Here is a 55,589-nt window from a genome sequence, read left to right on the forward strand (position 1 = left end):
CGAGTTCTCCCTCGGCACCTACAAGGGCCAGTGCGGCAGCGACGAGTACGCCGCCGGCGTCGCGCACAGCGGCGCCTGGGCGAGGGGCAACAAGCCCGCCGCCCTCCTCTGCCGCACCCTGTGAGGGCCGGCCGGTCGCAGTCCGGCCTCCCCACGGACGGTGGCACGGTGCGGCGGACTCCGGACGAGCACGTCCGGGCGTCCGCCGGCACCGGCGGGCCGCAGGCCCGTGGCCGCCCCGCCGGTACGGTCGCCCGTCTTCCGCCGCCTCAGCGCAGGCCCCTCCGCTCGTCCTCGGTCACCGTCGGGGCGACCGGGGGAACGACGACCCTGCGGCGGCGCAGGATGCTCGTGTACACGGCGGTGCCGATGATGCCGACGGCCATGAGGATCAGCCCCACCAGATCGAGGTCGACCCCCTCGATCTGCCAGTCGGACGCGAAGGCGAGTACGGCTCCGACGGCGATCAGGATGATGCAGACTCCCAGACCCATGTTTCCTCCCTTGTGGGGTCGGACGGTCCTCGCGTACCCCGGTCCGTGACGTTCACCCCTTCGGCGTCAGGAGACCGGAGGCCGGCGGATGTTTGGCGGGCTCGCGGGCGGTGAGGCGAACGGGACGAGCCCGTTCGACTCATCCACTGGGGAGCACATGGAGAGCGTAATCCGCCTGGCGATCTCCGTCGGCGGTTCGGCGCTGGCGGCCTTCGTCGTCTGCCGTTCGGCGGACCTGCTGGCACGGTTCGCCGACGCGCGGCATCCGGAGACCCCGCTGTGGGGGCTGCTGCGCCGCTGCCGCACGCCGCTGTACGTCGTCGTCCTGGCCGCCCTGCTCCGATGGACCTACCCGTTGGCGGCGCCTGGACGAGGGCCGCTCGACGACCATGCGGAGGCGGTGAGCCGCGTCCTGCTGCTGTGCCTGATCGGCGGCGGAGCCTGGCTGACGGTACGGACGGTCGCGGCCGTCGTCGAGTCCTCGTACGCGCGGTACGCCGGGCGCTCCCGCGACGCCGCCCGGCTCCGCCGGGTCCGTACCCAGGTGACGCTGATCATGCGGGTGGTGTCCGTCGCCGTCGGGGTGCTCGCCGCCGCCGCGGCCCTCGTCACCTTCCCCTCCTTCCGTACCCTCGGCACGTCCCTGCTCGCCTCGGCCGGCATCATCGGCATCGTGGCCGGCGTGGCGGCCCAGTCGACACTGAGCAACCTCTTCGCCGGCTTCCAGATCGCGTTCGGTGACATGGTCCGCATCGGTGACACCGTCGTCGTGGACGGCGAATGGGGTGTCGTGGAGGAGGTGACCCTCACCTTCCTCACGGTCCGGACCTGGGACGAGCGTCGCGTCACGCTCCCCGTCTCGTACTTCACCTCGCGGCCGTTCGAGAACTGGTCGCGCGGCGGCGCGGAGATGACGGGGTCGGTGTTCGTCCACTGCGACCACTCGACACCGGTCGCGCTCGTACGGGCGCATCTCCAGGAGTTCCTCGCGACGTGCGACACCTGGGACGGGCGGGGCTGGGACCTCGCCGTCACCGACACCTCGCCGACCGGCATCACGGTGCGGGCGATCGTGACGGCCAAGGACGCAGACGACCTGTGGGCGACTCGTTGCGCCGTACGGGAGGAACTCGTCGGCTGGCTCGCGCGGGAGCACCCGGGCGCCCTCCCCAAGGTCGTCACCGCTCCCGCGGCCGACGCCTTCGACCAGCCGTGGGAGCACGCCAGGACGGCGCGGCAGCGACGCCCCCGCCGACCCGCCCGGAACACCGTCCGACCGGACACGCCCCCGGAGTGAGCGTGCCTCGACCCCTCAGGGGTTCCGCGCAGCCGGTGGGGCGGTGCTCTTCCTGACGACCAGGCTGGTCGCGAGCTCCATGCGGGTCACCGAGGGCTCCCCGGCGCGCAGGCGGAGCAGCATCTGCACCGCTTCCTCGCCCATCTCCCGCAGCGGCTGGTGGATCGTGGTGAGCGGTGGGCTCGACCAGCGCGCGATCATCACGTCGTCGTATCCGACGACGGACAGGTCCTCGGGCACGCGCAGCCCGCGCACCCGGGCCGCCTCCATGACGCCGAGCGCCTGCAGATCGCTTCCGGCGAAGACGGCGGTGGGTCGGTCCGGCAGCTGCAACAGCTCCATGGCCCGCGCGTATCCGCCCTCGACGTGGAAGTCGCCGAATCGGACGAGGGACGGGTCGTGGGCGAGGCCGGCCATGTTCAGCGCGGACCGGTAGCCGTCGAGCCGGGCCAGGGAGCACAGCATGTCGTCGGGACCGGTGATGATGCCGATGCGGCGGTGCCCGAGGTCGATGAGGTGGCGGGTCGCGGCGACGCCGCCGGACCAGTTCGCCGAGCCGACGGACGGCACGTCAGGTTCGGGGTCGCCCGCCGGGTCGACGATCACGAAGGGGATCGACCGCGCGTCGAGCTGCCGCTTGACGGCGTCGGGGAGTGAGGAGAACACCAGGACCACGCCGATCGGCCGACGCTGCAACACGCCTTCGATCCAGTCCGGAGCGGGGGCGTGACGGGTGCCGCTCTCGGTCAGTACGACGCTCGCCTGATGCGCCTTGGCGAGGTTCTCCACCCCGCGGATCAGCTCCATCGACCACACGCTGTCGAGCTCGTGGAAGACGAGTTCGATGAGGGGCGCTTCTCTGGCGACGCGGGTGGTCCGCCGGTACGAGTGCGTCTCGAGGAGCCGCTCCACCTTGACGCGTGTGGCCGAGGAGACGTCCTGTCGGCCGTTGAGGACTTTCGAAACTGTCGAAAGTGATACCCCGGCCTGCTGCGCTACCTCAGCCAGCGTGATTCGCCTGTTCTCCTCGCCATCTCCCATCTGATCAGCATAAAGCACCGCCCCTCGCATCGACATGGTCACGCTTTGATAACCCTCCACCGGAGGGTTGACCGCTTCACCACGCCAACTTTAGCGTCCGACGGCAGCGAAGTTTCGAAATCCAGAGCGAAACTCTTTCGAAAGGTGAGGCGATGAAGCGTCACGTACGGCTCCTCAGAACTGCTGTCGTCGGTGGAGCGTCGCTGGCCATGACACTGGCCCTGGCAGCATGCGGCGGCTCGGGGGACTCCGCCGGAGACGGCTCGGGCGAGATCCACGTCCTGGTGTACGGCGATGCCACCAACAAGGTGGAGAAGCAGCTCGTCGACACCTTCAACAGGACGTCGAAGGTCAAGGCGGTCCTCGACACCATCCCCGGCGCCGACTACCAGTCCAAGCTGCAGACGATCATCAGCGGCAAGCAGGCCCCGGACCTCTTCTTCAACTGGGGCGGCGGCAGCATCAAGCCCTACGTCGACGCGGGCCTGCTCATGCCGCTCGACGACTTCATCGCCAAGGACCCGGGACTGAAGTCCCAGTTCCTGCCGTCGGTCTTCAACACCGCGGTCGTCGACGGCAAGCCCTACGGCATACCCATGCGCGGCACTCAGCCCGTCCTGCTGTTCAGCAACAAGAAGGCCCTGGCGGAGGCCGGTGTCACCGCGCCGCGCACCTGGGACGAGCTCCTGGCCGCCGTGAAGGCGCTCAAGGCCAAGGGCGTCACCCCCATCGCCCTCGGCGGCGGCGACAAGTGGCCGACCCAGATGTGGTTCCAGTACGTCTACGACCGGGTGGCCGGCCCCGACCACTTCCAGAAGGCGGTGAACGGGGACAAGAGCGTCTGGGCGAGCGCCGACAGCAAGAGGGCCCTCGGCATGCTCAAGGAGCTGATCGACGCCGGCGCCTTCGGCACCAACTACGACTCGGTCAAGTTCACCGACGGCGGCTCCCCCGCCCTCCTCGCCACCGGCAAGGCGGCCTTCGAACTCATGGGCTCCTGGGAGTACTCCACCCTGCAGGACGCCTACCCGGACTTCGTGAAGAGCGACCTCGGCTACGGCACCTTCCCGACCGTCGAGGGCGGCAAGGGGGACCCGGCCAACCTCGCCGGCAACACCAACAACTTCTACTCGGTCCTGAAGAGCACCGAGCACCCCGAGGCCGTGGCCGAGTTCCTGAAGCTCATGTACTCGGACGAGTTCGTCAAGGGCCAGCTCGGCATCGGCAACCTGCCCACCACCGCCAACACCCCGAAGTTCCTGGACGGCTCCGCCAGCCCCGCCTACTCGACGTACCAGTACGACCTGGTGAAGAAGGCGCCCGCCTTCCAGCTCTCCTGGGACCAGGCCTATCCCCCGGCCGCCACGACCACCATCCACCAGGCCGTCCAGCAGTTCTTCAGCGGACAGACGGGTCCTGACGCCTTCATCGCCGCCATGCAGACCCTGCCCGCGGCCTGACCTCCGGAACGCCCGCCATGACCACTACCGCAGTCCCCACCGTGGACAGCGCCGAGAAGAGCGCCCGGCGCGGACGGCCCGGCGGCCCCGTGACCGGTGTGGGCCGCCCGGGCATCGCCTGGGCGGCGCCCGCCGCCGTCTTCTTCGGCCTCTTCGCCCTCGTACCGCTCCTCCTGGTCGTCGTCCTCTCCTTCACCCGCTGGAACGGCCTCGGTTCCCCGGAGTTCGCCGGCCTGGACAACTGGAGCCGGTTGCTCGACGACCCGGTGATGGTGAAGAGCCTCTGGCTGAGCCTGGTGTTCACCGTCCTCGGCGTCGTCGTCCAGACGCCGCTCAGCATCCTGCTCGGCGTCTGGGCCGCCGGCCGGCAGCGCAACCGGGCCGTGCTCTCCGCCGTCTACTTCGTCCCGCTCCTGCTGTCCATCACCGCGGTCTCCGTCCTGTGGCGCGCCGTGCTCGACCCCAACTTCGGTGTTCCCTCACAGGCGAAGTGGCTCTTCGGCGACGGCAACCTGTTCGGCACGCAGGCCGGCGCCATCGGTGTCCTCGTCTTCGTCAGCACCTGGCAGTTCACACCCCTGCACACCCTCATCTACCAGGGCGCCGCACGGGCCGTCCCCGGAGTCCTCTACGAGGCCGCCCGGATCGACGGCGCGGGCACGGTCCGCCAGTTCTTCCACATCACCCTGCCGCAGCTGCGCAACACCGTCGTCACCTCGACGATCCTGATGGTGGTCGGCGGGCTCACGACCTTCGACACCGTACTGATCCTCACCCAGGGCGGGCCGGGCACCGACACCACGAACAGCGCCTACTACATGTACCAGAAGGCCTTCAAGAGCTTCGACTTCGGAGGAGCCTCCGCGATCGCGCTCCTCCTCGTCCTCGTCGCCACTCTCGTCTCCCTGGTCATGGTGCGGCTCACCGGCTACGACAGGATGCGCAGCACCATGGAGGGCGTGTGATGAGAAACCGCCCCAACTACCTGGCCGGACTCGGCTCGCTGGTCTGGCTGTTCGTGGTCGGCCTGCCGCTGTACGTCATGCTGATCGCCACCTTCCAGTCCCGTACGGAATACGCGGCGAACGGCCCGCTGGCCCTCCCCGAGCGCTTCACCCTCGACAACTACCTCAACGACCTCGACGACGGCTTCGCGCAGTACTTCCTCAACACGGTCGTCGTCACCGTCTGCGTGGTCGGCATCGTCCTCCTCCTCGTGCCGCCCCTCGCGTACGCCATCGTGCGCAGCGACGGCAAGGCCACCGGCCGGGTCTTCCGGCTCTTCCTGCTCGGGCTCGCCATCCCGTCACAGGCCGTCATCGTCCCGATGTTCTACCTCATCAACGAGGCCGGGCTCTACGACAACCTCCTCGGCGTCATCCTGCCGACCGCCGCCTTCGCCATGCCCGTGTGCGCCCTGATCCTCTCCGGCGTCATGCGGGACATCACTCCCGAGCTGTACGAGGCCATGACCGTCGACGGGGCCTCCCCCTGGAGGATCTTCGTCCAGCTGGTGCTGCCCCTGTCGAAGAGCGGTCTCTCCACCATCGTCGTGTTCTCCTCGCTCCAGGCCTGGAACGGCTTCCTGTTCCCGCTCGTCCTCACGCAGTCCTCGGAGAACAAGGTCATCACCATGGGCCTCTACGACTTCCAGACGGAACACGGCGTCGACATCCCCGGTCTCCTCTCGGCCGTCGTCCTGTCCATGCTCCCCATCCTGCTCGTCTATCTGTTCGCCCGTCGCGCCCTGGTCCAGGGGCTGATGGGGGTCGGAGGAAAGTGACCGGCACCGTGGCCATCCAGCCCCAAGCCCCGTACCGCGCCTGGCGCGACCCCGCGCTGAGCGCGGAAGTCCGGGTCGACGCACTGATCCGCGAGATGACCCTGAAGGAGAAGGTGGCCCAGCTCTTCGGCGTGTGGGTCGGCGCCTCCGACGAGGGCGCCGAGGTCGCACCGCACCAGCACGACATGGAGGCGGCGGTCGACCTCGACGACCTGCTGCCCGACGGCCTCGGCCAGCTCACCCGGCCCTTCGGGACCGTGCCCGTCGACCCCGCCGTCGGCGCCCTCTCGCTGATGCGGACGCAGGCCCGGATCACCGCCGCGAACCGCTTCGGCATCCCGGCCGTCGCCCACGAGGAGTGCCTCGCGGGCTTCGCGGCCTGGGGCGCCACGGCCTATCCCGTCCCCCTCTCGTGGGGAGCCACCTTCGACCCGGTGCTCGTGCGGGAGATGGCTGCCGCCATCGGCCGCGACATGCGGAACGTGGGCGTGCACCAGGGGCTCGCCCCCGTCCTCGACGTGGTCCGCGACGCACGCTGGGGGCGCGTCGAGGAGACCATCGGCGAGGACCCGTACCTCGTCGGGACGATCGCCACCGCCTATGTCCAGGGGCTCGAGTCCGCCGGGGTCGTCGCCACCCTCAAGCACTTCGCCGGCTACTCCGCCTCCCGGGCCGGCCGCAACCTCGCCCCCGTCGGCATGGGCGCCAGGGAGCTGGCCGACGTGATCCTGCCCCCGTTCGAGATGGCGGTCCGGGAGAGCGGCGTCCGGTCGGTGATGCACGCCTACACCGACACCGACGGCGTTCCCTCGGCGGCCGACGACCGGCTGCTCACCGGACTCCTCCGGGACACCTGGGGCTTCACCGGCACCGTCGTGGCCGACTACTTCGGGATCGCGTTCCTGAAGACCCTGCACGGTGTCGCCGGCACGCTCGGCGAGGCGGCCGGGGCGGCCCTCGCGGCCGGGGTCGACGTGGAACTGCCCACCGTCAAGGCCTTCGGCGCCCCGCTCCTGGACGCGGTCGGGCAGGGACACGTGACCGAGGAGCTCGTGGACCGCGCGGTCCGGCGGGTCCTGCTGCAGAAGACCCGGCTCGGGCTGCTCGACCCCGACTGGAGCCCGGTCCCTCCGGCACTGCGCGATGCCGACACCACGGCGGGCCCCGACGCCCTCCGGGGCACGATCGACCTGGACCCGGCCGCCAACCGGGAGCTGGCCGGCCGCATGGCCGAACAGGCCGTCGTGCTGCTCCGCAACGACGGGACACTCCCGCTGGACCCGGGCACTCCCCGCCGGATCGCCCTGATCGGCCCCAACTCCGAGGCTCCCACGGCCGTCCTCGGCTGCTACGCCTTCCCCGTCCACGTGGGCGGACAGCACCCCGACATCCCGGTCGGCATCGCCCTGCCCACCCTCCGGGAGGCCCTCGTGGCCGAGTTCCCCGGCGCCGAGGTCCTCGTGGCGCGGGGCACCGGCATCGACGACGGCGGTACCGAGGGATTCGCCGAGGCCCTCGACCTCGCCCGCGGCGCCGATGTCGTCGTGGCGGCCCTCGGCGACCGCGCGGGGCTGTTCGGGCGGGGCACCAGCGGCGAGGGCTGCGACGCCGAGTCCCTCGTCCTTCCCGGCGCGCAGAGCCGACTGCTCGACGCCCTCCTCGACACCGGGACACCGGTCGTGACGACCCTGCTGGCCGGCCGGCCCTACGCGCTCGGCCGCGCGGCCGACGAGTCCGCCGCCGTCGTGCAGTCCTTCTTCCCCGGCGAGGCCGGAACGGCCGCGATCGCCTCCGTCCTCAGCGGCCGGACCGGCCCGAGCGGCCGGCTGCCCGTCAGCGTGCCACGCCACCCCGGCGCCCAGCCGTCCACCTATCTGGCCTCCCGTCTCGGCCACAGCAGCGAGGTCTCCAGCATCGACCCCACCCCGGCCTTCGGCTTCGGACACGGCCTCACCTACACCTCCTTCGCATGGAGCGACCTGGTCGTCGAGGACACCGAGGTCCCCACGGACGGCGAGGTACGGCTCGCCCTCACCGTGGCGAACGCCGGCGACCGCGCCGGCACCGAAGTCGTACAGCTGTATCTGCACGACCCGGTGGCCTCCGTGGTCCAGCCCGTGCAGAGACTCATCGGGTACGTACGTCTCGACCTGGCCCCCGGGGAGCGGGCTCGGATCCGCTCGGTCGTCCCCGCGGACCTCGCGTCGTTCACCGGCAGGGCCGGGAAGCGCGTCGTGGAACCGGGAGAACTGGAGCTGCGGCTCGGCGCGTCCAGTACGGAGCCGCGGCTGACCGCCCGAGTGACGCTGACGGGTCCGGTGCGGCAGGTCGACCACCACCGGCGCCTGCACGCCGGCTTCGAGGTCCTCCGGCACGCCTGCCGGTGACCTGACGACGGCGCCCACCCGACCGAACCGGCCGGGTGGGCGCCCTCTCGATCTCCCCGCGGCCGATCCCCGCCCCGGGTTCGGCGGGGGACCTACGCGCCGGCCCTGGACCTGGCCTTGGACGGCCGAACCTCAGGTAGAGCGGTGCGCCGCGCCGGATCAGCTCGGCGACCTCGTACATACGCACAGGGCCGCCGAGGTCGTCGGGGGCCTCGATGTACAGGTCCATGGGGGCTGCGGAAACCCGCCGGATGGCGGTGAGATGATCCGGCGTCAGGTCACTGGGCACGTTGATCGAGTCGGCGCCGAGGCCTTCGTACACCGCGTACGAGGCGGGGTTGACCGGGCCGATCAGCGCGGAGACCTTGAGCGTGGTGTCCGCCGGGACGAGCCCTTCGAGGCGCGCCCGGTGCAGCGTCCACAGCACACCCTCGTCGGCGACGAGCAGGCACCGCACGCCGAGTTCGGTGGCGCGGACGGCGTCCTCGACGCACCCGGCGACGGCGTCGTGGCCACGCGCACGGGGTCCCGCCCCCCGCGAGTCGGTGCGCACCGAGCCGCCGATGTCCCAGGTGCCGCGCGGGCCGGTGAACAGACAGAGCTCGACGCCGCGTTCGGTGGCCGCGGCGACCATGTCGGTGATCTCCGCGTCGGTCAGCATCCACACGCCGCTGCCCTGGCTGATCCGGCGCACCGGCACGTCGAGCCGCTCGGCCTCCGCCAGGACCACGGTCAGCGCCTCGTAGCCCTCGCAGGACGGAATCTCGGTGCGCCAGCGGCCGCCACCGGGGAAGGTGTGCGGAGAGGCGTCGGCGGGCGCCGGGGCGGGCGCCCCGAGGCCGGGCGCGGCGAGCGCGTACTCGGCGGGCCGGCGGGAGGCCGGGGAGTCGTCGTCGGTCACGGACCGTCCTTCACGTTCGATATATCGGACATGGTTCGACGTGCTGGGTACGGGTCTCCCCCGCCGACCACGGACGGGGGGGTTCGGGAGCCCGGCTTCCCGACCGGCCGCCCGCGACCTACGGGTCGCCGCCTTCGTGCGCGACCGGGAGCGGCGGGTCGAGCGGCCGGGACGTTTCGACGCCGTGCGTGCCGACACCCGTGATGCGCACAGCGATTGCCCCTTGCCGTTCGTTCGATATTTCGTCAGGCGTTCGAAATTCTGGCGTGACAGTAGGGAGGCCGCACGAGGTGCGTCAAGACGTCGCACAACCCGGCGTGGGACGGCGACGTCGCACCCGTCGCACCGAGCAGAGTGCGGCCGGCCATCGGGGTCGGGACCGCGGCCACCACGAGGACCGACGCGCCGGCGAGGTCGATGCCCGCGCACACGGGGTGGCCGACCTGACGGACTCCGCGAGCGCCGACCGTTGCGACGCTGCCGTTCGCGTCAACATCAGGCTGATTCCCTTCGAAAACCGTCGTACAGCACGGGTGTCGCGGAGTGCCGTTCACATGGGCGTATTACCCTTCGTTGACTCAACCTTGGGCTTGCTTTGGTTAATTCTGATGACGGTGTGACCAGAGGGAGGAGCGTTCCTGTTGATGTCAGGCCGCACATCCGCAGCCCTGCGCACGACCCTCCTTCTCGTCCTCGCCCTCGTCTGCGGCACTTTCGCGCTGCCCACCCCCGCCGGCCCCCAGCCCGAACCGCCCCGCGTCCAGCAGGTCGCGCCGGCCGAGGCGTACGAGTCCGCGCACGCCTCGGGTGGCGAGTCCGACGCGCCCAGGGGTTCCGCCCTCCACCGTGACCGACGGCGGTCCGGCACCACGGCCGCGGGCCCTCCCGGCCCCCCGCCGCTCGTCACGCGCACCGCACCACTCACGGACCCGCCGGCCGGCCGCACCGGCGGCCCGGACACCCGGCCCAGACCGCTCGCCGCACACGACTCCTCCGCCCTCCAGGTCTTCCTCTGCTGACAGGCGGCACCACCCTGCGCCGACCTGTCAGCCCGACGCGCCCCCGCGGCGCGCCAGGAGGAAACATTCATGCAGCCCCTCATCGACCACGCCCGCCGATTCGGACAGCGCCCTGAGGAGTTCGCCCCGCACGCCGCGGGCCAGTCCCCGGCCGTCCTGTTCGTCACCTGCTCCGACTCCAGGGTCGTACCCGCCCTGATCACCGGCGCCCGACCGGGCCAACTCTTCGAACTGCGCACGGCGGGCGGCATCGTGCCCCCGTACGGCACCGGCAGCCCCAGCGGGGAGGCCGCCACGATCGAGTACGCCGTGGAGGTCCTCGGCGTCGAGGACGTCGTCGTCTGCGGCCACTCCCACTGCGGCGCGGTGGGCGCCCTCGTCCGGGGCGAGGACCTGAGCGCCGTGCCCGCCGTACGGGACTGGCTCGCCCACGCGGCCCCCGACGGGGCCCCCGGCAGCCCCGACGACCCGGCCGTCACCGACGCCGTGCACGGCCATGTCCTCGCCCAACTGCTCCGTCTGCGCTCCTATCCGTGCGTCGAACGGAGGCTGGCAGACGGCCTCCTCCGCCTGCACGGCTGGTACTACGAGGTGCACACCGGCGCCGTCCTGGAGTACCGCTCCGGGTCCGACACCTTCGAGGCGCTCTGATGAAGGACGTCCGGACGCCGCGCTCCTTTCCCTTCCTGCGACAGGACTTCGCCGCCTCGCTCGTCGTCTTCCTCGTCGCCCTCCCGCTCTGCATCGGCGTCGCCGTCGCCTCCGGCGTCCCCGCCGAACTGGGCCTCATCACCGGCATCGTCGGCGGCATCGTCACCGGCCTGATGCGGGGCAGCAGCCTCCAGGTCTCCGGCCCCGCCGCCGGCCTCACCGTGCTCGTCCTCGAAGCGGTCCGCGCCTTCGGCCTCCCCGCCCTCGGCGTCATCGTGCTGGCGGCCGGCCTGCTGCAGATCGCCATGGGCCTCCTCCGCTGGGGCCGCTGGTTCCGCGCGATCTCCCTCTCCGTCGTCGAGGGCATGCTCGCGGGCATCGGCCTGGTCATCATCGCCGGGCAGCTCTACGCCGCGGCGGGAATCCCCGCCCCCGAGTCCGGTCTCGACAAGCTCACCGGCCTGCCGGGCGCCCTCGCCGACGCCCTGGGCAACCGCACGGCCCTCGTGTCGCTCGCCGTCGGGGCCGGTACCGTCGTCCTGATCGTCGGGTGGCGGCGGATGCCGCGGCGGGCCCGAGCGGTACCCGGCGCCCTGGTGGCGGTCCTCCTGGCCGCCCTCGCGACCGCCCTGTTCGACCTTCCGGTGCCGACCGTGAGGGTGAGCGGCGTACTGGAGGCCATCCACCTGCCGGGCTCCGAAGCCCTCTCCTCCCTCGCCGACCCGGCCCTCCTCGGCACGGTCCTCGCGTTCGCCCTGATCGCCTCCGCCGAGTCGCTGTTCAGCGCGGCGGCAATCGACCGGCTCCACACGGGAACGCGCACGGACTACGACAAGGAACTCGTCGCACAGGGCGCGGGCAACACGCTGTGCGGTCTGCTCGGCGCCCTGCCGCTGACCGCGGTCATCGTGCGCAGTTCGGCCAATCTCGAGGCGGGCGCCCGGACGAAGGCGTCCCGGGTCCTCCACGGTGTCTGGCTGCTGCTCTTCGTCGCCCTGCTGCCCGCCGTCCTCGCGTACATCCCGCTGGCCGCACTGGCCGGGATCCTCGTGCACGCCGGCTGGAAGCTCATCCCGTTCAAGGGCGTCCTGACGCTCTGGCGGCGCCACCGGGGCGAGGCCCTCGTCCTCGTGGCGACGGCGACGGCCATCGTCGCGGTCGGCATGTTCGAGGGTGTCCTGATCGGCCTCGTCCTGTCGGTCGCGAAAGCCGCCTGGGAGGCCTCGCACCTGCGGATCGAGCACAGCGAGGACGGACGCGACGCGGTCCGCGTACGGCTCCAGGGGACGATCACCTTTCTGAGGCTGCCCCAGATACTCGACAGCCTGGAGGCCCTCCCCAGCGACCGCCGGGTGGTCCTGGACCTCACCGGGGTCCACCACCTGGACCACGCCTGCAGGGCTGCGCTCGAGACGTGGGCCGAACGCCACAGCGGAGCCGACGCCGAGGCCGTCCGCGCCGACACGGCCCCGGACCGGCACGAGGACTCCGCCGCGGGCCCGGTGAGCGCCCCGCACTGAGAACCGGAGGCGAACGGGGGCGACGCGCGCCGCGTCGTCCCCGTTCGCGGACCTGCCCGCGGGACCGCACCTCGTCGTCTGCGGAGGCCCTCCCGGGCTCGAGCCGTCACAATGAGACGCGGGCGCGATTGAGGGAACGTCCGAACCTCCATCCGCCTCCGCGTGGTACCGAGGAGGTCGCCATGAGTCACTCCACGGACGACCGGCGCGTGCTGGCCGAGATGGAGCAGCGCCTCGCACGCGACGATCCCGAGCTCTTCGCTCTCTTCGCCACGCTGATCCAGCGGTTCCCACCTGTACCGGAAGAGACCCGCCCGGCGGCCCGTAAGGGGCGAAGACGCCTTCGCCGCAAGCCGGCCGTGATCCTCTTCGCCCTGATCGCGGTGCTCGGCCTGATCCTCACCGCGCTCCTGAGTGCCCCGTCGTCCCCACCGTCGGGAGAGGACACACCGCCGGGCACCCACTCCGGGTCCCCCCTGACGCCTCCTGCACGGTGACGGTGCGTGCCGCACCGAGGTGACCGAGCGTGCCGGACACCGAGGCCGTCGGCTCGCCGGGGCAGGCCCGGAGCGCCTCCGGCCGCCTCGGTCGGGACGCGGCGAAGAGCGAGACGGGCATGATGTGCGGTGCCGTCGTTCGCGAGATCGGCCAGGATCTCGCGAACGACAGGGTCGAACTCCACACCCGGCCCGGAAACGGGCCGCCCCGTGCGACGCCGCCTGTGACGCCTGCCCGAGCAGCGGGGGCGGGCCCGGAGCGCGGAAGGGCGGGTCCCTAGGGTGGACCCATGTCTGCCACCTTGAGTCCCACGAAGGCCGCCGCCGCTCTGCGCACAGCGGCTCGTGTGTCCGCCGAGTCGTTGTTGGTCCTGCTGATGGCAGGGGTGGCCCTGTGGGTCCTGGGTCGCATGTGGTCGGTCGTCTGGCCTCTCGTCGTCGGGCTGATCCTCACGACGCTGACCTGGCCGCCGGCCCGTTTCCTCCGGCGCCACGGCTGGCCTCCCGCCTTGGCGGCGGCGGTCGTCACGGTCTCGTTCGTCCTGGCCGTCGCCGGCATCGTCGCGCTGATCGCGGTGCCCGTGGCATCCCAGTCCGGGGAACTCTCCCAGGGTGCGGTCGAGGGAGTCCAGCGACTGCGCGAGTGGGCGGCCGGGCCGCCGCTGAACATCGGCGCAGACGAGATCTCCGGCGCTCTCGACACGGCGATGGCCCGCGTCCAGGACAGCATCGGCAGCATGGTCACCGCGGTCGCCACCGGCGTGGGCACGGTGTTCAACGGCGTGGTCACGGCCTTCCTCGCCCTCTTCCTGATGTTCTTCTTCCTCAAGGACGGCCCCCGGTTCGTACCGTGGCTCACCCGTCAGCTCCCCGGGCGGCTCGCCGTCGACGTCCCGATCGTGGCGGAGCGGAGCTGGGACACCCTGGGAGCGTTCGTGCGCAGCCAGGCGTTCGTGGGCCTGCTCGACGCCGTGCTCATCGGCGTGGGTCTGTGGATACTCGACGTGCCCCTGGTCCTCCCCCTCGCCGTGCTGACCTTCGTCTCCGCGTTCGTGCCGATCGTGGGAGCCCTGTTCGCCGGTCTGGTCGCGGTTCTCATCGCGCTCGTGTCGAACGGCCTCACCGACGCGCTGATCGTTCTGGCGATCATCGTCGTGGTGCAGCAGGTGGAGGGAAACGTCTTCCAGCCCATGATCCAGAGTCGGGGACTCGGCCTGCACGCGGCCGTCGTCCTGCTCGCGGTGACGCTCGGCGGCAGCCTGGCCGGCATCGTGGGCAGTCTGCTCGCCGTCCCGGTGGCCGCGCTCATCGCGGTCTTCTGGAACTACCTGAGGGAGCAGCTCGGCGACGAGGGGCCGGACCAGGATCCGGACGAGGCGGACGCCCCCGTCGCCGTCATGTCCTGAGCCGACGACGGGCCGGCCGGAGAGGAGCCACTCACGGTCGGGACGTGCCGGCGTCGCTCGCCGCTGCGCCGGTGCCGGCATCGACTTCGTCGGACCGACCCCCGAACAGCCGGAGCTGTTCGGGGCCGAGCACACCGCACGCGCCGCCGCGCAGGCGGCGGGCGTACCGCTCGCCCCCGGCACCGGCCTCCTCCCGGATGTCGGCGCCGCGCTCGCGGCGGCCGCGGAGATCGGCTACCCGGTGATGCTCAAGGCGACCGGCGGCGATGGAGGCATCCGCATGCGGGCCTGTCGCGACGCGGCCGACCTCACGTCGTACGGCGGCCGGCGCGCCGCCCTTCCCTCCCTCGGCCGCTCCGGGGAGCGGGGACCGCGTCCGCCCCGTGGCTGAACTTCCGCAAAGAGGCACGGGAGTCGGCCGGTCCGGCCCCGGCCGGTCGGCCGATGCGAACGGGCAGGAAGGGGGGTCGGCGCCGCTCGTGCGTGCGGCCTCCACGGGCCCCCTCGGCCCGGTTCGGCACGCGGTCGGCCGGGCGGGGGCACTCGGGATCGCACCGCTGTCGCCGGGGTGCGGCCGTCCGGCGGTGGGCGGGTGGGATCGGTGAGATAGCGTGCGGTGGTTGGTTCGCGAGTGCGATGCCCGCGCACGAGTGCGGGAACAGGGGTGGGGATGAGTGATTCGGCGTGGGCCCGGTTCCGGCGGCACCGGTGGCTGCCGCAGGCCACCCTGGTCCTGCTGCTCGTGTCGCTGACGGGGGGCTTCCTCCTGGTACGGGCCGAGCAGCGCGACCGGCACAACGCGGACGCGCTGGCCCGGGCCTGCGGCGGGGCGCTGCCCCGGAAGGACGCGGCGGAGTTGCTGGCCGACGACGCCTGGTGGACGCTGCGGACCGGTCCGGGGCCGCGAGGCCTCGTGTCGTGCACCCTCGGCGGGGACGGCGAAGGCGACCCGTGGGTCACCGTGACGGCGGAGCCGGTCCTGGACCCGCCGCTCAAGGGCGTCCGCGTGGAGGACGTCGTGAGCCGCACGCCGTACGAGGACGTGCCCGACTGGGCCGAGGAGCACAAGCGGGCGGACCGGCTCGTCACGGTCTCCTGCCCGAACGGCCTTCCGGGGTACGCCCGCCCTGTCACGTCCTTCCGTGTCCACGCGTCCACGGACAGCCGGGCGACCGAGTGGCTCGGCTCGCTCGTCGCCGCCGTCGCCGAGGACGTCCGCACCGACGGGCGCTGCGGCGGGGCACCGGTGCGCGACACCGACGTACGCCCGGTGTCGCCGTCCCCGCAGGACGCGGCGCCCGAGACGCCTCCGTCGGAGTGCGGCTGGTTCCGCCCGGCGCTGCTCGGTCCCGCCCTGAAGGGCGCCGAGCAGTCGTCCTACGGGTCCACGCACGCCTGGGCCAGGGCCTGTTCCACGACCCTCGTGAAGCCGGGTGCCGGAGGCGGCGTGGTGGTGAGCTCCGCGAGCTGGTGGGGCGAGGTGCTGCCGGAGGTGCGCACCGAGTACGGACGCGAGCTCTCCCTGGCTGGGCGCGGCGGACAGCCGGCCGCCGGCGCGAAGACGTACGAGCTCGCCGTCTGGGCCGAGGCCCGGTGCGCGGGCGGGCGGACCCTGCACCGCCTCGGCCTGGAGGGAGCCGACCGCGATCTGCTCCTCGCCCGCGCCGACTCGCTGCTCGCGCGCTATCTCGACGCGTCGGGCGACTGCGGTGACACGAAGCTGCTCGGAAAGGTGTGGGGATGACCGAGAATTCCGCGGAGAGCCTGGAGCAGGAACTGGAACGGCTCCGCCGGCGCCGACGGATCAGGCTCGCGGCCGTGGTGGCGGGCGGCGCGGCCGTGGTGGCGGGCGGTCTGTTCTGGCTGTCCGGCGGTCTGCAGGCCTGGCTCCATGACCGCGCCCTCGACTCGGCGTGCGAGGGCACTCTGGCGGCCGGTCCCGTGCGGGAGCTCGTGGGCGGCGCAGAGGTGACGGCGGGGACGAGGACGGGCAGGGGCTTCTGGCAGTGCCGGGTGAGCGAGGCCGACGACGAGGACGGCCGGATCGACCTGCGTGTGACGGTGAGTGACGCACGGGACCGGGTCCCCGCACTGGAGGCGGCGGGCACCGACGCGCCCCTGGGCCACGGATGGACCGGCGGCTTCGCGTTCGATCCCGACCGGGAGCGGCGGGGCGAGGCGAGCGCCGGTGTCCTGCTCGACTGCGGCGGCACCCGGGACGGCGGCTTCGTCGCCGAGGTCCGCGCCAGGATGGACCGGGCCGACTTCGGCCGCCCGGAGGCGCGGGCGGGGCTCACCGCCGTGCTGACGCGTACGGCGACGGCCTACGCCCGGCAGGAGGGGTGCGAGGTCACCGAGGGTGAGCCGGTCGGGCAGGTGGGCACCTCCGTGAACGCCTGGGACCACGAGCCCTTCGCGTCGGTGGCGGGCAGCTGCGCCGGCATCGTGGACCCGCGGACCGCCGCCCGCTGGGGCGTCCGGACGGCGGTCGAGACCGCGCCGGGGCCGAAGCCGGTCGAGGGCTGCACGCTGGGCGGCCTGCGGGGCGCACCGCTGTACACGTTCACCGCGTCGTACGGCCCCGCGCTGGAGTGGAGCGCACGGGAACGCCTGGAAGACCTGGCCGACCGGCCGGCGGGCGATGCCCCGGACGGCCGCTACGTGCTGTGGGCCGACTGCCGCGGCGCGGCGGAACGGGCCGCCTACGTCGTCGCGCCGGCGGGCGGCGGACTCGGCCGCACCTCGTCCCTCACCCTCGACCACCCGGGCCTCCGCACCGCCCTGTCGGCCTTCGCCGAACGCTCGGCCGAGGCCCACCGCTGCACGCTCACCGCCGACTAGGCGCCGCCTCGCCCGTCCGCAGGAGCGCCGCCCCCGGCGGTCCCGGGTCTCGGGTCTCGGGTCTCGGGTCCGACGCCCGGGGGGGGCGGAGAGCGGCAGGAAGCCGCCGGCGATCCACGCCACCCGTCGCCGCACTGGGCGCCCGGCACGTGCCGGGCGCCCAGTGCCCCGCGAAGGGCTACGAGTGGTCGCGTCGGAGCGATTCCCTGATGCCTTCCGCGCGGTGGCGAAGGCTCGCCGCACTCCGACGGATCTTGACCTTCACCTGGTCCGTTCTGCCCTCGGCCTCCAGGCGCTCGTGGCCCGTGATCTTTCCGGTGATCTCTTTGATCTTGCCCTTGGCCTTGTCCATGGCATCGTTCATGCCCTCGATCCCTCCGTCACATCGGTTCCCACCCTCCACGCTAGGTTTCGGCGACCAGATGTGCTCGTCGGCGCCGGGACTTCGCACTCGTGCGGGGACTCCGGGCGCTGTCGGTCCGCTGAAGTAGGCTTCCCGCCACCGCACACCGACTCGGAGGACCCAGAGAATTGACCGGCCTGTCTGCCTTCCCGTTGCCCTTTCACGCGTCCCGTTCCCTCTCGTTCGCGACACCCCGGACGCTGCGGGAACTCGAGATGATCGAGTGCAGCTCCCACATTCGGGCGAAGCCGGAGTGGTTCGACAAGATGAACGACGCCGACATCGTCTCCCGGTGGACGAAGGAGGCGATCGCCCAGGGCCTCACCGAGGCGCAGGTCGGCTACGTGTTGGCCGAACTCGCGCACTACGCCGCGCTGCGGGACCCGCGGACCGGCGTCGAGGTGTCCGCCGTCGACGGGGTCTGGCACTCGGACACGCTGATCGACGACAAGCTCACGGCCCGGCTGCGCGAGGCGGTCCGGGTTCTGGAGGAGGTCCCCGAAGCCGATCGGGACTGGCATCCCGGATCCGACGGCCAGGTACTGGATCTGGTTCATCCCTCACTGTTCTGCCTGGTCAAGGATGTGAGCGGGGCACACGAGCGGGCCTGGAAGAACCCGACGAACCAGTACTCGAAGTACGAGTTCTCGGAGAGGTTCCAGTGGCTGCCCACGGATGTCGACGTCGATGACGACGGGGACGTCACCTTCCGTTCGTACGTCAACAACGTTCACCCCGAGGCCCATCGCGAACTGGCCTCCGTCCTGCCGGACCTCTTCGCGCGCGTGCGTCCGCTGCTGGAGAACGTACTCACCGACCTGCGTCATCCGCGGCCCGTGCGGATCGAGACCGATCCGTGGGGTTGGTACGGCTCGGCGCCGCAGCGTCCGGACAAGGACGCCTTCAGCGATGAGGGGGCCTACAACGAGGCCCTGCGCGTGTGGGGGAAGGAAGAGGACGACTGGTGGGAGAACCGTCGCCCCGTCGTCCCGGACGCCCCGGGCTTCACCGCGCCCGAGGTGCCCGACCCGTCCGCCCGGGTCGATCTGCGCGGCCGCGGTCTCCAGGTGATCGTCAAGCTCGCCACCATCCATCTCACCCCGGAGAAGCCCGAGTACTCCGGCGGCTCGTGGCACGTCGAGGGGATGGTGAACGAGCGGATCGTCTCGACCTGCATCTACTACTGGGACAGCGAGAACATCACCGAGAGCCGGCTGAGTTTCCGGGCGGCACTCGACGACCCGGAGTACGAGCAGAACGACGACAACGGCATGCGGGACGTGTACGGCCTGGAGGACGAGGACGCGCTGAACCAGGTACTGGGTTCGGCCTCCACCCCGGCGGGCCGCTGCCTGGCGTTCCCGAACATCCTGCAGCACCGCGTCAGCCCGTTCCGTCTCGCGGATCCCAGTCGGGCGGGGCATCGCAAGATCCTCGCGTTCTTCCTGGTCGACCCGTCGGAGAAGATCGTCTCGACATCCGACGTACCGCCGCAGCAACCGTGGTCCGACACCTCGACCATGACGCTCGACCAGGCCAAGGACTTCCGCGAAGAGCTCATGCGGGAGCGCAAGTTCTTCGTCGACGAACACAACGAGCAGCTCTACGAACGAGAGTTCTCGCTCTGCGAGCACTGAACCGGCCGAAGGGCGCGGAGTCGTCTCGACGTTAGGGTGGGCGCGTGCTGCTCCATGTGAACGCGACCTTCGCGGCACTCCTGGCGACGCGGCTCGCCCTCTCCGCCGGTGTGGTCGCGGTCGGCCGGCTCGGCCGCCCCCGCGACACCCTCTTCGCCGGCGGCCGCGCGGCCGTCCAGCTCATCGCCGTCTCCCTCGCGATCGGCTGGGTGGTCCGCGTGCTGCCGCTGCTGCTCTGCTTCCTGCTGCTGATGTACGCGGTGGCGGTACGCACCGCTGGCCGCCGCGTCGTCCCCGCGCCCGGGCGCGCCTGGCCGTGGACGGCGGTCCCGATCGCCGCGGCGGTACCTCCCGTGGTCGTCGCCCTGCTGCTCACGGGGGTCGTGCCTCCTCGGGGCATCGCGCTCGTGCCCGTCACCGGCATCCTCATCGGTGGCGCGCTCACCGCCACCGTGCTCGCGGGACGCCGCTCCCTCGACGAGCTCGCCACGCGCCGGGGCGAGGTGGAGGCCGGTCTCGCGCTCGGACTGACCGACCGGGAGGCACGCATGGAGGTGGCACGCGAGGCCGCTTCCGACGCGCTGCTCCCGGGGATGGACCAGACCCGTACCGTCGGCCTCGTCACCCTTCCGGGAGCCTTCGTGGGCATGCTCCTCGGCGGCGCCTCGCCGCTGCACGCAGGCGCGGTGCAGCTCTTCGTCCTCGTCGCCCTGCTCCTGGTCCAGGCCGTCGCGACGGCCGTCACCCTGGAACTCGTGACTCGCGGTCACCTCGTCCGGGCCACGCCGTAGCCGCCTGGGACGGCCGGGCGCGACCCGGAGCTTCCGGCGCCGTCCGTCCCGTACGCCCCTGGCTGCCGGGTGCCGCCCCGGTCCTCGGCGGGTCATCCGTTCGTACGCCAGCACGGGCACGCCCCGGGGAAGCCGCGCAGAGTGGGTCACGACGCCGAGACGGGGAGGTGGCGATGCCGACTCACACGATCCGCTGCTGCTCGCGGGAGCACGCGATCGGACCCCGTCGTGTCTGAGCCGCCGATGACCACGGTGGGCGCGGGGTACTCGGCCGAGCGGGTCGTCCGCCCGCGGCGGGCCCTGCGCGCCGGCATCACGCACGCCGTGGCGGTCGGCGTGGCGGTGGTGCTCGGCATCCTGCTGCCGGCGATCGACGGCGGTTCCCGGGTCGCCGGGGACCGTGTCGTGGCCGTGCTGAACGTGCTCGGAGTGGGCGTCCTCAGCGTCACCGCCCTGATCTTCTCGTTGATGTTCCTCGTCGTGCAGTGGGCCGCGGGCAACTTCAGCCATCGCCTCGCCCTGTTCCGTACCGACCCGCTGGTGTGGCGCGTTTTCGCCTTCGTCATCGGAGTGCTGGTCTATTCCGTCACCGCGGTCCTGGCCATCGGTTCACGTGACACCGTGTCCGTGGCCGTCCCGATCGCCGCCCTGGTCATGGCCGCCGTCGCGTTCGTGCTCGTCCGTCGCCTCCAGCTCGTCGCGCTGCGCTCGATCCAGCTCTCCCACGTCCTCAACGAGTTGCGCGACCGTGGCCTCCACGTACTCGACGTCTACTGTCCGCCGGGCGACGCCGCGGGCGGCCGGGACTCCCCGCCCGGGGCGGTTCCGCTGCCCGGGTCCGTCACCTCGTCGGTGCGCTGGCGGGGTACGTCCGTGCTGGTCGAGCAGTTCAACCTGGTTCCGCTGGTGGCCGCGGCACGACGCGGGGGCGCGGCCGTCGCCCTGCGGGTGAAGGTGGGGGACATCCTCTACGACGGTGACGCCGTGGCGGACGTCCACCACGGCACGGTCCCGGAGTCCGAGGTCCTCACGGCGGTCGTCGCCGGTGCCGAGCGCACCTTCCACCAGGACCCCGCGCTCGCCTTCCGGTTGCTGTCGGACATCGGTCTGCGCGCGCTCTCCTCGGCGATCAACGACCCCGCCACCGCCGTCCAGGCCCTGGACGCCGTCGAGGACCTGCTCCGCCATGCCGCCGCCGGGCCGATCGGTCAGGAGACCCGTGCGATCGCCGACGAATCCGGCACCGTGCGGGTGATCCTGCCCGTGCCCGGGTGGGACGGTCTCCTGCGGGTCGGTCTGGACGACATCCTCGTCATCGCACCCGGTATGCCGATGGTGCTCGCGCGCTGCCGGAAGCTCCTGACCGGCGTCCTCTCCGTCGCCCCCGACCACCTGCGCCCTCCGCTGGAGGAGCGACTGGCGTGGACCGAGCAGGAACTCACGGCCCGGCCCCCCTTCATGCGGGACGACGCCGGGTAGAGGCGGTCGGTCCACACCGGTGGACTGCCGGAGGGGCGGCACCTGCGCCCCGGGCGGCGGCCTGCCCGTGAACCCCTCAGGAGAACGTCAACGCCTCGCTGGTGCGGCTCGACGACGGGGAGTTCGAGACCGTCATCGCAGCCGCCTGACCGCCGCACCGCGTGGCCCCGGCCGGCGCGCGCCTGGGCGCGCGCCGGCGGACCGGCTCAGACGCCGGAAGGGACCTCGGCCTTCTCGGCGGACCCCACGTGCTCTCCCTCGTCCGCCGCCAGCCTGCGGTTGCGGCGGACGGAGGACCAGAAGGACCAGGCGATCAGGACGACACCGATGAGACCGGTGACCACCTCGGGGATCTGGTAGCGGATGGAGATCATGAGGATGACGGCCAGTGCGCCGATCGCGTAGTGCGCGCCGTGCTCCAGGTAGACGTAGTCGTCGAGGGTGCCCTGGCGGACCAGGTAGACCGTCAGCGAACGGACGTACATGGCTCCGATACCGAGGCCGAGCGACATGAGGACGATGTCGTTGGTGATGGCGAAGGCGGCGATGACACCGTCGAAGGAGAACGACGCGTCCAGGACCTCCAGGTAGAGGAACATGAAGAACGCGGCCTTGCCGGCCATCACGACCGCCGGGACCTTCTTGCCGCTCCTCCTGGCCTCTTCCTCGGCCTCGTGCTCGCGCTCCTCCTCTTCCTCCAGCTTGTTCTCGAAGTAGCCGGAGAGACCGCCGACGACGAGGTACGTGATGAGGCCGAAGACGCCCGAGAGCAGGACCGTCGACGCCTTGTCGACGTGCGTGCCGCCGTGCTGGTGGGCCTGGGTCGCGAAGGTCATGGCGCTGATCGCCAGGACGACCAGGGCGATGCAGACCGACAGCATGTCGATCGAAGACGGCGATGAGCACACCGATGGTGAGGAAGATCTTCTGCCAGAAGGCAGCACCGCCACGACGAGGCCGAGCGCGGTCACCGCGAACGACCAGCCGAAGGTCTTCAGAAGCACTGGCTACCCCATCGTTTCGTGCGGGGCTCCCCCCGCGAGCCGTGCCTGGCTTTACCAAACACTGACCGAAGCCTAGAGCGTAGCCTCGAAGTTCTGACGCTTGCCGGCCAACAGGGGCTCGGTTCCCGGCACTTCAGGAGCGACCTGTACACGGAAGTGCCGGCCGGGACATGTCCGGGCCGGCACCGTCCGAGGTCGGGGTCAACTGCGCAGGTGCGAGGCTCCGTTGAGGTCGAGGATCGTTCCGGACGACCATTCCGCGGCGGGAGACGCGAGCCACAGGACGGCCGCCGCGATCTCGGCGGGCTCGGCCACCCGGTCGAAGGGGCTCTGGGCGCGGATCGCGGCCCCCTCGGCCCCCTCCAGGCGGGACGAGACCCGTTCCGTGGCGAAGAACCCGGGCGCGACCGAGGCGACGGCGATCCCGTACGGGGCGAGGGAGACCGCCAGGGACTGGCCGAGCGCGTGGACGGCGGCCTTGGTGGCACCGTACGCCGGGTGGTCGGGTTCGCCGCGGAAGGCGCCGCGGGAGCCGACGTTGACGATGCGGCCGCCCGCACCCTGGTCGATCATCCGCCGGGCCGCGAGATGGCTCAGGTTCGCGGTGGCGAGCAGGTTCACGGACACGTGCCGCTGCCAGACCGCCACCCACTCCTCGTACGGGGTCTCGGGGAGGGGGTGGCGCAGGTTCACCGCCGCGTTGTTGACCAGTACGTCGATCCCGCCGAGCGCCTCGGCCGCCGCGTCGACCACGGCCACGGCCCCCGCCGGGTCCGCGAGGTCGCCTCCGACGAGGGCGTGGCCCGTTCCGTCGAGGGACCCCAGGGTGACGCGGGCCTCTTCGGCGCGCGAGGCGAAGTGGACGGCGACCCGGTCGCCGTTGGCCGCGAACGCCTGGGCGACCGCCCTGCCCAGTCCCCGGGAGGCACCGCTGACGAGGACACGACGGCCGGATTCGGGCAGTTTCATCAGAGTGCCTTCCACGTGGGGACGTACCGCCGGTCATTCTGCCCGGCGGCCCCGCGTCCCCCGACGGCGGCACCGCGGCCGGTTCGGAACGACCGGCCACGCCCCGTGGCTCAGACGACCGACAGAACGATCTTGCCCGTGGTGCGGCCCTGTTCGCCGATCGTGTGGGCCTTCGCCGCCTCGGCGAGCGGCACGACGAGGTCGACCACCGGCCGCAGCCGCCCCTGCTCCACCAGGGCCGCGATCTCGCGGAGGCCCAGGTGGTCGGGCTCCACCAGGACCCAGGTCGCCCGCACACCGTCCCGCGCGGCGGGGACGTCGTCCGGGCCCGGCAGGGTGATCAGCCTGCCCCCGTCGCGGAGCACCTTCAGGGAGCGTTCCGCCGTCTCTCCGCCGATACCGTCCAGGACGACGTCCACATCGGAGACGACGTCCTCGAAGGGGGTCTCGCGGTAGTCCACCACCTCGTCCGCGCCCAGCTCACGCACCAGGTCGTGCTTGCCCGCGCTCGCCGTGCCGATGACGTAGGCCCCGCGGGCCTTGGCGATCTGCACGGCGAGGTGCCCGACTCCGCCGGCCGCCGCGTGCACCAGCACCCGCTCCCCGGGGCGGACGTCCGCCGCGTCGACGAGGGCCTGCCAGGCGGTGAGCGCCGCCAGCGGGAGCGCTGCGGCCTCCACATGGGTCAGGGAGGCGGGCTTGGGGGCGAGGTGCCGCGCCGGGGCCACCACGTACTCGGCGTATCCTCCCGCCTGCCGGGGGAAGAGCGGCATGCCGTAGACCTCGTCGCCGGCGCGGTGGATCCCCACGCCGGGGCCGACGGCCTCCACGGTGCCGGAGACGTCCCACCCGACGGCGGGGACGGCACCCCACTCGATGAGGGCCCCGCCGGCCCGGGTCTTCCAGTCCACGGGGTTCACTCCGGCCGCGTGGACCCGCACCAGGACCTCGCCCAGGCCGGGCTCGGGGCGCTCCATCTCGCGCTCGACCAGGTTCTCGGGTCCGCCCCACTGCTCCACGACCACCGCACGCATGCTGTCCGCCTCGTTTCCGTCTCGATCGGTGCGCCCCCGGACCGTTCCGGCGGCGATGCGTCCACGATCCGGTATCTCGGTCCCGTCTGGTGTTGGCCGTTTGGCCAGCATGTGACAGGATCTGGCCATGAGGAAGTCATCAGAACCGGCGACGGGGGCCGCGCGGGAAGTGACGCCGGCGCCACCGCACCGGGTCGCCGTCCTCGCGCTGCCCGGGGTGCCTCCGTTCGAGCTCGGCATCCCCTCCCGGGTCTTCGGCAGTGCCGAGGACGCCGACGGCCGCCCCCTGTACGAGGTCACGATCTGTACGGCCGACGGTGCCCCGGTGCTCAGCGACGCCGGGTTCACCGTGCAGCCCTCGGCCGGTCCCGAGGCGCTCGCCGCCGCCGACACCGTGGTCCTCCCGCCCACGCACGCCATGCCCGAGCTGGGCCGGGGCGGCCCGCTGCCCCCCGAGGTCGCCGCGGCCATCGACGCCATCCGGCCCGGCACCCGACTCGTGTCCATCTGCACCGGGTCGTACGTGCTCGCCGCCGCGGGGCTCCTCGACGGCCGGCCGGCCACCACGCACTGGAACCTGGCTCCGGAGTTCCGCCGGGCCTACCCCCAGGTCAAGGTGGACGAGGACGTGCTCTTCGTCGACGACGGCGACGTGCTGACCTCCGCGGGCGTGGCCGCGGGGGTCGACCTGTGCCTGCACATGATCCGCCGCGACCACGGCGCCTCGGTCGCCAACCGCGCGGCCCGCATGTGTGTGGTGCCTCCCTGGCGGGACGGCGGGCAGGCCCAGTTCATCGACCGGCCCGTACCGGAGCCCACCCTGGCCAGCACCACCGACACCCGCGCCTGGGCCCTGGAACACCTCGCCGAGCCCCTCACCCTGGCCCGGCTCGCCGAGCACGCCCGGATGAGTCTGCGGTCCTTCACCCGGCGGTTCCGCGACGAGGTCGGGGTGACGCCGGTGCAGTGGCTCACGGCACAACGTCTGGAACTGGCCAGGCAGCTTCTCGAGACGACCGATCTTCCGATCGACCTCGTGGCCCACCGCGCGGGCCTCGGCTCCGGGAACTCCCTGCGCGCGCACATGCGTACGGCCTTCGGTGTCTCGCCCGCCGCCTACCGCCGCGCGTTCGGCACCGGCGCCCTCCCGGGACGCGGACAGGAGACGGAGCCGTCCGTGTGACGGGTCGCGGGTGTGCACCGCCGGTTCCCCGGCGGGCACCGCCCCAGGAGGGACGCCGTCGGCGTGCTGTCACGGGACCGCGCGGCCCGCGCCTTACGCTGCAACGCCGGGACGAACCCGCCGGGACCGAGCCTCCCCGAAAGCGCGGATGTCTTGCTTGCCGTCACCGTCATCGCGGGCATTCTGTTCACCTGGTGCGTCCTGTCGCGCAGGCTCGCGCTGTGGAGCATCACCGCACCGATCGCCATGATGGTGGCGGGCATCGCCCTCACCAGCGGCTCGGACCCGCCGCTCGTGTTCGACTTCGGCGACCTGGCCGGCTTCGAACGCGCCGTGGAGGTCGTCCTCGCCCTGCTGCTCTTCGTCGACGCGACCGAGGTTCCGGCGGGAGGCATCCGACGGGAGAGGAGCGTCGTCGCCCGCCTCCTGGGCGTCGCGTTGCCGCTGACCCTGGGCGCCGCCCTCCTGTCCGCGCTCGTCTTCTTCCCCGACCGGCCCGGGTGGGTGCTCGCGACCCTCGCGACGGTGGTCGTCCCCCTCGATCTGGCGCCGGCCGCGGCCCTCGTGCGGGACGAACGCATCCCGGCGCGCCTGCGGGAGGTGCTCAACGTCGAGGGCGGCCTCAGCGACGGAATCGTCTCACCCGTGTTCCTGATCTGCGTCGCCGCCGCAGCCGAGTACCACACGGTGGGCTCCGACTACGCCGAGGCGCTCCTCGACGCGGTCGGAGCGGCGGGCTGGGCCGTCGGAGCCGGATCGCTCGTCGGCTATCTGGCCGGATGGCTGCTGCGCCGGTCCTGGGCGAAGGGCTGGACCCTGCCCACCGCGGCGAGACTCGCGGTGCTGAGCGTGCCCCTCGCCGCGTACTCCCTGTCGGTCTTCCTGGGCGGCAACGGCTTCGTCGCCTCGTTCGTCGCCGGCGTCTGCGTCGCCCCGGCGATGCGGCATCTCCCCGAGGGCACCGTGCGGATGACGGACGACCTGGTCACCCTGTCGACCCTCGCCCTGTGGTTCCTCTTCGGCCAGTTGGTCAGCGACGAGTTCTGGGACGGCTTCCACCTGTCTGTCGTCCTCTACGCCGTCCTCGCCTGCACCCTGGTACGCCTGGTGCCCGTGATGGTCGCCCTCGTCGGTACGGATCTGTCCCTGTCCGACAGGCTGTTCCTGGGGTGGATGGGGCCCAGAGGAGTGGCCTCGGTGGTCTTCGGGCTCCTCGCCGCGATCGAACTGCGTGGCTCCGGTGGCGGTGACTTCATCTCGCGGGTGATGGTGATCACCGTCATGGTCAGCATCGTGCTGCACGGCCTGAGCGCCGAGCCCCTCGGCCGCCGCTACGCCCGGGGGCGGCGCCCTTCGCCGCAACCCCGGGTCCGGGGATGAGGATGCGCGGCGGGCCGGTGTTCATCTCCGGCCCGCCGCACCGCGTCAGGACGGGAGCCACGTCCGCCAGGTGGCCTCGTTCTCCTTCACCCAGCGGCCCGCCGCCTCCTGCGGCGACAGCTTCTGGTCCGCGATCATCAGGGCGACGTCGTTCTGCATGTCCGTCGTCCAGCGGAACTTCTTCAGGAAGGCGGCCGCGTCGCCTCCGCGGTCCGCGAAGCGGGCGTTGAGGAACTTCTGCAGGGGCGTGTGCGGGTAGGCGCAGGCCACCTTCTCCGGGTCGGCGTCGCAGCCCTCCTGGTAGGCGGGCAGCTTCACCTCCGTCATCGGGACCTTCTCGAACAGCCACTGGGGCTTGTACCAGTAGCTCAGGAAGGGCTTCTTCTCCTTGGCGAACTGCTTGATCTGCGTGATCTGCGCCGCCTCCGAGCCCGCGAACACGACCTGGTAGTCGAGGTCCAGGTTGTCCACCAGCGCCTTGTCGTTGGTCACGTACGACGGGGAGCCGTCGAGGAGCTGGCCCTTGCCGCCGCTCTCCGCCGTGCGGAACTCCTCGGCGTACTTGTTCAGGTTCTTCCAGTCGGTGACGTCCGGGTGCCGCTCGGCGAAGTACGTCGGCACGAACCAGCCGATGTGGCCGGTCACGCCGAGATCACCGCCGCGTCTGATCGTGCCCTTGTCGTCGATGTACCGCTTCTCCTGCTCCGGGTGGCCCCAGTCCTCCAGGATGGCGTCCACGCGGCCCTGGCTGAGCGCGTCCCAGGCGGGCACCTCGTCGATCTGTACGGTGTCCACCCGGTAGCCGAGCTCGTGTTCGAGCAGGTACTGGGCGACGGCGACGTTGGCCTGCGCGCCCACCCACGACTGCACGGAGAGGGTGACCGTACGGGAGCCCTTCGCGTCGGCGTACGGGGAGGACTGGCGGGTCATGTCGGCGGCGCCGCAGCCCGTGAGGCCTGCCGCCAGGGCAGCGGCCGTCACGAGGGCGGAGCCACCGAGTGCGATACGTGTGTGAGCCATGTCAGGCCCCCTTTCCCGCGAGGTCACGGCGCTGCGTGGGCTGGGTGACGCGGTCGAGCATCAGGCCGAGGCAGACGATCGCCGCGCCGGCCACCAGACCGGTGGCCAGGTCGCCCTGGGCGAGGCCGAACACCGCGTCGTAGCCGAGCGCGCCGCCGCCCACGAGGCCGCCGATGACGACGACGGCGAGGACGAGCACGACGCCCTGGTTGACGGCGAGCAGCAGCGCGGGCCGTGCCAGCGGCAGCTGGACCTGGAAGAGCTGCTGGCGTCCGGTCGCGCCGAGCGAGCGCGAGGACTCCATGGCGGCCGGGTCCACCCCGCGTACGCCCTGGGCGGTGATCCGTACGACCGCGGGCAGCGCGTAGACCACGGCGGCGGCGACCGCCGGGGCGCGGCCCACGCCGAACAGGGCGACCACGGGAATCAGGTACACGAACTGCGGCATCGTCTGGAAGACGTCGAGCACCGGACGCAGGGCGCGTCCGAGGCGGGTGCTGCGGGCCGCCGCGATCCCGAGCGCGAAGCCGAGAAGCAGCGTCACGGCGACGGCGGCCAGGACCTGCGACAGGGTGTCGAGCGCCGGGTCCCACACACCGAGCACGCCGATCGCCGCCATCGCCAGGACGGCGGTCACGGCGGTGCGCCAGGTGCCGATGAACAGGGCGAGGGCGCCGACGGTGAGCAGGACCGCCCACCAGGGCAGCCACTGCAGTCCGTCGCGCAGGGGGTTGAGGACCCACGTGGTGAACCGGCCCGCCCAGTCGGCGGTGCCGCCCACGAGGGGCACTCCGGAGTAGAGGTGGGCGGTCATCCAGTCGACGGCCGAGTTGACGGGCTCGGCCGTGTCGACGGTCCACGCATCGGGCCAGGTGAGCCGGTCGGTCAGGCGGCCCGCGACGGCGACGACGGCGGTCGTCACGAGAGCGAGGGTCCAGCCGAGCCGGGACCTGGGGGCGGGGGGCGTACCGATCCGCTCTCCGGCGGCGGCGGTGACCCGGTCCAGGACGATCGCGAGCAGCACGATCGGCACGCCGGCCGCGAGCGCGGCACCGACGTCGACGGAGGCCAGGGCCTGGTAGACGCGGTCGCCGAGGCCGCCCGCGCCGATGACGGACGCGATGACGGCCATGCCGAGCGCCATCATGATCGACTGGTTGACGCCGAGCAGGAGCTCCTTGCGGGCCAGCGGCAGCCGGGCCGTCAGCAGTCGCTGCCGGCCGGTGGCGCCCAGGGACGCGGCGGCCTCCATGACGCCGGCGTCCGCGCCGCGCAGCCCGAGCGCGGTGAGCCGGGCCATGGGCGGGGCGGCGTAGACGACGGTCGCGAGGACGGCAGCGGGCACGCCGATGCCGAAGACGAGGACGACGGGCAGGAGGTACGCGAAGGCCGGCAGCACCTGCATGGTGTCGAGGACCGGCCGCAGGATCCTGTTCATCCGGTCCGACAGGCCGGCGGCGAGGCCGAGGAGACCTCCGAGCAGCACGGACGCGGCGACGGCGACGACCATCAGAGCCAGCGTCTGCATGGTGGGCACCCACATGCCGAGCAGTCCGCAGGCGCCGAAGGCGGCGACGGAGGTCAGCGCGAGGCGGAGGCCCGCGACCCGCCAGGCCACCAGCCCGGCGGCGGCGGTGACGCCGGCCCAGCCGAGGGCGAGCAGCAGCAGGTACACCGCGCGGACGGACACGACCACGACGTTGCTGACGTGCCCGAGGAAGTAGAGGAACAGCGGGTGGCCGTCACGGTTGTCGACGATCCAGTCGCTGGTGCGCTCCAGTGGCCCGGAGAGATCGACGGCGAGCGACGCCGGCCAGCTTCCGCCGCCCAGGAGTACGGCTCCGAGGACGAGTGCGACGGCCACGCCGGCGCCGATCAGCCGGCCGCGGTGGCGCGCGAGCGCGCGCAGCGCACCGGGAGCGGTGTCGGATGCGGTGTCGGATGCGGTCGGGGGGCGGGAAGGAGCGGAGGTGACGGTGGCGGTCATCGGCTCCACCGTCCCATGGCGGCGGGGGCGGTCGTGCCGCCCGGCGGCGGCCAGGTCGTATGGGCGTACATCAGGCCGCCGCCTTCCCCGTCGCGGCCGGGACCCCGGCGACGACGCCGAGGAGTCCCGCGTGGTCGACCACGCCGAGGCAGCGGCCGTTCTCGACGACCCGCGCGTTGACGCCCGTACGGGCGACGGCCTCGATGGCCTCGTGGACGGTGGCGCTCGGGGCGAGCGCGGGGCCGGCCTCGTGCTCGTCGGCGAGCGCGGGGCGCATCGCCGAGCGGACGGTCAGCACCTGTTCGCGCGGCACGTCCCGGACGAAGTCCCTGACGTAGTCGTCGGCGGGGGCGCCCACGATCTCCTCCGGCGTGCCGAGTTGCACGATCCGGCCGTCGCGCATCAGCGCGATGCGGTCGCCGAGCTTCAGGGCCTCGCTCAGATCGTGGGTGATGAAGACCATGGTGCGGCCCTCCTCCCGGTGCAGGCGGACGACCTCCTCCTGCATGTCCCGGCGGATGAGCGGGTCGAGCGCGCTGAACGGCTCGTCGAACAGCAGGACTTCGGGGTCCACCGCGAGCGCGCGGGCCAGTCCGACCCGCTGCTGCTGGCCACCGGACAACTGGCTCGGCCTGCGGTGCTCCATGCCGTCGAGGCCGACCTTGGTGACGAACCCGGCCGCTCGTTGCCGCCGTTCGCCGCGTCCCACGCCCTGGATCTCGAGCCCGTACGCGACGTTGTCGAGCACGGTCCGGTGCGGGAGCAGCCCGAAGTGCTGGAAGACCATGGCCGCCCGGTGCCGGCGCAGCTCGCGGAGCCGTCCGGTGTCCATGGACAGCACGTCCTCGCCGTCGATGGAGATCGTGCCCGAGGTCGGTTCGATGAGCCGGGTCAGACAGCGGACGAGCGTCGACTTGCCCGAGCCCGACAGGCCCATGACGACGAAGACCTCGCCCTTGCGGACGTCGAAGGAGACGTCGCGGACGGCGGCGGTACAGCCGGTGCGCTCGCGCAGTTCCGCGGCGTCGAGTGAGGCGAGCTCCTTCTCGGCGGGCACGCGGTCGGCCTTCGGACCGAAGACCTTCCACAGGTCGCGTACGGAGAAGACGGGCTCGGCGGTTCCCTGCGTCAGGTCGTTCATCGTCGGGTGCCTCCCAGCAGATCCACACATTTCTCGCCGACCATGAGCACGCCGATCATCGGGTTGACGGCGGTCATGGTCGGGAAGACGGACGCGTCGGCGATCCGGATGCCGTCGAGGCCCCGGATCCTCAGATCGGGCGCGACGACGGCGAGTTCGTCGTCCGCGGAGCCCATCCGGCAGGTGCCGGCCGGGTGGTAGACGGTGTGCGCGACGTGGCGGGCGTAGGCGCTCAGTTCCTCGTCGGAGGTGACCTCGGGTCCCGGGCACACCTCCCGCTTCAGCCATCCCGCCAGCGGTTCGCTCGCCGCGATCTGCCGGGCGATGCGGATCCCGTCGACGAGGGTCCGGCCGTCGTAGTCGTCCTCGTCGGTGAAGTACCGGAAGTCGAGCGCGGGCTTGACCTCGGGATCGGCGCTCGTCAGGTAGAGCCGGCCGCGACTGCGCGGCTTGGGGATGTTCGGGGTCATGGACACGCCGTGCGGGGGCCGCTCGTAGCCGATCCGCTCGGGGTTGTCGGTGAAGGGGATCTGGTAGAAGTGGAACATCAGGTCCGGCCCCTCGGACTCCGGGTCGCGGCGGACGAAGAGCCCGGCGTCGGAGTCCATCGCGGAGTTCTCCGGGATGGGGCCGTGCGTCTCCCACACGATGACCGACTCGGGGTGGTCGAGGAGGTTCTCGCCGACACCCGGCAGGTCGTGCACGACGGGGATCCCGAGCTTCTCCAGGTCGGCACGGGGTCCTATGCCGGAGTGCAGCAGCAGACGCGGGGTGTCCACGGCCCCCGCGCACACCAGGACCTCGCGCCGGGCACGTACGACGTGCTCCGCGCCCTCCTTGGTGCGGATGTGCACGCCGGTGGCGCGGGTGCCCTCGAGTTCGAGGCGGAACGCCCAGGTCTCCAGGGCGATGTGCAGGTTCGGCCGGTCCAGGAACGGGTGCAGATAGGCGACCGAGGCGGACGACCGCTTGTTGTTCTCGGGGTGGTAGGCGAGGTCGAAGAAGCCGACTCCCTCGTGGAACGGCTGCCGGTTGAAGCCCTCGACGCGTGGGACGCCGAGCGCGGTCTGCGCCGCGTCGACGAAGTCCCGGGCGATCGCGTTCCGGTCGGCCTCGTCGACGGGGACGATGTTGTTGCGCAGCCGGGCGAAGTACGGATCCATCGCCGCCGCGTCCCAGCCCTCGGCGCCGGCCTCGGCCCACTCGTCCCAGTCGGAGGGCAGGGGCTTGAAGGCGATGAGAGTGTTGTGCGAGGAGCAGCCGCCGAGGACCCGCGCGCGGCTGTGGCGGATGTACGAGTTGCCGCGCGGCTGCTCGGTGGTGGGGTAGTCGTAGTCCAGTTCGCCGCCGAGCAGGCCCATCCAGCGGCGCAGGGTGAGGACGTCGTCGCGGCCGACGTCGCTGGGGCCGCCCTCGATCACGGCGACGGTGACGTCCGGGTTCTCGGTCAGCCGGGAGGCGATCACCGAACCGGCGGTGCCGCCGCCGACGACGACGTAGTCGTACACGTGCCGGTCGTTCATGCCTGGTCCTTCGCCGTCGTGCCCGCGAACCAGCGCACGGGGCGCGGAGCGAGGTTCTGGTAGATGTGCTTGGCCTCGCGGTACTCGGCGAGGCCACTGGGGCCCAGTTCGCGGCCGATGCCGGACTTTCCGAAGCCGCCCCATTCCGCCTGGGGCAGGTAGGGGTGGAAGTCGTTGATCCAGACGGTGCCGTGGCGCAGCCGGGCCGCGACCCGCCGGGCGCGGTCCGCGTCGGAGGTCCACACCGCTCCGGCGAGGCCGTACTCCGTGTCGTTGGCGAGGGCGACGGCCTCCTCCTCGGTGCGGAAGGTCTCCACGGTGAGGACGGGGCCGAAGATCTCCTCGCGGACGACGCGCATGCGGCGGTGGCACCGGTCGAGGACGGTGGGCCGGTAGAAGTAGCCGGGGCCGGCGGGGCGCTCGCCGCCCGCGCGCAGGACCGCGCCCTCGCCGAGGGCGGAGGCCACGTACTCCTCGGTCCTCGCCACCTGGGCGGCGGAGACCAGCGGGCCGCACTCGACGCCCGCGTCGGTGCCCCGGCCGAGCCGGATCAGTCCGGCCCGGCGGGCGAGCTCGGCGACGAAACGCGCGCGCAGCGACTCCTCGACGATGAGGCGGGAGCCGGCGGAGCAGACCTGGCCGCTGTGGATGAAGGCGGCGTTGAGGGCCTGGTCGACGGCGGTGTCGAAGTCCTCGGGCGTCGCACAGGCGTCGGCGAAGACGACGTTGGGGTTCTTGCCGCCCAGTTCGAGGGCGACCTTCTTCACGCTGTCGGCGGCGGCCTTGGCGACCTTCGTGCCGCTGACGAGACCGCCGGTGAACGAGACCAGGTCGACGTCGGGGTGTTCGGCGAGCCGGGCGCCGACGGTGTGGCCGGGGCCGGTGACGATGTTGGCCGCGCCGAGCGGCAGTCCGGCCTCCAGGAGCAGTTCGACCAGGACGACGGTGCTGAGCGGGGTGATCTCGCTGGGCTTGATCACGAACGTGTTGCCGGCGGCGAGGGCGGGCGCGATCTTCCAGCTGGCCTGGAGCAACGGGTAGTTCCAGGGCGTGATCAGGGCGCACACGCCGACGGGCTCGTGCACGACGACGCTGCGGATGTCGTCCGAGCCGGCGTCGACGACCCGTCCGCCGTCCTCCTTCTCGACGAGGTCGGCGAAGTAGAGGAAGGCGTCGCGGACGCAGTCGACGTCGACACGGCCCTCCTCGAGGGTCTTGCCCGCGTCCTGGCTCTCCAGGGCGCCGATCCGCTCGCGGTCGCGTTCCAGCAGGTCGGCGACCCGTCGCAGCAGGGCGGCCCGCTGGGAGACCGGTGTACGCGGCCAGGAACCGTCGTCGAACGCGGCTCGTGCCGCGGTCACGGCGTCGTCGGTGTCCTGGACACCGCCCTCCGCCACGACCGCGAAGGCGGTCGCGTCGACGGGGTCGATGATCTCGCGCGTGGCGCCGGACAGGGCTGCGCGCCACTCTCCGCCCACATGGATGGTCTGTTGTGCTGCCGTCACGTCGCGTATGGCCTTTCGTTCCTCAGAGTCCCCCTGCCGGTGTCACCGGCGGTTCGGCCGCCTGCCCTGGGTTCCCGGATCCATGCGCAATGCGTTGCGGAGAGTGTTCCTAGTCACGCTTCAAGGGGGTCTAAACAGGGCATATCGCAGGGTGGCCGGTACGCCGGGCGGGGACGGCGGACTACGTCGGGCACCCGGCCCGGCGTCGTACCCTGACAATCCGCGCACATCGGTGCGGGCCGGGATTCACGGAGGAAGGAGAGCGGCGTGGACGGCAACCTCTGGCTCGTCGTGGCCCTGGTGCTGCTGCTCGCGGTGGCGGGATGCGCGGCCGTACTGCTCGTACGTGTCCTCCGGACGCGCCGGCTGCTGGTGGACGCCGGAGTGCCGCTGCAGTCCAAGGCCCTGTTCTGGGCGGCGGTGGCGTACACGGTCTCGCCGGTCGACCTGATCCCGGACCCCGTCTACCTGGACGACATCGGCGTCCTCCTGATCGCCCTGCGGGCGCTGCACGCGGCGGTCGCCAGGAGCGGGGCGGCCCCCGAGGGCCTGCCCACGGGCCCGGATGCCCCGCTCAGCGGGCAGAGCAAGGTGCCGCGGCGCCCCTGAGGACCGCGATGAGGCGCCTGACCCCGGCTTCCGCCCGTCAGGCTCCTCATCGCATGACTCGTTCGTCACACAGTGCAGCCATGGTGTGACGAACGAGTCAGCCCCTCCGCTCCGTCGCCTCCGCGTGGTCGGGCCGTTCAGGCCGTCGCGCCGACCGTCTCCGCCGCCCGCTCCGCGAGCCCCGTCTGCTTCTCGTGCGGGAACCGCGCCCGTGGGGTCGCGCTCTCGAAGTACGTCTTCGCCCTGATCAGCGCCCGCTCGTCGCCGCGCACCTGGCCCGGGCGGGAACCGTTGCCGAGGAGGACTCCGCCGAAGCGCATCCGGAGGTACGCCGCCGTGTTGTTGAGGGTGGTGGCCATCCCGTCGGCGACGGCCTCGTCGTCGTCCGCCATGGCCGCCACCGCCCACAGGGTCCGTCCCGCCATGCGCTGCTTGAAGTCCAGGCCGGGAACGCCGAGCCAGCCCGACCAGTAGTCGAGGTAGCGCTTGGTCTGGGCGGAGAGGGTGTACCAGTACAGCGGTGAGGCGATCACGATGTCGGTGGCCTCCATCGTGGCCTCCCGCAGTGTCCGTTCGGCCTCCGAGACGGGCCAGTCGCCCTCCTCGTGGCGTCCGTCCTGGAAGTCCGGCAACGGCAGAGTGTTCAGGTCGATCCAGCGCTGCGGGATGCCGGCGGGCAGCGCCTCGGCGGCGGCCCTGGCGAGTATCTCGGTGTTGCCGTCGGCGCGCGAGCTGCCCAGCACGAACAGGAAGGAGCGGTCCGCGGAGAGCGGGGAATGATTCGTCATGACTCGACGCTAACCGTTGACACTGATGTCAAGGTCAAACGATCCACGACGGGGCGGAAGGCGGAGCACGCATGCTGATCGGGGAGTTGTCCCGGCACACCGGGGTGAGCACCCGGCTGCTGCGCTACTACGAGGCGCAGGGGCTGCTGGAGGCGGAGCGCGGCCCGAACGGCTATCGCGCGTACGACGCGGACGCGGTGACCACCGTCCGCAAGGTTCGCGCCCTGCTGGCCGCCGGACTGCCGACCGAGGTGATCCGGGTCGTCCTGCCGTGCACCGGTGAGGACGGCACGGCCTTCGACTGGTGCGCCGACATCAGGGAGCTGATGCTCCGTGAACTGGCCGCCACCGACGCCCGTATCGACGACCTCCACCGCCGTCGCACCACCCTCGCGGGCTACTTGGCCGGCTCGTGACCTCATGCCGGGGTCGGGCGGGGCGGCCGGAACACCGGTGACAGGGGGCCCTCGTGGCGCGGGGGATCCCTGTCACCGGCCGTACGTCGTGCCGGTCAGGAGCGGTGCAGCCCGGGGAGGCCCGGCGGCGTCGGCAGCGGGAGGTCCAGACGGTTCCGCGCCTGGTCCGGCGTGGCCCGGCAGGTCGCGTCCGCGGCCGGCAGTCGGCCCGTCGTCAGGTAGGCCGTGGCGGTCGTGTCGGCGCAGGACCTGGAGCCGTAGATGCCGTGGCCCTGGCCGCCGAGGACGGTGACCATCCGGGCGCCCTTCATGGTCCTGCGCAGCCCCTGTCCGCTGACCAGCGGCGTCTGGGAGTCCCACTCGTTCTGGAGGATGAGCGCCCCGACGGAGTTGTTCACCTTCGTGGCGGGCTCGGACCCGTTCTTCCAGAACGCGCACGGCTTGATGTTCGACGCGAAGTCGCCGTACAGCGGGTACCTGGCCTTGTCGCGGATCGCGTCGCGGCGGTACTGCTCGGGGTCGCGCGGCCAGGAGCGGGTGTCGGCGCACGCCACGGACCAGAAGGCCGCGTCGGAGTTGTCCGAGGGGACGGCACGGGCGAACGACGGCGGTACGTGACGGGGCGCCTGGCTCCGCCGCGACGGCGCCGGTGCGGGAGTCCCCTCGGCGGCCTTCCTGAGCTCGACGATCGCCTCGGCGGCGCCCTTCACGTCGAAGAACACGGCCCGGCCTGCGCGGATGTCGTCGCCGGTCAGGAGCGTGCCCTGGAAGTCGATCGGCTCGCGGTCCGCCCGGGCGACCAGGTCCCAGAAGGTCGTGCCGACCTCGGCCGGGGTGTCGCCGAGCCCGTACGTGGCGTGCCGCGCGGCGGTCCACTCGGTCCAGCGCTTGAACGCGGGCTCCGCGCCCTCCGCCCACACCTGGATCATTCCGCGCCAGATGCGCTGCGGGTCGACCGCGCTGTCCAGCACGAACCGGTCGGTCCGCTTCGGGAACATCTGCGTGTAGACCGCGCCCAGGTAGGTGCCGTAGGAGTAGCCGAGATACGAGATCTTCTTCTCGCCGAGCACGGCGCGGATGACGTCCATGTCCCGTGCGGTGTTGCGGGTGGTGAGGTGGGGCAGGACGTCACCGCCCTTCGCACGGCACTTCTCCGCGACGGTCCGCGCCCACCGGACGTCCTTGTCGAACGTCGCGGCCTTGTACGGGCGCTGCCAGTTCAGCTCCTCCTCGTTCAGGCCGCAGCTCACGGGCGAGCTCTGGCCCACGCCGCGGGGGTCGAAGCCGATGAGGTCGTACTGCTCCTTCACCGCGGTCGGCAGCTCCGGGGCCATCCACAGCGGCATGTCGAGGCCCGGCCCGCCGGGGCCGCCCGGGTTGAGCAGCAGGACACCGCGCCGCTTCTGGGGGCTGGTGGCCTTGACCCGGGACACGACGACGTCGAGCTTCCTGCCGCCCGGCCGGGTGTAGTCGAGCGGCACCTTGAGCGTCGCGCACTCGAAGTTCGCCGGTGCCTCGGCCTCGCAGCGCTTCCATCGCGGGGTCTGCCGGGTGTACTGCCTCAAGGGATCGGCGGAGACCGTCCGTCGGGCCTCCGGGGCGGCCGCGGAGGCGACGGCGGGAGTGAGAGCGGGCACGAGGGTCGCGACCGCGCTGATGGCCACGAGGGGTGCTATTCGTGTGCTTCGCACAGAGTCAGATCCTTGCGGGAGGTGGATGATGCGTCTCATGCACCTTCGCGCACAGGGCAGTTGTGCGAAATCCCTCCCCCGGCCATCACCGCGTCCGACCACAGGAGGAGCACGCCCGGGGGAATGGTTCCCGAGGCGGAGAACGCGACCCGCGGTTTCGACGTCCGGCCTCCGTGACGTCCGGTCTCCCTGACGACCCACGTGACGCCGGGCCGACGTGACGTCAGGTCGACGACTGCGCCTCGGCCTCCGCCCGGTACAGGCGGCGGAGCCGCACCACTCCCAGGTCGTGCTGGTACAGGTTCTCCCGCTGATCCGCGTCGGCGGGCATGGCCTCCAGCATCACGCGGTCCTGCTCGAGGACCTCCCAGTGGCGCTTCTCGATCAGCGTCTTGTACAGGAAGCGCCAGGTCGCGCGCTGCCAGTCCTCGACGCGGCGGTAACGCCAGAAGAAGACACCCGAGCGCCCCTCGTCGACGGGACAGACCATGCCCACGATCCCGAACGGTCCGCCCGGTCCGGCGGACGGCGGGTAGGGGATGGACAGGTCGACCCAGTCGACGCCGGTGCGGCACAGCTCGACCCAGTCGAAGTTGACGCCCCGCTGGTCGGTCTTCTCGAAGAAGTAGCCGCGATCGGTCTCGCGGATGCGGAACTTGGCGGTCGTGTCGCCGGCGAACATGGTGTGCGACTCGTGGTGGAGGAAGGCCCCGTGCATGGGATCGAGCAGGTTCTCCACGGCGTACCGCCAGGGCACGTCCCACTCGGCGTAGCAGAGGAAGGCGTCGACGGCAGGGTCCGTCAGCGGGTCGGGAAGCGTCAGTTCGGCCGGCTCGGGGTGCTCCTCGTCGCCGAACCAGGCGAGGATCGCGCCGCCGACCTCGCGTACGGGCAGCGAGGCGACCAGCTTCTTGCCTTCCAGGTTGCAGCCGGGCAGGCCCGGCACCGAGGTCACCGTGCCGTCGGCGCCGACCTCGACGCCGTGGTACCAGCAGGCGACCCGGTCGCCGAGGTGCCTGCCCAGCGACAGCGGCGCTCCGCGGTGCGGGCAGCGGTCGGCGAGCATGGAGAGCGCTCCGTCGGAGCGCCGGAAGAGCAGCCACTGCTCGCCGAGCGCGGTCACCTTGCGCATGGCGCCGGGGGCGACGAAGCGCGAGGGGACGACGGGGTGCCACTGGTTGCGCAGCCCGGTGGCGTAGATGCGGTCCGCGGTGGCGGAGGGCGACAGCGTCATGTCAGGCTCCCAGTCGGTTCATCTCGGCGCGGAAGGACTCCTCGGTCCACGGCGTGCCGTCGGCGGTGTGCACCTTGCGGGCGTTGAGTCCGCGCACCACGTCGGTCAGTTCGTGACCCTCGTGGGTGAAGACCTCTTCGAGGGTGGCGGCGAGCTTGTACTCGTACGGGGTGGGCTCGTGCGTACGGGACTGGTGGACGTCCAGGTACGGCCAGGTGTCGGTCACGGTGTCTCCTGAGCAGGCGGGGGAAGGGTCACAGATCGAGGACGAGCCGACCGGAGGCGCACCGTGAGACGCAGATCATCATGGTGGTGCCGGCGGTCCGCTCCGCCTCGCTGAGCAGGAAGTCGCGGTGGTCGGGCGTGCCGTCGAGCACCCTGGTCTCGCAGGAGCCGCAGATGCCGTCGCGGCAGGAGCTGTCGACACCGATTCCGGCGTTCTCGACGGCGTCGAGGATCGAGATGCTCGCGTCGACCCGGAGCGTCAGGCCCGAGGCCCGGCACTCGACCTCGAACTCCTCGTCGTCTCCGGCGCGTTCCACGGTGGGGGCGGCGAACCGCTCCAGTCGGAGGCGGCCTTCCGGGCAGCGCTCCTCCACGGCCGCGAGGAGCGGTTCGGGGCCGCACGAATAGACGAGCGCCCCTTCGGGCAGCCCCGTCAGCACCCCGTCCAGGTCGATGTGGCCCAGCTCGTCCTGCGGGACGAGCGTCACCTCGCCGTCGAGCAGGGCGAGTTCGGCGGTGAAGGCCATCGAGGCGCGGCTGCGGCCGCCGTAGACCATGCGCCACTCGGCGCCCCGCCGGGCGGCCTCGCGGGCCATCGCGAGCAGGGGCGTGATGCCGATGCCGCCGGCGACGAAGACGTACGAGGCGGCGTCCTCCAGGGCGAAGTGGTTGCGCGGTTCGGAGACCGTCACGGGCTGGCCGGGGCGCAGCTGGGTGTGAATGAAGCGTGAACCTCCCCGTGAGGAGGGTTCGTTGAGGACGCCGATCCGGTAGGCGCCGTGGTCCTGCGGATCGCCGCAGAGGCTGTACTGGCGGATCAGGCCGCCGACGTGCACGTCGATGTGGGCGCCGGGCGTCCAGGCGGGCAGGGGTTTGCCGTCGGGGTGGGCGAGCTCGACGGACAGTACGCCCTCGGCCTCCCATGTCATGCGGTGGACGATCAGCTGCAGCGGGTTGTCGCTCATGGCCTGGTGCCTCCTTACCGGCGGTCGGGCAGTGCGGGTGCGCGGGACGGGACCGGGTTACCGGCCCGGGATCCGCACGGGTGGGGTGAACGGGTTCTTCATCGGGCCGAGGGCCACGAGGTCGACCTCGACGAGCGTCGGCCCGTCCGAGGCGACGGCCTCGGTGATGACCGGCGCCGCGTCCTCCTGCGCGGCGATCCGCCCGTAGGGCAGGCCGCAGGCGCGGGCGAGCAGCTCGAAGTCGGGGGTGACGAGGTCGACACCGGATCGGCGCTCGCTGTGGCGGTCCTGCATGTTGCGCAGCACGCCGTATCCGCCGTCGTTGAAGACGATCAGGGTGAGCCGGGGACGTTCCTGGGCGAGGGTGAGCAGTTCGCCGAGGTGGACGGCGAGTCCGCCGTCGCCGGCGAGGACGACGGTGGGCGCGTCGGGCCGTCCGAGTGCCGCGCCGATCCCCATGCCGAGGCCCTGGCCGATGCCGCCTCCGCGCGGGAAGACGTTGTCCCGCGGGTCGTACATGTCGAGGAGGCGGTTGCCCCAGCTGCTGGAGGGGATGGTCACGTCCCGGGCGACCACGGCCTCGCGCGGCAGGGCGGCGCGGATCGCGTCGCAGATCGCCGCCTGCGGTCCGATGGTGTCGTGCAGGGTCGCCCGTACCTCGGCGCGGACGCCGCGGACACGTTCGAGCCAGCCGTCCTCGGCGGGCATGGCGTGCCGGGTCAGGGCCGTGAGGGTGGGTGCGGCGTCGCCGTGCAGCGGGTGGGCGACGGGGTAGACCCGCCCGAGGGCGGCCGCGTCGAGATCGATCTGGACGTGCGCCGACGGCAGTTCGAGGGTGTAGTCGGCGGTCTCGTTGGAGCGGAAGTGGGTGCCGATGGTGACGAGCACGTCCGCGTCGGCGAGCAGGGCGCGGGCGGCGGGGGTGGTGGCGAAGTTGCCGATGACCTGCTCGTGGTCCTCAGGCACGGCGCCGCGCCCGGAGTTGGAGGTGAGCAGTCCCGCTCCGGTCGCCTCCAGGAGCCGGGCGAGTTCCTCGCGGGCTCCGGTCGCGCCGCCGCCGGCCCAGACGAGCGGGCGGCGGGCGGTGGCCAGGAGCGCGCCGGCCGCGGCGAGTTCACCGTCCGTGGGGGCGGGTACCGCGGGGTACTCGGGGACGACGGGGCCGTCGGTCTGGGGCGCGTACTGGAGGTCGATGGGCCATTCCACGCTCGCCGGTCCTCCGGTTCCGCCGGGCCCGCCGAGCGCTGCTCGCGCCGCCTCGCGCAGGACGTGGCCCGCCCTCTCGGTGTCCGGCACCGTCGCGGCATGGGCCGACACGGCGGTGAGCATGCCGAGCTGGTCCTTGGTCTCGTGGATGAACCCCCGTCCGCTGCCGAGGAATTCGCTCTCGATCTGACCGGTGATGTGCAGGACCGAGCTGCCGGCGCTGAGTGACTCGATCAGCGATCCGGCGGCGTTGCCGGCGCCGGTTCCGGTGGAGGTCAGGGCGCAGCCGAGGGAGCCGCGAGCCCGGCCGTAGGCGTCGGCGGCGTTCACGGCCGATGCCTCGTGGCGTACGGGGACGAAGCGGAGTTCGCGGTCGACGGCCTCGACGAGCGGCAGGTTGTGCACGCTGACGATGCCGAAGACGGTGTCGATGCCGAGTTCGCGCAGGACGGCGACGAGGAGATCGCCTCCGTTGTCGTGACGCATGGTTCTCCTCAGAGGATGGAGCGGCCGACGCCGCCGCAGACGTCGATGCCGGTGCCGGTGATGTACGAGGCGCGGGGCGAGAGCAGGGCGACGACCGCGTACGCGACCTCCTCGGCCCGGCCGAGCCGGCCGAGGGCGACGCCCCGGTCGGCAGCCAGTTCCGCCTGCCAGTCCTCGTAGCTCGTGCCGGTGGCGGCCGCGGCGTGCCGGCGGGTCCACTGGCCGGTGTCGATGAGGCCCAGGCACACGGAGTTGACCCGGATGCCGTCGGCGGCGAGTTCGGCCGAAAGGGACTTGGAGAGGTTGAGAATGCCGGCGCGGGCGGCGCTGGTGGTGATCAGACGGGGCTCGGGCTGCTTGGCGAGAACCGCGTTGATGTTGACGATGCTCGCCGCCGCGGAGCGGGCGAGGAACGGGCGGGCGGCGCACAGGGGGTTCAGCACCCCGGCGAACTTGAGCTCCAGTTCGTCGCGCCAGTCCTCGGCCGTCGAGTCGTCGAGCCCCTTCATGCGGGACTGTCCGGCGTTGTTGACGAGTCCGTCGACGCCGCCGAAGGTGTCGGCGGCGCCGCGGACGAAGCGGTCCACGGCGTCGGCGTCCCGGACGTCGCAGACGCCGGTGAGCAGGCGGTCGCGTCCGGCGCCGAGCCCGGCGGCGGCCTTGGCGAGACGGTCGGCGTCACGGCCGCAGGTGGCGACGCGGGCGCCTTCGTCGAGCAGGGCGCGGACCGTGGCCAGGCCGACGCCCGAGCTGCCGCCGGTGACCACGATGGTGCGGTCGGCGAGGCCCAGATCCATAACGGGGTTCTCCTGCGTGTCAGTTCATGGTGAAGCCGCCGTTGACGGCGATCACCTGTCCGGTCAGGTAGCGGGACTCCTCGCCGAGCAGGTAGGAGACGATCCCGGTGAGGTCGTCCGGCTGCTGCGGCCGGGAGACGGCCCGGTTCGCGCGGTAGAGGTCGTGCCGCTCGGCGGGCACGGTCTCGGTCGCCTCGCACTCGGTGAGTCCGGGGGCGACCGCGTTGACGGTGATCCCCTTGTCGCCGAGTTCGCGTGCCATGGCCCGGGTGAGGGCGATGACCGCTCCCTTGGAGGCGATGTAGTGGGCGAGGCGCGGGGAGCCGTAGAGGGCGGCGTCCGAGGCGATGTTGACGATCCGGCCCGGCGCCGCGAAGAGCGGGTGGAGGGCCTTGGAGACCAGCCACGGGCCGCGGGCGTTGACCGTCATCAGCCGGTCCCACACGTCGATGTCGATGTCCTGGAACTCGCTTCCGCCCACGCCGTTGGCGAGCGCGGCGTTGTTGACCAGGCCGTACAGCGGGCCGATCGCCCGCACGGCGGCCGCCAGCGCGGCCACCGATTCCGGGTCGGCGACGTCGCAGCGGACGAAGCGGGCGTCGATGCCCTCCGCGCGCAGTTCCGCGGCCGCCTGTTCGCCCCGTTCCCGCTCCAGTTCGGCGACGACGACGCGGAAGCCGTCCTCGCCCGCCCGGCGGGCCATGGCCAGCCCCAGGCCACGGCCCGCTCCGGTGACGACGACGGTGCGTGCGTCGGCCGGGGGCAGGTCAGCCACGGGTGACGCCGTGCATCGGCGAGTACGCGGGATAGGTCGGGACCTGAGGCTTCTGCGTGCCGATGACGACGCAGAAGAGGGCGTCGGTGTCTCCCTCGTTCTTCAGGGAGCGGGTCACGCCGGCCGGGACGACGATCATGTCGCGGTAGCCGAGGGTCCGGTACTCGACCTCGTCGGGCCCGCGGTGGATGCCGACCTTGACCTCGCCCTCCAGGACGAAGAAGGCCTCCTCGACGTCGTGGTGGGTGTGGGCAGGGCCCTCGGCGCCGGGCGGCAGGAGCATGTTGGAGAAGGTGAAGCCGCCGGACGGGATGATGCGGCTGTCGCCCTCGTGGTTGCCGGTGGCACCGGAGCCGACGTAGCGGATCTGGCCGCGGCGGTACTGCGGGCCGGCCTTCTCCTGGAAGGAGAGGGTGTCGAAGTCGGCGACCCGGGAGGCCTTGGTGGCGATGAGGGAGTCGGTGTACGCGGCGAGGTCGTCGCCGTTGTCGTACGCGGTGGTGGTCAGAGGCATGAGGACAGCTCCTGTTCGGGGATGCGTGCGGTGATGCGGAGGTGGGAGAGGACCCAGGCGTTGAAGCGCTCGGGCTGCTCCTGGTTGGCCAGGTGACCGGCGTCCTTGACGATCACGAAGGCGGTCTTGTGGAGGGCCCCGGCGATGGCCTGGCTGCCCTCGATGCCGGTGACCCGGTCCTGGTCGCCGCAGAGGACGAGCGAGGGAGCGGCGACGGTGGGGAGTTCGGCGCGGAGGTCGGCCGAGGCCATGGACTCGGCGGCGTACCCGTAGCCCGGGAGCCGTACCGAGGCGGCCATGGTGTCGACGATCCGCCGGACGAGGTCGGCCGGGGCGCCGGGTGACACCAGGCGGGGTCCGCGGGCCTCGGCGAAGGCGCGCGGACCGAGTGCGGCGAGCTCGGTGGCGCGGGCCCGCATGCCCGCCGCCTTCGTCTCGTCCGTCCCCGAGCCGGTGCTCGAGTCGGCGACGATCACCGAGGCGACGAGGTCCGGGTGGCGGACGGCGAGCCGGAGGGCGATCACACCGCCCCAGGAGACGCCGAGGACATGGGCGCTGCCACCGCGCTCCCGGATCAGCCGGGCCGCCGTGTCCGCGAAGTCGTCGAGGGTGAGGGGGACTTCGGGGTCGGGCGACCGGGCGTACCCGGGCGCGTCCCAGGCGACGACCCGTGCGTACGCGGAGATTTCGGCGAGCTGGGGGGCGAAGGCGGCCGACGAGGAGCCGATGCCGTGCAGGCACAGGAGGAGGGGTCCGTGGTCGCCGGCCTCCTCGACGTGGACATCCGTGACGGCCGGGGCGAGGACGTCGGCGCTCACAGGATCTGACCCGTCCGCCCGGCGAGCGCGGCGAGGCCGCGCAGGACCGCGTAGGGCACCACCTGGCTGGTCGCCGGGTTGCCCGGGTCGGGCAGGTGCGCGACCTCGAAGCGGTACGCCCCGTGCGCGCCGGACGCCTCGATCACATGGCGCGTGTGATGTGCCGCGGGGTCGGCGACGACCCGGACCCGCACAGTGTCCAGGTCGCCGACGGCCAGGGCGACCGAGGCGGCCACGTTCGTCGATTTGGGGAACTTCGCCGGAATCTCGCGGGCGGTGCCGGCCATGACCTCGACCGGGCCGGTCGCCGTCCGCATCCGGGCGAGCAACTCCTCGTCCATCCAGGGCTGTTCGAGGGTCGAGGGCAGTTTGGTTGTGGTCAGCCGGACCTCGTCCAGGGGTCCGAGCGAGCGGGCCGCCTGGAGCAGGTCGAGCCCGCCGACGGCGCCGCCGGTGAAGTACACCCGGCCCGGTCCCGCCGCGAGCAGCCGCTTCGCGAGCTCCTCGTCGGTCATCGCGCCGCTGGAGGCGACGAGCAGGTCGGTGCCGGAGGCGAGCACGCGCTCGCCCCACTCCCGTACGACTCCCTGGCCGGCGGCCTCCACGATCAGGTCGCAGAGCTCCAGCGCCTCTTCGAAGGGGACCTGGGGGGCGGGCGCCGCGTCGCCGAGCGGACGGTTGTCGACGACGCACACCAGCTCGGCGCCGTCCACCTGCCCGTCGGCGAGCGCGGTGCCGACGATCCGGCCGATCGCGCCCCAGCCGACCACTCCGACCTTGCGTACGGTGCTCATGCGTTGTCCTTCCTCGCGTCGACGGGGGCGAGCGGGCCGGGGTCCGGCGTGCCCGCCATGTGGCAGCGGATCTCCTTCGACGGCGGGCCGGCCGTGCCCCACAGGTCGGAGAGCTCCGGGACACGTCGCCACACGCGGGCGATCCAGGTGTCCTCGACGATCTGGGCGACCTCGGAGGTGTACTCGCAGACGAGCCCGGACGGGTCGGTGAAATAGGAGAAGGTGTTGTTGCCGGGGCCGTGGCGGCCGGGCCCCCACTGGGGGGTGATGCCGTGGTGGCGGAGCCGGCCGAGGCCGCGCATGAAGTGGTCGACCGAGCTCATCTCGTACGCCACGTGGTTGAGCGAGGTCCACTCGGCCTGGTTGAAGGCGATGCAGTGGTGGTCGGCGTTGCAGCGCAGGAACGCCATCTGGTGCTCGGACCAGTCGGAGACGCGCAGTCCGAGCACCTCCCGGTAGAAGGCGACGGCGGCGTCGATGTCGACGGTGTTGAGCACCGCGTGGGTGACCCCGACGGGCACGGCGCCGTCCCGTCCGCGGGGGACGACCGCCTCGACCTGGGCGCTGATCTCGACGAGACGCCCTTCGGGGTCGGTGAACCGCAGGCCGTATCCGCCGCCGGCCTGGTCGAGGGGGCCGGGGCCGAAGACGGGGACGATGCCCCGTGCTTCGAGGCGCCGGGCGGCCTCGTCGACCTCGGCGGGGGTGGCGACGGCGAAGGCGAGCCGGCCGAGGCCCACGCGCTCGCGTTCGGTCAGGTGCAGGACGTGGTGCTCGTCGCCGGTGCCGCGCAGCCACCGCGCGCCGCCGTCGGACTCGACGGTCTCGAGCCCCCAGACCTCCTCGTAGAAGTCGGCGGCCTCGGTGAAGGCGGGCGTGTGCAGCTCGACGTACCGCAGGGAGCGGAGCCGGGCGATCGGGCCTGGCGGTGACGGTTGCATGGGTCTCTCCAGTCGGGCGGGCGGGCCCGGACGGTCGGTTCGGGCGGCGGGCCCGGACGGTCGGTTCGGGGGTGGGCGTGCCGGGTCAGCCGGCCCAGGGAAGGGGGGCGTCGGAGGTGCCCCAGTACAGGGACTTCTGTCGCTGGTAGGCGCGGATCGCGTCCCGGCCCTTCTCCGTGCCGAGGCCGCTGTCCTTCCATCCGCTGAACGGGGTGGCGGCGCTGAACTGCTTGTACGTGTTGATCCAGACGGTGCCGGCCTCGATCCGGCGGGCGATCCGCCAGGCGGCGCGCAGGTCGCGGGTCCAGATGCCGCAGGCGAGGCCGTAGACGGAGTCGTTGGCCTGGCGGACGAGGTCGTCCTCGTCGTCGTAGGGCAGGGCGACGAGGACCGGGCCGAAGATCTCCTCCCGGCAGGTGCGGGAGGCGTTGGCCAGGCCGTCGAGGACGGTCGGGAGGTAGTAGGCGCCGTCCTGGTACCGCTCCCCCGTGGGCGCCGAACCGCCGCAGAGCACGCGCGCGCCTTCGGAGCGGGCGAGGTCGACGTAGGCGGCGACCGAGTCGCGGTGGCGGTGGTGCACCAGGGGGCCTACCTGGGTGGAGGGGTCGGTGCCGGGGCCGACCCGCAGCTTGCGGACGCGCTCGACGAGCTCGCCGACGAAGGTGTCGTGGATCTCGCGTGCCACGAAGAGCCGCGAGCCGGCGATGCAGGACTGACCGCTGGACGAGAAGATCCCGAACAGCACTCCGGCCAGCGCCTGCTCGATGTCGGCGTCGGCGCGCACGATCGTCGGCGACTTGCCGCCGAGCTCCAGTGAGGCGGGGACGAGCTTCTGGCCGGCGATCGCGGCGATGGACCGGCCGGTCTCGGTGCCCCCGGTGAATCCGATCCGGGCGACGAGGGGGTGGCGCACGAGGGCGTCGCCGACGGTCCGGCCGCTACCGGGCAGTACCGAGAGGAGGGCGGTGGGCAGGCCGAACTCGTCGAGTGCCCGGGTGATCAGGCGACCGAGCGCGAGGGACACCAGGGGGGTCCAGGCGGCGGGCTTGAGGAGGACGGCGTTGCCGGCGGCGAGCGCGGGGGCGATCTTCTGCGCGTCGCTGGCGACCGGGGAGTTCCAGGGGTTGATCGCGCCGACCACACCGATCGGCTCGTGGACGCTCATGGTGACGTACGGGCCGCGGGACGGGGTGACCGTGTCCTCGGCCGTCTCCAGGGCGGCGGCCATGTACCGGAAGGTGCCCGCCGCGCTGAGTGCGAGTGCCCGGGTCTCGGCGAGGGTCTTGCCGGTGTCGGCCGTCTGTACGGCGGCGAGCTCGGGGGCGGCCTCTTCGGTCAGCTCGGCGATCCGGTGCAGGAGGCGGGCGCGCTCGTGGGCGAGCAGGTCGCGCCAGGCGGGGTTCGCGGCGGCCCGCGCCGCGGCCTCGGCCGCCTCGCCGACCTCGGCGACGGAGGCGGAGTGGATGGTGGCGAGGACGCGTCCGGTCGCCGGGTCGACGGTGTCGACGGGCTCGCCCGCACCGCGTCGCCACTGGCCCGCGATCAAGATGTCGGTGGGAAGGAGCGGCACGGCTGGACCTCCGGGCAGGGGCGGAAGGGGAGTTGGCTCCGGGCACGGACGGAGCCCGGCTCGATCCCGGGACCGGAATCGTCGAAGTGCTAGAAATCTAAGCGCTTAACTATTTCTCGACAAGCCCCTGAGTCGAGATCGTTGCCGAATCGGCCTTGAGCACGCCATTCACGGAGCCGATGATGACTACCGGGCCCGCGAGACAGAGATCTCTAGGCGCTTAACCATTGACCGCTTAGATAAGGACCCCTACTGTCTCGGCAACTCCCCTGCCCGCGGAAGGACCCCCTCCATGACGACTGTGGCCGGTAAGCAGGCCCTCGGCTCCGTAGCCGCGCGACTCGAACGACTTCCGCACTCCCGGTGGCACGTCAAGGTCCGGTTCCTGATCGGCGCCGTCACCTTCTTCGAGGCGTTCGACCAGCTCCTCGCCGCGTCCGCGCTGCCCGTCCTGATGAAGGAGTGGCACCTCACCACCGGACAGGCCACCCTCGCCGTGACCGCCGCCTCCATCGGAATGCTGCTCGGCGCCCTGGCGGCCGGCTGGCTCGGCGACCGGATCGGCCGCGTCCGCACCGTCGCCCTGGGAGTCGGCATCACCGGCCTCGCCAGCCTCGCCGTCGCCTTCTCCGGCAGCATCGAGACCTTCTCGCTCTTCCGGTTCGTCCAGGGCCTCGGCATCGGCGGGGTCGTACCCGTCGCCGCCACGTACATCAACGAGATCGCCCGCTCCGACAAGCGCGGCCGGTTCGTCCTGCTGTACGAGATGATCTTCCCGGCCGGCCTCGCCGCGGCCACGCTGGTGGCCGTGTGGGTGGTGCCCCAGTTCGGCTGGCGCGCGATGTTCGTCATCGGCACGATCCCGGTGCTGCTCGCCGCCGCGCTCCCCCGTCAGGTCGCCGAGTCCCCGCGCTGGCTGCTCTCCCGCGGACGCGTCCGGGAGGCGGAGGAGGTCATCGCGCGCATCGAGGCGGAGGTCGCCCGCTCCACCTCCGAGGCACTGCCCGCCCCCGCCGCGGACCTGGCCGACGAGCCGGCCGGCGGCCGCCTGGGCGATCTGTTCCGGGGACGCTACCTCCGGCGCACCGTGGTCGTGTCGGGTCTGTGGTTCGTCGCGTACTACGTCAACCACGGCATCTCCACCTGGCTGCCCTCGCTCTACACGAAGACCTTCGGCCTGGACCTGACGACCGCCCTCGTCTACAGCCTGCTCAGCAACGTGACGGGCCTGCTCGGCACGTTCGTCGTCGCCCTGCTGATCGACCGCGTCGGCCGCAGGCCCGCGCTGGTGGGAGCGCTCGTCGGCACCGTGCTCTCGCTCGGCGTGCTCGCCCTGGCGGGCGCGACCTCGGGCGGCCAGGTGGCGGTCTTCGCCTCCTGTACGACCTTCTTCCTCTACGCGATCAACGCGGGCCTCTACCTGTACTCCCCCGAGCTCTACCCCACGTCCAACCGGGCCAAGGGCGCCGCGTTCGGCGGTGTGTGGAACCGGCTGGGCGTCATCCTCGGCCCGGTGACCGTCGGCGCGATCATCGGCGCGGGCGGCAGCCTGTCCCTCGTCTTCGCACAGCTCGCCGTGGTCGCGGCGGTGGGTGCCGCCATCGCCTGCTTCGCCGTCGAGACCAAGGGCAGGACGCTGGAGGAGCTCAACGCCTGAGACTGCAGGCACGGAGCGGCGCCCGAGACGGAGCGGGCGCCCGGCACGGAGAGCGGGCGCCCGGCACGGAGCGGGCGCCCGCGCGTTTTCACCTCAGGACTAAGATTCTCAGTGCTGTGAGAAGTCGGGGGACGACGCAGGACGAGGGGAAGAGCATGGCTGCATCGAGGCCGTCGGACCGTGACGCCGTCGCGCGCGTGATCGAGGACTGGGCGCGGGAGCGGCCCGAGCTGGACACCAGCCCGCTGGAGGTCCTCGCCCGGCTCCACCGTTCCTATCTGCGCTACAACACCCGGCTCACCGCTTCGATCGAACGCCACGGCCTGTCCGTGGCCGGCTTCGACGTCCTCACCGCGCTGCGGCGCGCCGGGCACCCCCACCGGCTCACCGCGGGGCAGCTCGCCGACTCGGGCCTCGTGTCGTCGGCGGGGGTGACCCTGCGGATCGACCGCCTGGAGAAGGACGGCCTCATCGTCCGGGAACGGGACGACGACGACCGCCGGGTCGTCTACTCCCGCCTCACCGACAAGGGTCTCGCGACGGTGGACGTGGTGTTCGCCGAGCACCTCGACAACGAGCGGCGGATGCTCGGGGGCCTGTCGCCCTCCGAGCACCGCCAGCTCGCACGGCTGCTGCGCAAGCTGGAGGTGTCGATCGTCGCCTCCGACGAGGAGCCGACCGGCACCACGGCGTAGCGGGCGGCGACGGTCGGGAACGTCCCCCGATCGACGAGACACCCCTAGCCGCGCACCACCAGGACGACGGCGGCCACGACCACCCCGAGCGCCACGGCGAGCACGCCGTGGGCGAGGCGGTGCGAGCGGAGCACGGGCAGGAAGCGGTCGACGGCGTAGCGGCCGGGACCGGTCAGGGCGAGCACGACGGCGGCCGTGGTCAGGAGCAGTTCGTACTCCACTCCCTGAGGGGCGAAGAAGGAGAACCCGGCGTCCGTCTTCACGGCCAGGGCGTTGACCAGGGTGCCGAGGAGGCCGGCGGCCATCAGCGGGGTGAGCAGGCCCAGGGCGAGTCCGAGTCCGCCGAGGGTCTCGGTGAGTCCGGCGACGAGGGCCATCGCCTTCCCGGAGGGGTAGCCGACCGAGGTGAAGAACTGCGCGGTGCCGTCGACGCCGCCGCCTCCGAACCAGCCGAACAGCTTCTGGCCGCCGTGGACGGCCATGGTGAGGCCGACGGCAAGGCGCAGGACGAGAAGTCCGATGGCGTACGCGTGCGGGGACGGCGCCGCGGCGGTGCTGGTGCGGTCGATCGCGGGGGAGGTCACGGGGTGGTTCCTTCGTGTCGAGAAGCAGGTAGTTCAAATTTGAATCGGACACCGACTGTATATATTGATTCGAATTTGAACAACCAAGGTAGGGTGGGCCCATGGACGAACCGCGCTGGCTGAGCCAGGTCGAGATGCGCGCCTGGCAGGGCTTCCTCGTGGCGAGCAGCCTGATGTCCCGCCGCGTCGAGCAGCAGCTCAAGAGCCACGAGGGCCTCTCCCACCCTCAGTACGAGGTCCTCGTGCGGCTGTCGGCGACACCCGACGGCGAACTGCGCATGACGGAACTCGCCGACGCCGTGCTCACCTCCAAGAGCGGCCTCACCTACCAGATCACCCAGCTGGAGAAGGCCGGTCTGGTGCGGCGGCGCGACTGCCCCACGGACGTACGCGGAACCTTCGCCGTGCTGACGGAGGAGGGGCGCCGGGCGCTCCACGACGCCGCCCCCGGGCACGTCGCCCTCGTCCGCGAGCTGTTCATCGACGCCCTCGAACCCGGGCAGATCGCCCTGCTCGCCGACGCCCTCGAGACCGTGGGGCATCGGCTGCGCGGGGACGACCCGTCACCGTCCGGCCCCCCGGTGAGGTGACAGGCCCTCCTCGCCCGAGGCGGCGGGAGCGGGGGGCCACGAAGCCGGATGCCCGGAGGAGGCGTCGCTCTCTCCGGGCACCGGGTCCGCCGGCCCGGGGGCCTGCGGACGTCCTGGTCAGGCCAGGACGTTCAGAGCGGCGGGCCGCACCCTGAGGGTCACCGGCAGGACCGCGTCGACCTCGCCGTCCGCGCCGTACGGGAGAGGGCGGTCCGCTTCGAGGCGGACCTCCTTGCCGCGCAGGATCTCCACCTCGGGCCGGTTCACGTGCACGCCCGTCTTCAGCTCGTTCATCATGGCGAAGAAGAGGCGCTTGGGCGCCTGCTTGATGACCACGACGTCGAGCAGCCCGTCGTCGATCCGCGCGCCCGGTGCGACGTTCCTCCCGAACCCGTAGAAACCCGAGTTCGCCACGACCACGGTGTAGCCGGTGCGCCCGTGGCGTACCCCGTCGATGGTGACGCGGTACGCGGCGGGCTTCCAGGCGAGGACCGCCCGCAGGCCGCCCGCGTAGTACGAGGCCGCGCCGCGCAGCACGCGGGAGGCGTTGGCGTGGCGGTTGGCGACCGCGTCGACGCCCGCGTACACGCTGCCGAGGACGCAGGTCCCCGCGTGCACGGCCGACTCCACCTCGATCGTGTCGACGGCCCGCGGCTCGCCGTGGAGCAGTATCTCGACGAGCTGCCGGGCGTCCGCGGGGAGGCCCAGGGCGCGGGCGAAGTCGTTGCCGCGCCCCGCAGGGACGAGGCCGAAGACCGTGTCCGTACCGCTGAGCGCGCCTCCGACACAGCCGGCCATGCCGTCACCGCCGACGGCGAGCACGACATGTCCCCGCGCTCCGGCGTCGTGGGCGAGCTCTCGGGCGTGCTCCAGGCTGCGGCTGTAGACGGTGTCGAGCCTGGCGCCCGCCTCCCGCAGCAGACGGGCCAGCGGGAGCAGACCCGCCGTGCCGCTGGAACCCCCTGCGGTGGGGTTGACGACGGCGGTGAACTGTCGCATGGATCTGGCCTCCGGGCGGAGAAGTCGGGTTCAGCGGACGGGGATGAGGACTCCGGGGCTGAGCACACCGGAGGGGTCGACCTCGGCCTTGACAGCCTGCAGCATGCGGATGCCGAGGGGGCCGATCTCCCGGGCGTACCAGTCGCGGTGGTCGGTGCCGACGCCGTGGTGGTGGCTGATGGTGCCGCCCGCCGCCAGGATCGCGTCGTTGGCCGCCCGCTTCACCGGTTCCCAGTGCGCGACGGCGTCCTCCCCCTGTGCGGAGACGACGGTGAAGTACAGGGAGGCGCCGTTCTCGTACGTGTGCGAGATGTGGCACATGACGAGCGGCGGCGTGCCGGCCTCGGTGAGGGTGTTCGTCAGCGCGTCGCGCACCGCCGTGTAGAGGCCGGGGACGGCGGACCAGAAGGCCGCGGTCTCCAGCGTCTCGGCGAACGCGCCGGCGTCGAGCAGCGCGTCCCGCAGGTAGGGCGCGTTGTACCGGCCGTGCTCCCACTTGTCGCCGGGCTCCTCGCCGATGAGCTCACCGTCGCAGGCGAGGAGGACCTCACGGGCGACGGCGCGGCGGGCCATCGTCTCCTCCTCGGTTCCCTCGTAGCCGACGATGGCCATGCAGCCCGGGTTCTGCGGCAGTTCGGCGCTGCCGATGGCGTCCGGCTGCGCGAGGCCGATGAAGGTCTCCGACTCGTCCGACAGGCGCAGCACCGTGGGCCGCGGACCGTCCTGGGCCAGTCGGCGCAGGGCCGCCGTGCCGGCCTCGAAGGAGGCGAAGCGCCAGCCCTCGTAGATCCGCCTCGCGGGGAGCGGACGGATGCGCACCGTCACCGCCGTGATCACTCCGAGGGCTCCCTCGGAGCCGAGGACCAGCTGGCGCAGGTCGGGGCCGGCCGCCGAGCGCGGTGCCCGGCCGGTCTCCAGGGTGCCTTCGGGGGTGGCGACCGTCAGGCCGAGGACCATCTCGTCGAAGCGGCCGTATCCGGCCGACGCCTGGCCGCTGGAGCGGGCCGCGGCGAAGCCGCCGACGGTCGCCCATTCGAAGGACTGCGGGAAGTGCCCGAGGGTCCAGCCCCGCTCGTTGAGCAGCGCCTCGCACTGCGGGCCGCGCAGTCCGGGCTGCAGTGTCGCGGTGCGGGACACCTCGTCGACGGCGAGCAGCTGGTCGAGCCGCCGCAGGTCGAGGGCGACGAACGGCCGCTTCGTGGTGGGCGCGAGGCCACCGACGACGGAGGTGCCGCCGCCGAAGGGCACGGCGGCGACGCCGTGTTCGGCGCAGGCCCGCAGCACGGCGAGGACCTCGTCGTGGTCGCCCGGCAGCACGACCGCGGCGGGGATGTCGTCGACCTCGCCGGCGCGGATGCGCAGCAGGTCGGGGGTCGACTTGCCGCGGGTGTGCCGGATGCGGCTCTCGGCGTCCTCCCTCAGGAAGTCGGGCGCCCCGACGGCCTCCCGCAGCGCGGTGCGGGCCTCGTCGGGCAGCGCCGGGGCGGGCGGCGCGATGTCGGCGAGGGCGGCCGGGCCGCTCTCTCGCGGGGTGACGCCGAGCAGGTCACGCAGGAGGCCGGTGACCGAGTCGGGCAGGGGTGCCGCCTTGGCCGGGTCGCCCCAACCGCTCCACAACATGTCCACTTCGAAAGGGTTCCTCACGGTCTGTGTTTCACGGATGGCGCTGCCACGCGGCCGACGCTGGCATTACACTGTGACAGATGACGCCCATTCGTCACAACCATGAAGACGCAGATCCCGTGCTCGACGCCGCACGTGACTGCGTGCTCGCCGTCGGCGTACGGCGGACCACCCTCACCGACATCGCCCGGCGCGCGGGCGTGTCCCGGATGACGATCTACCGGCGCTGGCCCGATGTGCGCAGCCTGGTGGGCGACCTGATGACCCGTGAGTGGATCGCCGTGGCCGCCGGGGCCATGCCGCCCTCCGACGAGGACCGGCCCGAGCGGGAGCGGATCGTCGAGGGGCTCGTCGCGGGAGCCGCGGCGTTCCGGGCCCACCCGCTCTTCCACAAGATCATCGACGTCGACCCCGAGCTGCTGCTGCCGTACATCCTCGACCGCCGGGGCGCCAGCCAGGACGCCCTGCTCGGGCTCCTCCACACGGCACTCGAGGACGGCCACGAGGACGGCTCCGTACGCCGCGTCCGGGCGGACCTGCAGGCCCGGTCCCTGCTGCTCGTCGTCCAGTCCTTCACGCTCTCGCTGCGCACCATGACCGACGACACCGATCCCGAACTGAGCGAAGCCGCCTTCCTCGACGAGCTGCGCACCCTGCTGGAGAGGACCATCGCCCCATGAATCCCACGAGCAGCCCCGCCCTGCCCGGCTCCTCCCTCGACGCCCGGCGGCGCCTGCGCGAACTGGACCGACTCGCCGACGGCGCTGCCGACAGCGTGGTCGACGTCCTGGTCGTCGGGCTCGGTGCCACCGGCGCCGGAGCCGCGCTCGACGCGGCCACGCGTGGGCTCACCGTCGCCGCGATCGACGCCCACGACCTGGCCTTCGGCACGTCCCGCTGGAGCTCCAAGCTGATCCACGGCGGACTGCGCTACCTCGCGTCCGGACAGCTCGACGTCGCCCACGAGAGCGCGGTCGAGCGCGGCATCCTCATGGAACGCACGGCCCCCCACCTCGTCCGCGCGCAGCCCTTCGTGCTTCCCCTCACCCCGCTCGTCAGCCGCGGCCAGGCCGCCCTCGCGCGCGCCGGATTCCTCGCGGGCGACCTGCTGCGCGTCGGCGCCCGCACCTCGCGGAGCACGCTGCCCCAGCCGCGCACGCTCTCCGCCGTCGAGACCCGGCACCTGGCCCCGGCCCTCCGCCCCACCGGGCTGCGCGGCGGACTGCTCTCCTGGGACGGCCGGCTCTCCGACGACGCCC

At 72.2% G+C, this 55,589-nt stretch carries 52 protein-coding genes and 3 pseudogenes (2 of these 55 cut by a window edge); 27 read left to right on the plus strand and 28 right to left on the minus strand.

Annotated features, from left to right (window positions below; translation table 11 throughout):
* Positions 1–124 carry the 3' portion of a cellulase family glycosylhydrolase gene (locus IF00_RS0133305; RefSeq protein WP_030324560.1) on the plus strand. 1,775 nt of this gene lie to the left of the window's left edge, so only the last 124 of its 1,899 coding nucleotides appear in the window; its start codon lies beyond the left edge, outside the window; it ends in the stop codon at positions 122–124.
* A gap of 145 nt (positions 125–269) precedes the next feature.
* On the opposite strand, the gene IF00_RS0133310 is transcribed toward IF00_RS0133305, so the two are convergent.
* Positions 270–494: a DUF6458 family protein gene (locus IF00_RS0133310; protein ID WP_030324561.1), complete on the minus strand. Its 225-nt coding sequence runs from the start codon at positions 492–494 to the stop codon at positions 270–272.
* A gap of 157 nt (positions 495–651) precedes the next feature.
* Between IF00_RS0133310 and IF00_RS0133315 the strand changes: the two genes are divergently transcribed.
* On the plus strand, positions 652–1,791 hold the full coding sequence (locus IF00_RS0133315; RefSeq protein WP_245234700.1) for a mechanosensitive ion channel family protein: 1,140 nt from the start codon (positions 652–654) through the stop codon (positions 1,789–1,791).
* 15 nt (positions 1,792–1,806) lie between these two features.
* On the opposite strand, the gene IF00_RS0133320 is transcribed toward IF00_RS0133315, so the two are convergent.
* Entirely contained in the window at positions 1,807–2,832 is a 1,026-nt protein-coding gene (locus IF00_RS0133320; RefSeq protein ID WP_106975919.1) for a LacI family DNA-binding transcriptional regulator, read from the minus strand.
* A gap of 152 nt (positions 2,833–2,984) precedes the next feature.
* Here IF00_RS0133320 and IF00_RS0133325 point away from each other — a divergent pair, with 152 nt between their 5' ends.
* From IF00_RS0133325 to IF00_RS0133340, 4 genes are read left to right on the plus strand one after another with little or no spacing between them, the layout of a single operon-like run.
* Positions 2,985–4,292, plus strand: a complete 1,308-nt coding sequence (locus IF00_RS0133325) for an ABC transporter substrate-binding protein (protein WP_030324565.1) — start codon at positions 2,985–2,987, stop codon at positions 4,290–4,292.
* A 17-nt stretch (positions 4,293–4,309) separates the two neighbouring features.
* Positions 4,310–5,257 carry a carbohydrate ABC transporter permease gene (locus tag IF00_RS0133330; protein ID WP_030324567.1) on the plus strand — a complete coding sequence of 316 codons (948 nt, stop codon included), beginning with the start codon at positions 4,310–4,312 and terminating at the stop codon, positions 5,255–5,257.
* A complete protein-coding gene (locus IF00_RS0133335; protein WP_030324569.1) occupies positions 5,257–6,075 on the plus strand; it encodes a carbohydrate ABC transporter permease in 819 nt (272 codons plus the stop codon). Before IF00_RS0133330 ends, IF00_RS0133335 begins: the two co-directional genes overlap by 1 nt.
* Before the next feature lie 8 nt (positions 6,076–6,083).
* Positions 6,084–8,462 (plus strand): beta-xylosidase/alpha-l-arabinosidase, encoded by a 2,379-nt coding sequence (locus tag IF00_RS0133340; RefSeq protein WP_425338353.1) that lies wholly within the window; start codon positions 6,084–6,086, stop codon positions 8,460–8,462.
* A 100-nt stretch (positions 8,463–8,562) separates the two neighbouring features.
* On the opposite strand, the pseudogene IF00_RS0133345 reads toward IF00_RS0133340, so the two are convergent.
* Positions 8,563–9,363, minus strand: a pseudogene (locus IF00_RS0133345) (hypothetical protein); the annotation flags it as partial.
* A gap of 644 nt (positions 9,364–10,007) precedes the next feature.
* Here IF00_RS0133345 and IF00_RS0133360 point away from each other — a divergent pair.
* From IF00_RS0133360 to IF00_RS0133395, 8 genes and pseudogenes are all read left to right on the plus strand, one after another.
* Positions 10,008–10,382 carry a hypothetical protein gene (locus tag IF00_RS0133360; RefSeq protein ID WP_030324578.1) on the plus strand — a complete coding sequence of 125 codons (375 nt, stop codon included), beginning with the start codon at positions 10,008–10,010 and terminating at the stop codon, positions 10,380–10,382.
* A 69-nt stretch (positions 10,383–10,451) separates the two neighbouring features.
* A complete protein-coding gene (locus tag IF00_RS0133365) occupies positions 10,452–11,033 on the plus strand; it encodes a carbonic anhydrase (RefSeq protein WP_030324579.1) in 582 nt (193 codons plus the stop codon).
* A complete protein-coding gene (locus tag IF00_RS0133370) occupies positions 11,033–12,553 on the plus strand; it encodes a SulP family inorganic anion transporter (protein ID WP_037639640.1) in 1,521 nt (506 codons plus the stop codon). The genes IF00_RS0133365 and IF00_RS0133370 overlap by 1 nt, the downstream gene beginning before the upstream one ends.
* Positions 12,554–12,735: 182 nt before the next feature.
* The gene (locus tag IF00_RS0133375) at positions 12,736–13,050 is read left to right on the plus strand and encodes a DUF3040 domain-containing protein (RefSeq protein WP_051820751.1); all 315 of its coding nucleotides are present in this window, start codon (positions 12,736–12,738) and stop codon (positions 13,048–13,050) included.
* A gap of 290 nt (positions 13,051–13,340) precedes the next feature.
* On the plus strand, positions 13,341–14,456 hold the full coding sequence (locus tag IF00_RS0133380; RefSeq protein WP_030324583.1) for an AI-2E family transporter: 1,116 nt from the start codon (positions 13,341–13,343) through the stop codon (positions 14,454–14,456).
* 46 nt (positions 14,457–14,502) lie between these two features.
* Positions 14,503–14,817, plus strand: a pseudogene (locus IF00_RS44235) (ATP-binding protein); the annotation flags it as partial.
* Between the two features lie 309 nt (positions 14,818–15,126).
* Positions 15,127–16,200, plus strand: coding sequence for a hypothetical protein (locus IF00_RS0133390; RefSeq protein WP_030324584.1), 1,074 nt, complete (start codon positions 15,127–15,129; stop codon positions 16,198–16,200).
* Positions 16,197–17,297, plus strand: a complete 1,101-nt coding sequence (locus tag IF00_RS0133395) for a hypothetical protein (protein WP_051820752.1) — start codon at positions 16,197–16,199, stop codon at positions 17,295–17,297. Before IF00_RS0133390 ends, IF00_RS0133395 begins: the two co-directional genes overlap by 4 nt.
* A gap of 178 nt (positions 17,298–17,475) precedes the next feature.
* Here IF00_RS0133395 and IF00_RS0133400 read toward each other — a convergent pair whose 3' ends face one another.
* On the minus strand, positions 17,476–17,661 hold the full coding sequence (locus tag IF00_RS0133400) for a CsbD family protein (RefSeq protein WP_030324587.1): 186 nt from the start codon (positions 17,659–17,661) through the stop codon (positions 17,476–17,478).
* Between the two features lie 167 nt (positions 17,662–17,828).
* On the opposite strand from IF00_RS0133400, the gene IF00_RS0133405 reads away from it, so the two are divergent.
* From IF00_RS0133405 to IF00_RS0133415, 3 genes are all read left to right on the plus strand, one after another.
* Positions 17,829–19,337, plus strand: a complete 1,509-nt coding sequence (locus IF00_RS0133405) for a DUF4246 domain-containing protein (RefSeq protein WP_030324589.1) — start codon at positions 17,829–17,831, stop codon at positions 19,335–19,337.
* 44 nt (positions 19,338–19,381) lie between these two features.
* Entirely contained in the window at positions 19,382–20,128 is a 747-nt protein-coding gene (locus IF00_RS0133410; RefSeq protein ID WP_030324591.1) for an ABC transporter permease, read from the plus strand.
* A gap of 228 nt (positions 20,129–20,356) precedes the next feature.
* Positions 20,357–21,607, plus strand: coding sequence for a DUF2254 family protein (locus IF00_RS0133415; protein ID WP_158710545.1), 1,251 nt, complete (start codon positions 20,357–20,359; stop codon positions 21,605–21,607).
* A 206-nt stretch (positions 21,608–21,813) separates the two neighbouring features.
* Here the strand turns inward: IF00_RS0133415 and IF00_RS41725 are convergent.
* Positions 21,814–22,494: pseudogene (locus IF00_RS41725) on the minus strand (DUF475 domain-containing protein); the annotation flags it as partial.
* Between IF00_RS41725 and IF00_RS48125 the strand changes: the two are divergent.
* The gene (locus tag IF00_RS48125) at positions 22,472–22,687 is read left to right on the plus strand and encodes a hypothetical protein (RefSeq protein ID WP_425338354.1); all 216 of its coding nucleotides are present in this window, start codon (positions 22,472–22,474) and stop codon (positions 22,685–22,687) included. The pseudogene IF00_RS41725 and the gene IF00_RS48125 sit on opposite strands and share 23 nt — an antisense overlap.
* A 125-nt stretch (positions 22,688–22,812) precedes the next feature.
* Here IF00_RS48125 and IF00_RS0133425 read toward each other — a convergent pair whose 3' ends face one another.
* Both IF00_RS0133425 and IF00_RS0133430 read right to left on the minus strand, forming a co-directional pair.
* Positions 22,813–23,580, minus strand: coding sequence for an SDR family NAD(P)-dependent oxidoreductase (locus tag IF00_RS0133425; protein WP_030324595.1), 768 nt, complete (start codon positions 23,578–23,580; stop codon positions 22,813–22,815).
* Between the two features lie 110 nt (positions 23,581–23,690).
* Positions 23,691–24,614 (minus strand): NADP-dependent oxidoreductase, encoded by a 924-nt coding sequence (locus IF00_RS0133430; protein ID WP_030324599.1) that lies wholly within the window; start codon positions 24,612–24,614, stop codon positions 23,691–23,693.
* A 127-nt stretch (positions 24,615–24,741) separates the two neighbouring features.
* On the opposite strand from IF00_RS0133430, the gene IF00_RS0133435 reads away from it, so the two are divergent.
* Both IF00_RS0133435 and IF00_RS0133440 read left to right on the plus strand, forming a co-directional pair.
* Complete coding sequence (locus IF00_RS0133435) at positions 24,742–25,797, plus strand: GlxA family transcriptional regulator (protein WP_051820754.1); 1,056 nt, start codon at positions 24,742–24,744, stop codon at positions 25,795–25,797.
* Positions 25,798–25,950: 153 nt separating this feature from the next.
* Positions 25,951–27,177 (plus strand): cation:proton antiporter, encoded by a 1,227-nt coding sequence (locus tag IF00_RS0133440; RefSeq protein WP_030324603.1) that lies wholly within the window; start codon positions 25,951–25,953, stop codon positions 27,175–27,177.
* A 45-nt stretch (positions 27,178–27,222) separates the two neighbouring features.
* Here IF00_RS0133440 and IF00_RS0133445 read toward each other — a convergent pair whose 3' ends face one another.
* From IF00_RS0133445 to IF00_RS0133465, 5 genes are all read right to left on the minus strand, one after another.
* Positions 27,223–28,197 carry an ABC transporter substrate-binding protein gene (locus IF00_RS0133445; protein WP_030324604.1) on the minus strand — a complete coding sequence of 325 codons (975 nt, stop codon included), beginning with the start codon at positions 28,195–28,197 and terminating at the stop codon, positions 27,223–27,225.
* A gap of 1 nt (position 28,198) precedes the next feature.
* Entirely contained in the window at positions 28,199–30,184 is a 1,986-nt protein-coding gene (locus tag IF00_RS0133450; RefSeq protein WP_030324606.1) for an ABC transporter permease, read from the minus strand.
* A gap of 70 nt (positions 30,185–30,254) precedes the next feature.
* A complete protein-coding gene (locus tag IF00_RS0133455; RefSeq protein ID WP_037639646.1) occupies positions 30,255–31,325 on the minus strand; it encodes a quaternary amine ABC transporter ATP-binding protein in 1,071 nt (356 codons plus the stop codon).
* Positions 31,322–32,848: a GMC family oxidoreductase gene (locus tag IF00_RS0133460; protein ID WP_030324609.1), complete on the minus strand. Its 1,527-nt coding sequence runs from the start codon at positions 32,846–32,848 to the stop codon at positions 31,322–31,324. Before IF00_RS0133460 ends, IF00_RS0133455 begins: the two co-directional genes overlap by 4 nt.
* Complete coding sequence (locus tag IF00_RS0133465; RefSeq protein ID WP_030324614.1) at positions 32,845–34,353, minus strand: aldehyde dehydrogenase family protein; 1,509 nt, start codon at positions 34,351–34,353, stop codon at positions 32,845–32,847. The genes IF00_RS0133460 and IF00_RS0133465 overlap by 4 nt, the downstream gene beginning before the upstream one ends.
* Positions 34,354–34,620: 267 nt before the next feature.
* On the opposite strand from IF00_RS0133465, the gene IF00_RS0133470 reads away from it, so the two are divergent.
* Positions 34,621–34,962 (plus strand): YkvA family protein, encoded by a 342-nt coding sequence (locus IF00_RS0133470; protein ID WP_051820755.1) that lies wholly within the window; start codon positions 34,621–34,623, stop codon positions 34,960–34,962.
* A 137-nt stretch (positions 34,963–35,099) separates the two neighbouring features.
* Here the strand turns inward: IF00_RS0133470 and IF00_RS0133475 are convergent, their stop codons facing one another.
* Positions 35,100–35,750 carry a flavodoxin family protein gene (locus IF00_RS0133475; protein ID WP_030324620.1) on the minus strand — a complete coding sequence of 217 codons (651 nt, stop codon included), beginning with the start codon at positions 35,748–35,750 and terminating at the stop codon, positions 35,100–35,102.
* A gap of 71 nt (positions 35,751–35,821) precedes the next feature.
* Here IF00_RS0133475 and IF00_RS0133480 point away from each other — a divergent pair, with 71 nt between their 5' ends.
* Positions 35,822–36,166 (plus strand): MerR family transcriptional regulator, encoded by a 345-nt coding sequence (locus IF00_RS0133480; protein WP_030324622.1) that lies wholly within the window; start codon positions 35,822–35,824, stop codon positions 36,164–36,166.
* Positions 36,167–36,261: 95 nt separating this feature from the next.
* Here IF00_RS0133480 and IF00_RS0133485 read toward each other — a convergent pair whose 3' ends face one another.
* The 12 genes from IF00_RS0133485 to IF00_RS0133540 all read right to left on the minus strand — a co-directional run bounded on the left by IF00_RS0133485 (position 36,262) and on the right by IF00_RS0133540 (position 48,182).
* Entirely contained in the window at positions 36,262–37,857 is a 1,596-nt protein-coding gene (locus IF00_RS0133485; RefSeq protein ID WP_030324624.1) for an alpha/beta hydrolase, read from the minus strand.
* A gap of 223 nt (positions 37,858–38,080) precedes the next feature.
* Positions 38,081–39,091, minus strand: a complete 1,011-nt coding sequence (locus IF00_RS0133490) for an aromatic ring-hydroxylating oxygenase subunit alpha (protein ID WP_030324626.1) — start codon at positions 39,089–39,091, stop codon at positions 38,081–38,083.
* Between the two features lies 1 nt (position 39,092).
* Positions 39,093–39,317, minus strand: a complete 225-nt coding sequence (locus IF00_RS0133495; protein ID WP_030324628.1) for a recombinase-like helix-turn-helix domain-containing protein — start codon at positions 39,315–39,317, stop codon at positions 39,093–39,095.
* Between the two features lie 28 nt (positions 39,318–39,345).
* Entirely contained in the window at positions 39,346–40,281 is a 936-nt protein-coding gene (locus tag IF00_RS0133500; RefSeq protein ID WP_030324629.1) for a PDR/VanB family oxidoreductase, read from the minus strand.
* Positions 40,282–40,338: 57 nt separating this feature from the next.
* The gene (locus IF00_RS0133505; RefSeq protein ID WP_030324631.1) at positions 40,339–41,973 is read right to left on the minus strand and encodes a thiamine pyrophosphate-binding protein; all 1,635 of its coding nucleotides are present in this window, start codon (positions 41,971–41,973) and stop codon (positions 40,339–40,341) included.
* A gap of 8 nt (positions 41,974–41,981) precedes the next feature.
* Entirely contained in the window at positions 41,982–42,770 is a 789-nt protein-coding gene (locus IF00_RS0133510) for an SDR family oxidoreductase (protein WP_030324633.1), read from the minus strand.
* 19 nt (positions 42,771–42,789) lie between these two features.
* Entirely contained in the window at positions 42,790–43,545 is a 756-nt protein-coding gene (locus tag IF00_RS0133515; protein ID WP_030324634.1) for an SDR family oxidoreductase, read from the minus strand.
* Positions 43,538–44,059: a cupin domain-containing protein gene (locus tag IF00_RS0133520; RefSeq protein ID WP_030324636.1), complete on the minus strand. Its 522-nt coding sequence runs from the start codon at positions 44,057–44,059 to the stop codon at positions 43,538–43,540. The genes IF00_RS0133515 and IF00_RS0133520 overlap by 8 nt, the downstream gene beginning before the upstream one ends.
* The gene (locus IF00_RS0133525; RefSeq protein WP_030324637.1) at positions 44,050–44,877 is read right to left on the minus strand and encodes an alpha/beta fold hydrolase; all 828 of its coding nucleotides are present in this window, start codon (positions 44,875–44,877) and stop codon (positions 44,050–44,052) included. Before IF00_RS0133525 ends, IF00_RS0133520 begins: the two co-directional genes overlap by 10 nt.
* Positions 44,874–45,671 carry an aspartate dehydrogenase domain-containing protein gene (locus IF00_RS0133530; protein ID WP_030324639.1) on the minus strand — a complete coding sequence of 266 codons (798 nt, stop codon included), beginning with the start codon at positions 45,669–45,671 and terminating at the stop codon, positions 44,874–44,876. Before IF00_RS0133530 ends, IF00_RS0133525 begins: the two co-directional genes overlap by 4 nt.
* Positions 45,668–46,612, minus strand: coding sequence for a VOC family protein (locus IF00_RS0133535; protein WP_030324640.1), 945 nt, complete (start codon positions 46,610–46,612; stop codon positions 45,668–45,670). Before IF00_RS0133535 ends, IF00_RS0133530 begins: the two co-directional genes overlap by 4 nt.
* A gap of 85 nt (positions 46,613–46,697) precedes the next feature.
* Complete coding sequence (locus IF00_RS0133540) at positions 46,698–48,182, minus strand: aldehyde dehydrogenase (protein WP_030324642.1); 1,485 nt, start codon at positions 48,180–48,182, stop codon at positions 46,698–46,700.
* Positions 48,183–48,474: 292 nt separating this feature from the next.
* On the opposite strand from IF00_RS0133540, the gene IF00_RS0133545 reads away from it, so the two are divergent.
* Positions 48,475–49,839, plus strand: coding sequence for an MFS transporter (locus tag IF00_RS0133545; RefSeq protein ID WP_030324644.1), 1,365 nt, complete (start codon positions 48,475–48,477; stop codon positions 49,837–49,839).
* A 155-nt stretch (positions 49,840–49,994) separates the two neighbouring features.
* Positions 49,995–50,534: a MarR family winged helix-turn-helix transcriptional regulator gene (locus tag IF00_RS0133550; RefSeq protein ID WP_030324645.1), complete on the plus strand. Its 540-nt coding sequence runs from the start codon at positions 49,995–49,997 to the stop codon at positions 50,532–50,534.
* Positions 50,535–50,578: 44 nt separating this feature from the next.
* Here the strand turns inward: IF00_RS0133550 and IF00_RS0133555 are convergent, their stop codons facing one another.
* Positions 50,579–51,118, minus strand: a complete 540-nt coding sequence (locus IF00_RS0133555) for a DoxX family protein (protein WP_030324647.1) — start codon at positions 51,116–51,118, stop codon at positions 50,579–50,581.
* A gap of 101 nt (positions 51,119–51,219) precedes the next feature.
* Here IF00_RS0133555 and IF00_RS0133560 point away from each other — a divergent pair, with 101 nt between their 5' ends.
* On the plus strand, positions 51,220–51,708 hold the full coding sequence (locus tag IF00_RS0133560; RefSeq protein WP_030324649.1) for a MarR family winged helix-turn-helix transcriptional regulator: 489 nt from the start codon (positions 51,220–51,222) through the stop codon (positions 51,706–51,708).
* A gap of 117 nt (positions 51,709–51,825) precedes the next feature.
* Here the strand turns inward: IF00_RS0133560 and IF00_RS0133565 are convergent, their stop codons facing one another.
* Entirely contained in the window at positions 51,826–52,707 is an 882-nt protein-coding gene (locus IF00_RS0133565) for a diacylglycerol/lipid kinase family protein (protein ID WP_030324651.1), read from the minus strand.
* Positions 52,708–52,737: 30 nt separating this feature from the next.
* Positions 52,738–54,333: an FAD-binding oxidoreductase gene (locus IF00_RS0133570; RefSeq protein WP_030324653.1), complete on the minus strand. Its 1,596-nt coding sequence runs from the start codon at positions 54,331–54,333 to the stop codon at positions 52,738–52,740.
* 77 nt (positions 54,334–54,410) lie between these two features.
* Here IF00_RS0133570 and IF00_RS0133575 point away from each other — a divergent pair, with 77 nt between their 5' ends.
* A complete protein-coding gene (locus tag IF00_RS0133575) occupies positions 54,411–55,010 on the plus strand; it encodes a TetR/AcrR family transcriptional regulator (protein ID WP_078944950.1) in 600 nt (199 codons plus the stop codon).
* A protein-coding gene (locus tag IF00_RS0133580) for a glycerol-3-phosphate dehydrogenase/oxidase (RefSeq protein WP_030324657.1) crosses the window boundary here: on the plus strand, positions 55,007–55,589 show its start. 995 nt of this gene lie beyond the right edge of the window; only the first 583 of its 1,578 coding nucleotides appear in the window; the start codon lies at positions 55,007–55,009; its stop codon lies beyond the right edge, outside the window. Before IF00_RS0133575 ends, IF00_RS0133580 begins: the two co-directional genes overlap by 4 nt.

It is taken from the genome of Streptomyces flavochromogenes, assembly GCF_000717595.1.
GTDB lineage: Bacteria > Actinomycetota > Actinomycetes > Streptomycetales > Streptomycetaceae > Streptomyces > Streptomyces flavochromogenes.

Excerpts from the sequence above, each read along its gene's own strand:
- IF00_RS0133310 (WP_030324561.1), bottom strand. The coding sequence starts at position 494 with ATGGGTCTGGGAGTCTGCATCATCCTGATCGCCGTCGGAGCCGTACTC.
- IF00_RS0133315 (WP_245234700.1), top strand. The coding sequence starts at position 652 with ATGGAGAGCGTAATCCGCCTGGCGATCTCCGTCGGCGGTTCGGCGCTG.
- IF00_RS0133320 (WP_106975919.1), bottom strand. The coding sequence starts at position 2,832 with ATGGGAGATGGCGAGGAGAACAGGCGAATCACGCTGGCTGAGGTAGCG.
- IF00_RS0133325 (WP_030324565.1), top strand. The coding sequence starts at position 2,985 with ATGAAGCGTCACGTACGGCTCCTCAGAACTGCTGTCGTCGGTGGAGCG.
- IF00_RS0133330 (WP_030324567.1), top strand. The coding sequence starts at position 4,310 with ATGACCACTACCGCAGTCCCCACCGTGGACAGCGCCGAGAAGAGCGCC.
- IF00_RS0133335 (WP_030324569.1), top strand. The coding sequence starts at position 5,257 with ATGAGAAACCGCCCCAACTACCTGGCCGGACTCGGCTCGCTGGTCTGG.
- IF00_RS0133360 (WP_030324578.1), top strand. The coding sequence starts at position 10,008 with ATGTCAGGCCGCACATCCGCAGCCCTGCGCACGACCCTCCTTCTCGTC.
- IF00_RS0133365 (WP_030324579.1), top strand. The coding sequence starts at position 10,452 with ATGCAGCCCCTCATCGACCACGCCCGCCGATTCGGACAGCGCCCTGAG.
- IF00_RS0133370 (WP_037639640.1), top strand. The coding sequence starts at position 11,033 with ATGAAGGACGTCCGGACGCCGCGCTCCTTTCCCTTCCTGCGACAGGAC.
- IF00_RS0133375 (WP_051820751.1), top strand. The coding sequence starts at position 12,736 with ATGAGTCACTCCACGGACGACCGGCGCGTGCTGGCCGAGATGGAGCAG.
- IF00_RS0133380 (WP_030324583.1), top strand. The coding sequence starts at position 13,341 with ATGTCTGCCACCTTGAGTCCCACGAAGGCCGCCGCCGCTCTGCGCACA.
- IF00_RS0133390 (WP_030324584.1), top strand. The coding sequence starts at position 15,127 with ATGAGTGATTCGGCGTGGGCCCGGTTCCGGCGGCACCGGTGGCTGCCG.
- IF00_RS0133395 (WP_051820752.1), top strand. The coding sequence starts at position 16,197 with ATGACCGAGAATTCCGCGGAGAGCCTGGAGCAGGAACTGGAACGGCTC.
- IF00_RS0133400 (WP_030324587.1), bottom strand. The coding sequence starts at position 17,661 with ATGAACGATGCCATGGACAAGGCCAAGGGCAAGATCAAAGAGATCACC.
- IF00_RS48125 (WP_425338354.1), top strand. The coding sequence starts at position 22,472 with ATGCAGACCGACAGCATGTCGATCGAAGACGGCGATGAGCACACCGAT.
- IF00_RS0133425 (WP_030324595.1), bottom strand. The coding sequence starts at position 23,580 with ATGAAACTGCCCGAATCCGGCCGTCGTGTCCTCGTCAGCGGTGCCTCC.
- IF00_RS0133430 (WP_030324599.1), bottom strand. The coding sequence starts at position 24,614 with ATGCGTGCGGTGGTCGTGGAGCAGTGGGGCGGACCCGAGAACCTGGTC.
- IF00_RS0133435 (WP_051820754.1), top strand. The coding sequence starts at position 24,742 with ATGAGGAAGTCATCAGAACCGGCGACGGGGGCCGCGCGGGAAGTGACG.
- IF00_RS0133445 (WP_030324604.1), bottom strand. The coding sequence starts at position 28,197 with ATGGCTCACACACGTATCGCACTCGGTGGCTCCGCCCTCGTGACGGCC.
- IF00_RS0133450 (WP_030324606.1), bottom strand. The coding sequence starts at position 30,184 with ATGACCGCCACCGTCACCTCCGCTCCTTCCCGCCCCCCGACCGCATCC.
- IF00_RS0133455 (WP_037639646.1), bottom strand. The coding sequence starts at position 31,325 with ATGAACGACCTGACGCAGGGAACCGCCGAGCCCGTCTTCTCCGTACGC.
- IF00_RS0133460 (WP_030324609.1), bottom strand. The coding sequence starts at position 32,848 with ATGAACGACCGGCACGTGTACGACTACGTCGTCGTCGGCGGCGGCACC.
- IF00_RS0133475 (WP_030324620.1), bottom strand. The coding sequence starts at position 35,750 with ATGACGAATCATTCCCCGCTCTCCGCGGACCGCTCCTTCCTGTTCGTG.
- IF00_RS0133480 (WP_030324622.1), top strand. The coding sequence starts at position 35,822 with ATGCTGATCGGGGAGTTGTCCCGGCACACCGGGGTGAGCACCCGGCTG.
- IF00_RS0133490 (WP_030324626.1), bottom strand. The coding sequence starts at position 39,091 with ATGACGCTGTCGCCCTCCGCCACCGCGGACCGCATCTACGCCACCGGG.
- IF00_RS0133500 (WP_030324629.1), bottom strand. The coding sequence starts at position 40,281 with ATGAGCGACAACCCGCTGCAGCTGATCGTCCACCGCATGACATGGGAG.
- IF00_RS0133505 (WP_030324631.1), bottom strand. The coding sequence starts at position 41,973 with ATGCGTCACGACAACGGAGGCGATCTCCTCGTCGCCGTCCTGCGCGAA.
- IF00_RS0133510 (WP_030324633.1), bottom strand. The coding sequence starts at position 42,770 with ATGGATCTGGGCCTCGCCGACCGCACCATCGTGGTCACCGGCGGCAGC.
- IF00_RS0133520 (WP_030324636.1), bottom strand. The coding sequence starts at position 44,059 with ATGCCTCTGACCACCACCGCGTACGACAACGGCGACGACCTCGCCGCG.
- IF00_RS0133530 (WP_030324639.1), bottom strand. The coding sequence starts at position 45,671 with ATGAGCACCGTACGCAAGGTCGGAGTGGTCGGCTGGGGCGCGATCGGC.
- IF00_RS0133535 (WP_030324640.1), bottom strand. The coding sequence starts at position 46,612 with ATGCAACCGTCACCGCCAGGCCCGATCGCCCGGCTCCGCTCCCTGCGG.
- IF00_RS0133545 (WP_030324644.1), top strand. The coding sequence starts at position 48,475 with ATGACGACTGTGGCCGGTAAGCAGGCCCTCGGCTCCGTAGCCGCGCGA.
- IF00_RS0133550 (WP_030324645.1), top strand. The coding sequence starts at position 49,995 with ATGGCTGCATCGAGGCCGTCGGACCGTGACGCCGTCGCGCGCGTGATC.
- IF00_RS0133560 (WP_030324649.1), top strand. The coding sequence starts at position 51,220 with ATGGACGAACCGCGCTGGCTGAGCCAGGTCGAGATGCGCGCCTGGCAG.
- IF00_RS0133565 (WP_030324651.1), bottom strand. The coding sequence starts at position 52,707 with ATGCGACAGTTCACCGCCGTCGTCAACCCCACCGCAGGGGGTTCCAGC.
- IF00_RS0133575 (WP_078944950.1), top strand. The coding sequence starts at position 54,411 with ATGACGCCCATTCGTCACAACCATGAAGACGCAGATCCCGTGCTCGAC.